General features: G+C 38.2%; 53 protein-coding genes and 2 pseudogenes (1 of these 55 running past the window's edge). 24 read left to right on the top strand and 31 right to left on the bottom strand.

Annotation, left to right across the window (positions count from 1 at the left end; translation table 11 throughout):
* The 5 genes in view from D891_RS09300 to cysE are tightly spaced (at most 2 nt apart) and all read left to right on the top strand, a layout consistent with a single transcriptional unit that may run on beyond the window.
* Positions 1 to 1,133, top strand: the 3' portion of a protein-coding gene (locus D891_RS09300; protein ID WP_025209052.1) for a TldD/PmbA family protein. It extends 172 nt beyond the left edge of the window; the window shows 1,133 of its 1,305 coding nt (coding positions 173-1,305); the start codon falls outside the window, past its left edge; the stop codon is at positions 1,131 to 1,133.
* A gap of 1 nt (position 1,134) precedes the next feature.
* Positions 1,135 to 2,655, top strand: a complete 1,521-nt coding sequence (gene guaA / locus D891_RS0100275) for a glutamine-hydrolyzing GMP synthase (RefSeq protein ID WP_025209051.1) — start codon at positions 1,135 to 1,137, stop codon at positions 2,653 to 2,655.
* Positions 2,656 to 4,884, top strand: coding sequence for an HD family phosphohydrolase (locus tag D891_RS0100270; RefSeq protein ID WP_025209050.1), 2,229 nt, complete (start codon positions 2,656 to 2,658; stop codon positions 4,882 to 4,884).
* A complete protein-coding gene (gene ybeY, locus D891_RS0100265; RefSeq protein WP_084042273.1) occupies positions 4,838 to 5,278 on the top strand; it encodes an rRNA maturation RNase YbeY in 441 nt (146 codons plus the stop codon). Before D891_RS0100270 ends, ybeY begins: the two co-directional genes overlap by 47 nt.
* A 2-nt stretch (positions 5,279 to 5,280) precedes the next feature.
* The gene (gene cysE, locus D891_RS10065) at positions 5,281 to 6,096 is read left to right on the top strand and encodes a serine O-acetyltransferase (protein WP_029951840.1); all 816 of its coding nucleotides are present in this window, start codon (positions 5,281 to 5,283) and stop codon (positions 6,094 to 6,096) included.
* Here the strand turns inward: cysE and tsaD are convergent.
* The 27 genes from tsaD to D891_RS09885 form a co-directional block, all read right to left on the bottom strand.
* Positions 6,088 to 7,095, bottom strand: a complete 1,008-nt coding sequence (tsaD, locus tag D891_RS0100255) for a tRNA (adenosine(37)-N6)-threonylcarbamoyltransferase complex transferase subunit TsaD (RefSeq protein ID WP_025209047.1) — start codon at positions 7,093 to 7,095, stop codon at positions 6,088 to 6,090. The genes cysE and tsaD overlap by 9 nt on opposite strands.
* Positions 7,092 to 7,835: a divergent polysaccharide deacetylase family protein gene (locus tag D891_RS0100250; RefSeq protein WP_025209046.1), complete on the bottom strand. Its 744-nt coding sequence runs from the start codon at positions 7,833 to 7,835 to the stop codon at positions 7,092 to 7,094. Before D891_RS0100250 ends, tsaD begins: the two co-directional genes overlap by 4 nt.
* Entirely contained in the window at positions 7,811 to 9,052 is a 1,242-nt protein-coding gene (locus D891_RS0100245) for a S41 family peptidase (protein ID WP_025209045.1), read from the bottom strand. The genes D891_RS0100250 and D891_RS0100245 overlap by 25 nt, the downstream gene beginning before the upstream one ends.
* Positions 9,049 to 10,200, bottom strand: coding sequence for a murein hydrolase activator EnvC family protein (locus D891_RS0100240; protein WP_198014758.1), 1,152 nt, complete (start codon positions 10,198 to 10,200; stop codon positions 9,049 to 9,051). The genes D891_RS0100245 and D891_RS0100240 overlap by 4 nt, the downstream gene beginning before the upstream one ends.
* On the bottom strand, positions 10,187 to 11,017 hold the full coding sequence (locus tag D891_RS0100235) for a cell division protein FtsX (protein WP_025209043.1): 831 nt from the start codon (positions 11,015 to 11,017) through the stop codon (positions 10,187 to 10,189). Before D891_RS0100235 ends, D891_RS0100240 begins: the two co-directional genes overlap by 14 nt.
* Positions 11,014 to 11,634, bottom strand: coding sequence for a cell division ATP-binding protein FtsE (locus tag D891_RS0100230; protein ID WP_025209042.1), 621 nt, complete (start codon positions 11,632 to 11,634; stop codon positions 11,014 to 11,016). The genes D891_RS0100235 and D891_RS0100230 overlap by 4 nt, the downstream gene beginning before the upstream one ends.
* The gene (locus tag D891_RS0100225) at positions 11,627 to 12,556 is read right to left on the bottom strand and encodes a transketolase family protein (protein WP_025209041.1); all 930 of its coding nucleotides are present in this window, start codon (positions 12,554 to 12,556) and stop codon (positions 11,627 to 11,629) included. Before D891_RS0100225 ends, D891_RS0100230 begins: the two co-directional genes overlap by 8 nt.
* Positions 12,546 to 13,370: a transketolase gene (locus tag D891_RS0100220; protein WP_025209040.1), complete on the bottom strand. Its 825-nt coding sequence runs from the start codon at positions 13,368 to 13,370 to the stop codon at positions 12,546 to 12,548. The genes D891_RS0100225 and D891_RS0100220 overlap by 11 nt, the downstream gene beginning before the upstream one ends.
* 2 nt (positions 13,371 to 13,372) lie before the next feature.
* On the bottom strand, positions 13,373 to 14,233 hold the full coding sequence (locus tag D891_RS0100215; RefSeq protein ID WP_025209039.1) for a uroporphyrinogen-III synthase: 861 nt from the start codon (positions 14,231 to 14,233) through the stop codon (positions 13,373 to 13,375).
* A complete protein-coding gene (gene hemC, locus D891_RS0100210) occupies positions 14,217 to 15,116 on the bottom strand; it encodes a hydroxymethylbilane synthase (RefSeq protein ID WP_025209038.1) in 900 nt (299 codons plus the stop codon). Before hemC ends, D891_RS0100215 begins: the two co-directional genes overlap by 17 nt.
* On the bottom strand, positions 15,092 to 16,372 hold the full coding sequence (gene hemA, locus D891_RS0100205; protein ID WP_025209037.1) for a glutamyl-tRNA reductase: 1,281 nt from the start codon (positions 16,370 to 16,372) through the stop codon (positions 15,092 to 15,094). The genes hemC and hemA overlap by 25 nt, the downstream gene beginning before the upstream one ends.
* Complete coding sequence (locus tag D891_RS0100200) at positions 16,369 to 17,319, bottom strand: polyprenyl synthetase family protein (RefSeq protein ID WP_025209036.1); 951 nt, start codon at positions 17,317 to 17,319, stop codon at positions 16,369 to 16,371. The genes hemA and D891_RS0100200 overlap by 4 nt, the downstream gene beginning before the upstream one ends.
* Positions 17,303 to 19,741, bottom strand: a complete 2,439-nt coding sequence (gene gyrA, locus D891_RS0100195; protein ID WP_025209035.1) for a DNA gyrase subunit A — start codon at positions 19,739 to 19,741, stop codon at positions 17,303 to 17,305. The genes D891_RS0100200 and gyrA overlap by 17 nt, the downstream gene beginning before the upstream one ends.
* Before the next feature lie 10 nt (positions 19,742 to 19,751).
* Complete coding sequence (gene gyrB, locus D891_RS0100190; protein WP_029951837.1) at positions 19,752 to 22,115, bottom strand: DNA topoisomerase (ATP-hydrolyzing) subunit B; 2,364 nt, start codon at positions 22,113 to 22,115, stop codon at positions 19,752 to 19,754.
* Between the two features lie 11 nt (positions 22,116 to 22,126).
* Complete coding sequence (locus D891_RS0100185) at positions 22,127 to 23,107, bottom strand: AAA family ATPase (protein ID WP_025209033.1); 981 nt, start codon at positions 23,105 to 23,107, stop codon at positions 22,127 to 22,129.
* Positions 23,107 to 24,204: a DNA polymerase III subunit beta gene (gene dnaN / locus D891_RS0100180; RefSeq protein WP_025209032.1), complete on the bottom strand. Its 1,098-nt coding sequence runs from the start codon at positions 24,202 to 24,204 to the stop codon at positions 23,107 to 23,109. The genes D891_RS0100185 and dnaN overlap by 1 nt, the downstream gene beginning before the upstream one ends.
* A 213-nt stretch (positions 24,205 to 24,417) precedes the next feature.
* Entirely contained in the window at positions 24,418 to 25,671 is a 1,254-nt protein-coding gene (dnaA, locus tag D891_RS0100170; RefSeq protein WP_025209031.1) for a chromosomal replication initiator protein DnaA, read from the bottom strand.
* A gap of 54 nt (positions 25,672 to 25,725) precedes the next feature.
* Positions 25,726 to 26,730, bottom strand: a complete 1,005-nt coding sequence (galE, locus tag D891_RS0100165) for a UDP-glucose 4-epimerase GalE (protein ID WP_025209030.1) — start codon at positions 26,728 to 26,730, stop codon at positions 25,726 to 25,728.
* A 134-nt stretch (positions 26,731 to 26,864) separates the two neighbouring features.
* Positions 26,865 to 27,968, bottom strand: a complete 1,104-nt coding sequence (locus tag D891_RS0100155) for an IS256 family transposase (RefSeq protein WP_025209016.1) — start codon at positions 27,966 to 27,968, stop codon at positions 26,865 to 26,867.
* Between the two features lie 311 nt (positions 27,969 to 28,279).
* Complete coding sequence (gene hddC / locus D891_RS0100150) at positions 28,280 to 29,002, bottom strand: D-glycero-D-manno-heptose 1-phosphate guanosyltransferase (RefSeq protein ID WP_025209029.1); 723 nt, start codon at positions 29,000 to 29,002, stop codon at positions 28,280 to 28,282.
* Complete coding sequence (gene gmhA / locus D891_RS0100145) at positions 29,002 to 29,586, bottom strand: D-sedoheptulose 7-phosphate isomerase (RefSeq protein WP_025209028.1); 585 nt, start codon at positions 29,584 to 29,586, stop codon at positions 29,002 to 29,004. The genes hddC and gmhA overlap by 1 nt, the downstream gene beginning before the upstream one ends.
* 49 nt (positions 29,587 to 29,635) lie before the next feature.
* Complete coding sequence (gene hddA / locus D891_RS0100140) at positions 29,636 to 30,655, bottom strand: D-glycero-D-manno-heptose 7-phosphate kinase (RefSeq protein ID WP_025209027.1); 1,020 nt, start codon at positions 30,653 to 30,655, stop codon at positions 29,636 to 29,638.
* On the bottom strand, positions 30,636 to 31,592 hold the full coding sequence (locus tag D891_RS0100135; protein ID WP_025209026.1) for an NAD-dependent epimerase/dehydratase family protein: 957 nt from the start codon (positions 31,590 to 31,592) through the stop codon (positions 30,636 to 30,638). The genes hddA and D891_RS0100135 overlap by 20 nt, the downstream gene beginning before the upstream one ends.
* The gene (locus D891_RS0100130; RefSeq protein WP_025209025.1) at positions 31,592 to 32,680 is read right to left on the bottom strand and encodes a glycosyltransferase family 4 protein; all 1,089 of its coding nucleotides are present in this window, start codon (positions 32,678 to 32,680) and stop codon (positions 31,592 to 31,594) included. Before D891_RS0100130 ends, D891_RS0100135 begins: the two co-directional genes overlap by 1 nt.
* Positions 32,677 to 33,849: a glycosyltransferase gene (locus tag D891_RS0100125; RefSeq protein WP_025209024.1), complete on the bottom strand. Its 1,173-nt coding sequence runs from the start codon at positions 33,847 to 33,849 to the stop codon at positions 32,677 to 32,679. The genes D891_RS0100130 and D891_RS0100125 overlap by 4 nt, the downstream gene beginning before the upstream one ends.
* Before the next feature lie 4 nt (positions 33,850 to 33,853).
* Positions 33,854 to 34,972: an ISL3 family transposase gene (locus D891_RS0100120; RefSeq protein WP_084042267.1), complete on the bottom strand. Its 1,119-nt coding sequence runs from the start codon at positions 34,970 to 34,972 to the stop codon at positions 33,854 to 33,856.
* 30 nt (positions 34,973 to 35,002) lie between these two features.
* Positions 35,003 to 35,146, bottom strand: coding sequence for a hypothetical protein (locus D891_RS09885; protein WP_198014757.1), 144 nt, complete (start codon positions 35,144 to 35,146; stop codon positions 35,003 to 35,005).
* Positions 35,147 to 35,227: 81 nt separating this feature from the next.
* On the opposite strand from D891_RS09885, the gene D891_RS0100115 reads away from it, so the two are divergent.
* From D891_RS0100115 to D891_RS0100065, 11 genes and pseudogenes are all read left to right on the top strand, one after another.
* The gene (locus tag D891_RS0100115) at positions 35,228 to 36,400 is read left to right on the top strand and encodes an IS3 family transposase (protein ID WP_025209023.1); all 1,173 of its coding nucleotides are present in this window, start codon (positions 35,228 to 35,230) and stop codon (positions 36,398 to 36,400) included.
* Positions 36,401 to 36,799: 399 nt separating this feature from the next.
* Positions 36,800 to 37,126: a nucleotidyltransferase family protein gene (locus tag D891_RS0100110; RefSeq protein WP_025209022.1), complete on the top strand. Its 327-nt coding sequence runs from the start codon at positions 36,800 to 36,802 to the stop codon at positions 37,124 to 37,126.
* Positions 37,119 to 37,286, top strand: a complete 168-nt coding sequence (locus D891_RS09665; RefSeq protein WP_084042272.1) for a HepT-like ribonuclease domain-containing protein — start codon at positions 37,119 to 37,121, stop codon at positions 37,284 to 37,286. The genes D891_RS0100110 and D891_RS09665 overlap by 8 nt, the downstream gene beginning before the upstream one ends.
* A 403-nt stretch (positions 37,287 to 37,689) precedes the next feature.
* Entirely contained in the window at positions 37,690 to 38,952 is a 1,263-nt protein-coding gene (locus D891_RS0100100) for a flippase (RefSeq protein WP_025209021.1), read from the top strand.
* A gap of 179 nt (positions 38,953 to 39,131) precedes the next feature.
* A complete protein-coding gene (locus tag D891_RS0100095) occupies positions 39,132 to 40,397 on the top strand; it encodes an ISL3 family transposase (protein ID WP_051453538.1) in 1,266 nt (421 codons plus the stop codon).
* Positions 40,397 to 41,386: a sulfotransferase domain-containing protein gene (locus tag D891_RS0100090; protein WP_025209019.1), complete on the top strand. Its 990-nt coding sequence runs from the start codon at positions 40,397 to 40,399 to the stop codon at positions 41,384 to 41,386. Before D891_RS0100095 ends, D891_RS0100090 begins: the two co-directional genes overlap by 1 nt.
* Complete coding sequence (locus D891_RS0100085; RefSeq protein ID WP_025209018.1) at positions 41,374 to 42,321, top strand: class I SAM-dependent methyltransferase; 948 nt, start codon at positions 41,374 to 41,376, stop codon at positions 42,319 to 42,321. The genes D891_RS0100090 and D891_RS0100085 overlap by 13 nt, the downstream gene beginning before the upstream one ends.
* Positions 42,311 to 42,910, top strand: coding sequence for a haloacid dehalogenase-like hydrolase (locus D891_RS0100080; protein WP_025209017.1), 600 nt, complete (start codon positions 42,311 to 42,313; stop codon positions 42,908 to 42,910). The genes D891_RS0100085 and D891_RS0100080 overlap by 11 nt, the downstream gene beginning before the upstream one ends.
* A 163-nt stretch (positions 42,911 to 43,073) precedes the next feature.
* Positions 43,074 to 43,202, top strand: a pseudogene (locus D891_RS09660) (DUF4277 domain-containing protein); the annotation flags it as partial.
* A gap of 94 nt (positions 43,203 to 43,296) precedes the next feature.
* Positions 43,297 to 44,400 (top strand): IS256 family transposase, encoded by a 1,104-nt coding sequence (locus tag D891_RS0100070; RefSeq protein WP_025209016.1) that lies wholly within the window; start codon positions 43,297 to 43,299, stop codon positions 44,398 to 44,400.
* A gap of 210 nt (positions 44,401 to 44,610) precedes the next feature.
* The gene (locus D891_RS0100065) at positions 44,611 to 44,973 is read left to right on the top strand and encodes a transposase (RefSeq protein ID WP_084042269.1); all 363 of its coding nucleotides are present in this window, start codon (positions 44,611 to 44,613) and stop codon (positions 44,971 to 44,973) included.
* Positions 44,974 to 45,006: 33 nt separating this feature from the next.
* Here the strand turns inward: D891_RS0100065 and D891_RS0100060 are convergent, their stop codons facing one another.
* Positions 45,007 to 46,044, bottom strand: coding sequence for a glycosyltransferase family 4 protein (locus D891_RS0100060; protein WP_035556321.1), 1,038 nt, complete (start codon positions 46,042 to 46,044; stop codon positions 45,007 to 45,009).
* Positions 46,045 to 46,158: 114 nt separating this feature from the next.
* On the opposite strand from D891_RS0100060, the gene D891_RS0100055 reads away from it, so the two are divergent.
* Complete coding sequence (locus D891_RS0100055; protein WP_025209013.1) at positions 46,159 to 46,524, top strand: hypothetical protein; 366 nt, start codon at positions 46,159 to 46,161, stop codon at positions 46,522 to 46,524.
* Between the two features lie 151 nt (positions 46,525 to 46,675).
* Entirely contained in the window at positions 46,676 to 47,035 is a 360-nt protein-coding gene (locus D891_RS0100050; RefSeq protein WP_025209012.1) for a hypothetical protein, read from the top strand.
* A gap of 21 nt (positions 47,036 to 47,056) precedes the next feature.
* Here D891_RS0100050 and D891_RS0100045 read toward each other — a convergent pair whose 3' ends face one another.
* From D891_RS0100045 to D891_RS0100035, 3 genes are read right to left on the bottom strand one after another with little or no spacing between them, the layout of a single operon-like run.
* Positions 47,057 to 49,120 (bottom strand): YjbH domain-containing protein, encoded by a 2,064-nt coding sequence (locus D891_RS0100045; protein WP_025209011.1) that lies wholly within the window; start codon positions 49,118 to 49,120, stop codon positions 47,057 to 47,059.
* 1 nt (position 49,121) lies between these two features.
* Positions 49,122 to 51,677 carry an SLBB domain-containing protein gene (locus D891_RS0100040; RefSeq protein WP_025209010.1) on the bottom strand — a complete coding sequence of 852 codons (2,556 nt, stop codon included), beginning with the start codon at positions 51,675 to 51,677 and terminating at the stop codon, positions 49,122 to 49,124.
* Positions 51,674 to 52,645: a Wzz/FepE/Etk N-terminal domain-containing protein gene (locus D891_RS0100035; protein WP_025209009.1), complete on the bottom strand. Its 972-nt coding sequence runs from the start codon at positions 52,643 to 52,645 to the stop codon at positions 51,674 to 51,676. The genes D891_RS0100040 and D891_RS0100035 overlap by 4 nt, the downstream gene beginning before the upstream one ends.
* 108 nt (positions 52,646 to 52,753) lie before the next feature.
* Between D891_RS0100035 and D891_RS0100030 the strand changes: the two are divergent.
* The 6 genes and pseudogenes from D891_RS0100030 to D891_RS09005 all read left to right on the top strand — a co-directional run.
* Positions 52,754 to 53,524: pseudogene (locus D891_RS0100030) on the top strand (IS256 family transposase); the annotation flags it as partial.
* A 71-nt stretch (positions 53,525 to 53,595) separates the two neighbouring features.
* The gene (locus D891_RS0100025; protein WP_025209007.1) at positions 53,596 to 53,904 is read left to right on the top strand and encodes a transposase; all 309 of its coding nucleotides are present in this window, start codon (positions 53,596 to 53,598) and stop codon (positions 53,902 to 53,904) included.
* Entirely contained in the window at positions 53,847 to 54,809 is a 963-nt protein-coding gene (locus tag D891_RS0100020) for an IS3 family transposase (RefSeq protein ID WP_156919040.1), read from the top strand. The genes D891_RS0100025 and D891_RS0100020 overlap by 58 nt, the downstream gene beginning before the upstream one ends.
* A 30-nt stretch (positions 54,810 to 54,839) precedes the next feature.
* Entirely contained in the window at positions 54,840 to 55,958 is a 1,119-nt protein-coding gene (locus D891_RS0100015; RefSeq protein ID WP_084042267.1) for an ISL3 family transposase, read from the top strand.
* A gap of 4 nt (positions 55,959 to 55,962) precedes the next feature.
* Positions 55,963 to 56,724 (top strand): hypothetical protein, encoded by a 762-nt coding sequence (locus D891_RS0100010; protein WP_025209004.1) that lies wholly within the window; start codon positions 55,963 to 55,965, stop codon positions 56,722 to 56,724.
* Positions 56,714 to 57,671, top strand: a 958-nt coding sequence (locus D891_RS09005; RefSeq protein ID WP_035556313.1) for an O-antigen polymerase, incomplete at its 3' end; no start/stop codon positions are given. The genes D891_RS0100010 and D891_RS09005, both read left to right, overlap by 11 nt.

Below are 57,671 nucleotides of genomic sequence, written 5' to 3'. Positions count from 1 at the left end.
TCTTTGGATACACAAGCCTAACCGATAAGCCCAATTTAGATCAGATAATAGACGATTTGAAAAAGGCAAGCAGGATCGTCAAGGATGTGGATGCCAAAACCATTCCACAAACAAGCACAACAATAGAAGAAAAGGCCAAAAAGATAGAACTGGATGAGAAACTCATAAAGGACAAGCTAAACGAGATCTCCTCAAATGCCATGGGTTTTGACAAAAGAATCAAAGAGGTAAAATCCGCATCGATAGGCACATACTCAGTAAATGTTCAGATAGCAAACAGCTACGGTTTAAACGCCTCATACAGCAAGACGCATGTATCCTCAGCCATAGAGGTGCTTGCAGAGGATAAGATATCGGATTTAGGCTATTACGCCTTGGATGGCGATAGCCTGGAAGCAATAGACTTTGACTTTTTATACAAAAAGGCCTCAAGCCTGGCAATAAACAAGCTCTATCCAACATCCATCGACACAAAAAAATACAGTATAATCATATCCAACAACACATTCAGGGATATACTGGCCCACTTTATCGGTGCATTTAACGCCTATTCGGTTATAAACCAAACAACGCCTTTTGAGGATAAGCTGAACGAGCAGGTATTCTCAGAAAACATAACGATCATAGACGCCAAACGGATAGAAAGGCGCCCCAATTCCATGCAGACAGACGATGAGGGGATAGAAAGAGCCGATACGGTTGTTGTTGAAAACGGCATACTCAAAACATTCCTCCACAATACATACACATCTAACAAGCTCAACATGCCAAACACATCAAACGCCAAAAGGGGCGGCTTTGATTCCATGCCAAAGGTTGGGCCATTCAACCTCTATATAAAACCCGACAAAGCAACGAGCAGGGATAGGCTTTTAAACATGATAGACGGCATCTATATCATCGATGTGATGGGGCTACACATGGCAAACCCCATAAGCGGCGACTTCTCCTTAGGCATAAACGGGTTTTTGGTTCACAACGGCGAGCTTGTAAGCTATTTCAAGGCAGCAACATTCGCAGACAACTTCTATGAGATAATAAAGCGCATCATAGCCATCTCAGACAACCTGTATTTCCTTGGCAGCATCGGCAGCCCCGATGTTGCTATAGCAGACTGCGTTATAGGTGGTTAAAATGGACAGGATAGTTATCTTAGATTTTGGTTCTCAATATACCCAGCTTATAGCAAGAAAAATCAGGGAATTGGGCGTGTATGCAGAGATTGTTCCGTTCAACAGGGACTTTGACACAACAGACACCAAGGGCATTATACTCTCAGGCTCACCCTCAAGCATATACGAAAAGGATGCACCGATCCCAAAAGAGGGGATATTTAAGCTAAACATACCGATACTCGGCATATGCTATGGCATGCAGGTTATAGCAAACAGGTTTGGCGGCAGCATAATCAAGGCAGAAAAGAGGGAATACGGCCTTGCCCGTTTGAGGCTTTTGAAGGAAAACCCGCTAATTGACAAAGAAATCGACAACACCATCGTCTGGATGAGCCACGGGGATAGGCTAAAAAGCCTTCCTGAGGGGTTTGAGGCCATAGCAAGAACGGACAACTCCCCGTTTGCCGCCATCCAAAACCTCGATGAAAGGATATGGGCTGTGCAGTTCCATCCGGAGGTTTACCACTCACAAAAGGGCAAAAAGCTTTTATCCAACTTCGTATTCGGTATATGCAAGGCCAAGGCAGACTGGAATATGGGCAACTTCTTGACCCAGCAGATAGAGAAAATCAAAGAAACCGTCAAGGATAAGCGCGTAATAGGCGCCGTATCCGGAGGGGTCGATTCAAGCGTTGTGGCCGTTTTGATGAACAGGGCTATTGGCGATAGGTTTATAGGCGTATTCGTGAATACAGGCCTTTTGAGGAAAAACGAGCCTGAGTATGTTTTGGATCTATTCAAAAGGCTCAATGTAAACATACGATACGAGGATGCCTCAGAACTGTTTTTGGAAAGACTGAAGGATGTTGAGGATCCTGAGAAGAAGAGAAAGATCATCGGCCATACATTCATAGATGTCTTTACCAAAATAGCCAAGGAATACGACGATGCCGAATTCTTGGCCCAAGGGACGCTCTATCCGGATGTCATAGAGAGCGTCTCGGTCAAAGGCCCATCGGCCACAATCAAAAGCCACCACAATGTGGGTGGCCTGCCCGATGATTTAAAATTCAAGCTCATTGAGCCGCTTAAGGAGTTATTTAAGGATGAGGTCAGATCGCTGGGGAGGCAGTTGGGGATCGATGAGGAGTTTATAAACAGACACCCCTTTCCAGGCCCGGGTCTGGCCATAAGGATCATAGGCAGGATAACCAAACAGAGGCTTAAGGTGCTAAGGGAGGCTGATGCCATATTGATAGAGGAGATAAAAAAGGCCGGTATATACAACGATATATGGCAGGCTTTTGCCGTGTTATTGCCCGTAAACTCCGTTGGTGTTATGGGCGATAAAAGGACATACGAGAATGTATTGGCCATAAGGGCGGTGAACAGCACAGACGGCATGACGGCCGATTTTAGCAGGATCGACTATGACCTGCTTGGCAAAATCTCAAGCCGCATCATCAACGAGGTTGAGGGCATCAACAGGGTGGTTTACGATGTATCATCAAAACCGCCGGCCACAATCGAGTGGGAGTAAATGGAAAGCAAGAAGAAGGATAAGATAAAGGAAAATATACAGGATGTAATAGAGAGGATATTCAACGAGCATGTGGTGGCGGGCCTGTTCTTTTTAGCCATCATACTCATCAACCTGCCCCGCTCATCATCGACCTATTACAACCTAAGGGTAGGCGATATTGCACCCAAAACCATAAGGTCAACCGTTTCGATGCTTGTGGAGGACAAGGAGGCGACAAAGAAGCGCATCGAGGATGCCATAAACAATGTCCCGCCGGTCTTTGATTACAACTCGCAGTTTATAACATCCACCATAAACTCCATAAAAAAGGCATTTTCTCTTATAAACCCACAGGATCCCCAAAGCTCCAAAGACATATTCTTTAAAACACTTAAGATAAAACCCAGCCCAACACTCTATTCGAGGCTGTTAAAATACGACCAAAAGGACATAATAACCTATGCAACGCTGGCCCTAAAGGAGCTGCAGGGGTTGTATATAGTCTCTTCAGTAAGGGAGTTGTATAAGTTCACACCAAAGAAGATCATTGTTAGGGATATACAGAAACCCGACGAGGAGAAGTTCATATCCAAAGACGATGTGGTGGATGTCCTAAGGGCCAAGATACTGGCCTATAATGCATTGAGGGATGAGGTGGAGGATGCAGGCCTGCGCAACACCGTATGGGATTTGATATCGCAGCTGATCATGCCCAACCTGACATTCAACTCCCTGGCCACGCAGAAGAAGAAGGAAGAGGCAGCCAAAAAGGTAAATAAGGTCTTCTTTAAGATATCAAAGGGTGAGATCATCGTCCGCAGCGGCGATGTAATAACGAAGGCGGATTACCTAAAGCTAAATGCATTGAACTCCATAAAACAGAAGGAAAACGCCTATGTAAAGTTTCTGGCCAATATACTCCTATTCCTCATCATGTCCATAATACTCTTCAAGATTTACGAAATCACCAAAGCCAAAAAGAACAAGTGGCTTAAAAAAACACGCATACTCGCCATAGCCGAAACGCTAATCGTTATACAGTTTTTGATATTCAAGCTATTCAACTATCTGGCAAGCGTCGTAAGCTTCTCATCGGCAGATTTTCCTCAAACCGCCATCATGTTCAGCACGCCGTTTGCCGTGGCAGCCATGATGCTGGCAATAATGATAGACTTTGAGCTGGCATTTTTAACATCGATACTCCTAAGCGTCTCATCGTGGCTTTTAACATCGGCCGACTCGGCCTCTAACTTTGGCCTGTATGTGTTCTTTGGCAGCATAGTCGGTGCACTCAGCATAAGAAAGGAAAAAACCAGAACCGGCATCATAAAGGCCGGATTGTATGTCTCATTCAGCAGCGTTATACTCATAGTCATATTCCATCTCCTAAAGGGTGGCCAACTGAACAGATCGCTTTTAACGGAGCTGGTATTCGGATTTGGAAGCGGTATATTCTCATCCATTATCGTAAGCGGCCTTCTGCCGGTCTTTGAATACATATTCAACATGACAACAGACATAAAGCTATTGGAGCTTGGCAATCTAAACAACCCGCTGTTGAAAGAGCTTGCCATTAAGGCGCCAGGCACATACCACCACAGCATCGTTGTCTCAAGCTTAGCAGAGGCGGCGGCAAGCGAAATCGGGGCAAACCCGCTTATAGCCAAGGTCGGCTCATACTATCACGATATAGGCAAGATCAAGAAACCGATGTATTTTGTGGAAAACCAGACAGACGGCATAAATCCGCATGACAACCTAAAACCGTCAATAAGCGCATTAATCATTAAAAACCATGTAAAATACGGCGTGGAGATAGCCAAAAAACACAGGCTGGGCAACTACATCATAGACATCATTCAACAGCACCACGGCACAAGCCTGATCAAATACTTCTACAACAAAGCCAAGGAGAACGGCCTCAATCCCAAAGAGGAAGATTTCAGATACCCAGGCCCAAAACCCCAGACCAAAGAGGCCGGTATTGTTATGATAGCAGACGAGGTGGAGGCAGCATCGAAGACCCTCTCCAATCCGACCGTTGCACACCTAAACGACTTCGTCAGGGAGATAACCAACAAGATCTTCTTAGACGGGCAGTTGGATGAGTGTGAATTGACGCTAAAGGACCTAAACAAGATAACAACGAGCTTTGTGAATGTCCTTGTGGGCATCTTCCACCACAGGATAGAATATCCGGATGAGGAAAAACAGAATGAACCTAACGGTGATAATAAAAAAGCCTAAAGAGTTCATAGATGAGGCAACGATAGAGGGCTTTGTAGAGTTTCTATTCAAAAAAAGCAACGAGGATTGCAAAAAGGAGCTCAACATAGTGCTTGTTGACGATAACGAGATAGCCAGACTAAACGAGCAGTTCAAAAATAGAGAAGGGCCGACCAATGTATTGAGTTTTTACGGCTATGACGGTGATATATTGGGTGATATAGTAATCTCTTCAGATACGATAGAGAAAGAGGCCAAAGAAAAAAAAGAGGACGCCAAGGACTATTTGTTGTTTATAATAGCGCACGGTTTTTTGCACCTTTTGGGCTATACCCACGAAACGATGGAGAAATTCGAAAGCATGATGAAAAAGCAAAGGGAATTGGTTGATGAGTTCCTAAAAAGAGGGGGTTGAAGATGGCCAAGGCGATAAAGGCACTAACGCTTACATTCGGCGTGTTTGCCGTGGGCAGTTTTGTGGCCTTAAAAAAGACAGGGGCGATTGAAACACTAAAGGAGGATATACAGACGGTCTTTGAAAGGGATCCTGCAGCAAGGAGCGTGCCTGAGATAATATTCTGCTACCCAGGTCTGCATGCGCTCTGGTTTCACAGGGTCGCCCATTTTTTGTGGAATCACGACCTTAAGTTCGCAGGTCGATTCCTATCCCACATATCGAGATTCCTTACCGGTATTGAGATACATCCAGGGGCTAAGATAGGTAAGCGCTTCTTTATCGACCACGGCATGGGTGTTGTAATCGGTGAAACGGCAGAGATCGGCGATGATGTAACGCTTTATCAGGGCGTGACATTGGGCGGAACGAGCCTGAAGAAGGTAAAAAGACACCCGACGGTGGGTAAGAATGTGGTTGTGGGAAGCGGCGCCAAGGTATTGGGCGCCTTAAAGATAGGCGACAACTCCAAGATAGGCTCAGGCAGCGTCGTAATCAGGGATGTGCCGGAGAACTCCACCGTCGTCGGCATACCGGCCAAGGTCGTCAAGAAGGAGAAGGTCGAAAAGAAGGTGGATTTAGAGCATACAAAGCTGCCCGATGTGGAGGGCAAGGTCATAAGGTATCTGCTTCACAGGATAGAGGAGCTTGAAAAGGAGATATCCGCCTTAAAGGAGGGTAAGCCCGAAGAGATAGAATTGGAGCGCAAGAAGGAGGCAGAAGAGCTTAAAAAGATAGAGAAATACATAAAAAGCTATGAGCTTGAGGGGTTAGATTAAGCCCTCCCCTACCCTGATGGAGGGCTTAGCCTCAACCAAACAGAGCCTGCTGGTGGCCTCCTTATCGGGCATAAAGGAGGCCCTGTATGCTATCATCAATGCATTGTCGGTCGTCATCTCACTGGGCGGTAAAACCACATCGATGCCGTATTTTGTGCCTGCCTCAACAAAGGCCTCCCTCAGATAGGAGTTTGCAGAGACACCACCAGAAATTGACACGATACTGACATCATACTCCTTGGCTGCCTTAAGGGTCTTTTCAATTAATATATCGATCGAGGCCCTCTGAAAGGATGCTGCAATATCTGAAACATCACTTTTTGACAACCCACCCATGCTATTGACAAGGTTTTTGACATATGTCTTTACACCGCTAAAGCTAAAATTATAGCCTTTTTCATGTTTCAATCCCTGAGGAACCTTGAAACGATAAGGATCTCCGGTTTTTGACAACCTGTCTATAACAGGCCCTCCAGGATACCCCAAACCCAGCAGCCTTGCAACCTTATCGAAAGCCTCACCCACTGCATCATCCAGCGTCTTGCCTATAATTTGATACTTACCGACACCCTCAACCAAAAACAGGTGGGTATGGCCGCCCGATACAACCAAAGAAAGAAATGGAAAGGTTATATCCCTTCCAAAAAACGGGGCAAATATATGACCCTCTATGTGGTGCACAGGAATCAAGGCGATATTGTGTGAATAAGCCAGCGCCTTGGCAAATGCAACACCCACAAGCAGGCTGGGCAAAAGCCCAGGGCCAACAGTGGCTGCCAAAAAGTCTATCTGATCCATATCTATCTGTGCTTCTCTGATAGCCTCCTTTGTCAGTGCAGCTATAATCTCTGCATGCTTCCTTGCTGCAAGCTCAGGCACCACACCGCCCAATGAGCTGTGCACCTCGACCTGAGAGGCTATGAGGTTTACATAATCACCGTTATCCTTCAAAACGGCAACGGCCGTATCGTCGCACGATGTATCAAATGCCAGGATCATTTCAACACAAACACCACACTAACCAGGTAAGGCTTTAATTGCTTTCTCATCTGAAACAGCGCCTCATAGGTCTTCTCATTGCAGTGGCCTATGGCGACAACATCGTTTCTCTTTTTCAACATCGCCAGGGCCCTTCTAAGCTGCCCCTTTATATATAAAACATCCTTCTTGTTGTCTATAAAAACCCTTCTTCTTGCACACATAACGCCGAATTTTTTGGCCTCTGCACAGCCTATGCTATCCTTTACCGTCGCACTGTCTATAAAAAACAGGCCGTGCTCTTTCAAAAACTCCATAATGTAATCCATGTGGGGTTTATCCCTCAAAATGGCAGAGCCCATGTGGTTGTTTAAGCCCATGGCGTTGGGTATCCTTTTGTATGCCCAATTTAGAAGCTTAAGCGTATCGGCCTTGCTCGTCCAGAGGTATATGGCGTGCTTGCCGGGGTTGTCTTTGGGATAATCCAGCGGCTGGCTCGGCATGTGTATCATAACAACAAAGCCATTTTTAGAAAAATCCCTGGATAATTCACCACTAAAGGGTGCATCGGGCAGAAAGGCAAAGGCCAGGGGCATGTTTAGCGATTTAAACCTCCTGGCCAATGCCACATCGTATCCCATATCGTCTATAACAATGGCAAGCTTCTTCTGCTTCAAAAGAAACAGGGAGCTTGCTGCAAAAGCTGTCTGAATAAAAAGGATAACAAAGGCAACGGCTATTGGGATTGCCTTGTTTTGCATACCAGATCCTCAGCCTTTATAAGCTCAATAGCCCTCAAAAGCTGATAGTCGTTTTTAAGCTCCTTTTCAAAATCGAGCGTCTTCTTGGTCTTCTTGGCCTGAGGGTTATTTAGATGGTGAATCAAATCACTCTCCCTTAAGCTGTAACTGTTTGACTCCTCCTCAACTATCTTGGCCTGCTTCACGACAATATCCGGCTTTATGCCAACGGCCTGGATGCTCTTGCCTGAGGGGGTGTAATAGCGGGCTGTGGTCAATCTTAAGGCAGAACCGTCGCCCAACGGTATTATAGACTGGACAGAACCCTTACCGAAGCTCCTAATACCCATGATTATGGCCCTGTGGTGATCCTTCAAACACCCGGATACGATCTCTGCGGCTGAGGCTGTGCCTGCATTAATCAGAACGACTATTGGATAGGAGGGCTCGTTCTTGTCATCATGGGCATAGAAGTATTGAACATCGTTCTTGCTCCTTCCCCTTATCGAAACGATAACGCCCTTCTTGATGAAGACATCGCAAACACCTATGGCCTCCCTCAAAAGACCGCCCGGATCGTTTCTTAGGTCTATAACAAGGCCGCTTATACCTTTTAGCTTATCCAAAGCACTCTTAAGCTCCTTGGTTGTCCCGCTCTGGAACTGCGTAATCCTGATATAGCCTATATTGCCGTATTTTTTAAACTTTACGCTCTTGACATGGATAATGGCCCTCGTGATGGTCAGATCGAACGGTTTTTTCGAGTTCTTCCTCAGAATCGTTATCGTGACCTTTGTGCCGGGCTTGCCCCTCAAAAGCTTTACAGCCTGCTCAAGCGTCATACCGAGCGTGCTTTCGCCGTTTATCTTTATGATGGCATCGCCGGCCTTTATACCAGCCTTATAAGCCGGCGTATCCTCAATCGGCGACACAACGGTTAGAATGCCGTCCTTCATGCTAACAACCATGCCGAGGCCGCCAAATTTACCCGTCGTGGTTATCTTAAGCTCCTTGTATTCCTCCTTCGTCATATAGGAGGAGTGCGGATCAAGCGAGCTAACCATGCCCTTTATGGCATCATCTATCAATTTGGTCTGGCTTACCTTATCCACATAGTTGTTCTCTATTATGGCCATAACCTTTGCAAACACCTTGAGCTTCTCATACTCGGTGGGGTTTGCAAAACCCACATTAGCCATCAACACAATCAACGCAAAAGCGGCCAAGAGCCTCTTCATTTCAAAAACCTCCTGTCTAAGAAATTTAGTGGATTCAACGGCACCGAATGCCTCCTGATTTCAAAGTGTAATATATTCTTCTGCAATCTTCCAATACATTGATGGGCCTTTACTATCCTGCCTACCTTTAGGGAGCTCTCAACACCCCCATAGACCGTATAGTATCCGTTTAGGTGGTTTACTATAACCACTCCGCCGTATCCGGGCAGATCGCCAGAAAATCCCACCTTGCCGTAAGCTATAACCCTAACGCATGCGTGCTTTTTCGCCTTTATGTCTATGCCGTCGTTTCTTGTATAAACCTTAAACAATGGGTCGTACTTCCTTCCAAAGGTCGATATAACCTTACCCGATACGGGGGGTGCAACCCTGCCTGAGAGCGCCTTAAATTCCTTGGTGATGAGTTTTGGGTTTATGGCTTCTTTGTGTTTCAGTCTTTTAAGCTGCTGTTGTCTTTTCTTCTCCTGCTCGATTATCTTTTTAAGCAGGTTCTTTAGGTTCTCCTTCTCCTGGGTCAGCTGTTTAATCTGGGCGAGGTATTCCTCTTTTTTACTGTCTGCCTGACCGATTAACACCTTCAGGTTGTTGCGCTGTTTTTGCAAATCCGCCTGCTGTTTCTTTATCTTTTCCAGTATAGCGTTCTTGGAGTCTATGTAATGCTTAAGCCTTGCCATTCTATCCTTAAGGTATGCGTTCTTGTTCAAATAGCTCTTGATCCGTTTTTGCATATAGTCTGCAATAAAGCCGTTCATATAATCAAACCAGACACCCTCCTGATAGTAGGGGCTGATGCGTGAGTATTTATAATAGGCCTTAAGTTCCAAGGATAGCTCCTTCTTCTGCTTATTCAGGCTTTCAGAAACAGAGCCGATCTCCCTTTTTAGATTCTCTATCTTTTTGTTTAGCAAATTTAAGTCCCTTTTTGCCTTTTTGATCCTGATTTTCAAATCGTTGATCTTACTGTCTGTGGATTTTACCTTATTTAGAAGGTCTATGTATTGCTGCCTGAGCTTATCGTAATCGCTCTTTTTCTTCATTATGGTCTGGTCTATGTTCTTCAGCTTCTGCTCTATGGTCTTCTTATTAACGGGAAAGCAGGATAGGGGAAGGAGCACAAAGAGCGCAATTAAGAGGCTAAACCTTTTCATCATTTACAAAAAACACCAAAACCGAGGAGACGAGTATAAACATAAAACCTATGACCACATTCAAAGCAAAGGTGCTCTTTTGAGAGCTCTGCAGCATCTCCTTTGATATATAGGGTATCTGCCCATATTTACCATAAACAAAGTAAAGCAGGGCAACGATTACAACACTAAACAGAAAGCCCCAAAAAGCCGGCGTAATCGTCTCCTTCATGAACAGCCTCAGAATGGTAAGCCTGTTTATGCCAAAGAACTTCAATGTATCGTAATCGAATTTGCGGTGGGAGTAAAAGATGGTCATAAGCGAGACAAATACAATGAATTGGGTTGCATACAACAGCCCCACAACAGCCTCAGAGAAATAGAGAAGCTTCTGGTGCAGGCTCTCTATATCCTTAAGGAGCGTCTTGGGGTATCTAATATCCTCGATAATGGGATTTTCTATGGATTTGGCAAACTCGTCAAAGAACTCCTTATTGGTGTATGAGGGCTGAAAAAACACCTCTATCGAATAGGGAAAGGGGTTTGTGCTGAACAGGTCTTTATCGATCGAAAACTTCTTCACCATCTCCTTGAATGCATCATCCCTGGTGATAAGCCTAACGCTCAAAACCCCCTTTTTTTGCTTTATCGTATCGACAAGGTTTTTGACATCCTTAAATGTGGAGTTGGGCGAGCAGAACAGATACAACGGGGTCTTGCTCTTCTTCTGCTGTATATAGTTGTTCATCACAAAGAATATGCTCATCAAGATACTCATACTCAAAACAAATGAAACAAAGACAAAGAACAGGGCTATCTTGACATTATCCCTTCTCATAACCCCTCAAGCTCCACCGTATAGAAATCATCATCTATGGGGGCAAGCGTCGCTATCAAGAAGGTTATCCCCTTCTTTTCGTTCAAATACTTAAACAGCCGTATAACCCTGATTCTGTAATCCTCAGACAGATACCTCAACGGCTCATCGGCTATAACGAGCGGAAAGTTGTATATAACCCCCCTTGCAATATTCACAAGCGACTGTTCGCTAATGGAAAGCTCATGCGGATACTTATCCAAAAGATGGCCTATCGACAGCATCTCGAATATCTCCTCGGATAGATAGAGGTTCCTCTTTGTAAGCCTCGTTATGGCCGAGAGATTCTCCTTAACGGTCATATTCGAGATAAGCCTTATATCCTCAAATATGATACCCAAATACCTCCTAAGCAGAAGAATACCGGAATAGTTCAAATCAGAAACATTAAAATCAAATACCCTGACAAAGCCGCTATCGGGTTTTTCTGCCCCATAAACCATCTTGATTATGGTGCTTTTACCACCGGATTGGGGCAATATAATTTGATTTATCCTGCCCGATGCTATCCTGAAGCTTAGATTGGAAAAAACCATCCTCTTGTTGAAGCTCTTAACAACACCTATGAACTCAACCATTGAGCCTTTCTTTTATCCTTTCAGCTATTGCCTCTTTTGTAAAGCCGTATTTACAGAATAGATCCTCCTTTGAACCAGACTCACCAAACCTATCCTCAAGCCCCATCTTATGGATAAAAACGGGCAACTCCTCGGCCAAAAACTCACCTATAGCAGAACCCAAACCGCCTATTACCGAATGCTCTTCAAGGCTAAATGCCCTTCCGGTTTTTTTGACAGAGTTATAGACAGTCTCCCTATCCAGGGGCTTTATAGAGGAAACATTGACAACCTCAAGCTCAATACCGTCTTTTGTCAGTATCTCTGCAGCCTCAAGCGCCAGATGAACCATCATGCCGCAGGCAAATAGCGTGGCGGTCTTACCCTCTCTTACAACCTTAGACCTGCCAAGCTCAAACGGCTCATTCTGCATAAATACAGGCGATTTAGCCCTCGATGTGCGTATGTATACAGGCCCTTCCATATCCAAAGTCGCCAGAGTGGCCTGATATGTCTCGCTGTAATCAGCAGGCACAATGACCTTCATGTTGGGCAGTGCCCTCATCAATGCAATATCGGCAACGGATTGGTGAGAGCCGCCATCCTCACCCACGCTAATCCCGGAATGCGAGCCACACAAAACCACATGGAGGTCTTGATAACATATGGACTGTCTGATGATCTCAAACGCCCTGCCGGTTATAAAGACGGCAAAGCTTGAAGCATACGGTTTCAGACCCGACAGTGCAAGGCCTGCGGCAACACCGGCCATGTTGGCCTCTGCTATGCCCAAATTAAAAAACCTATCGGGAAATTGCTTCTTAAACTCTGCCGATTTTGTTGAACCGCTTAAGTCAGCATCCAGCACAACCACACGGTTATCCATCTTTCCTATCTCAACCAGGGCCTTACCGTAGGCCTCCCTTGTTGCCTTAAGCTCCATTGTCAAGCTCCTTCAATGCTTTTTCTAACTCCTCATCGGTGGGTGCAACGCCGTGGTATTCCACCTTATTGGCCATAAACGACACACCGTATCCCTTAACCGTTCTTGCTATAATGGCCGTTGGGCTTATGACATTCCTCTTGGCGGTTGTCAAGGTGTCTATCAGGTTTTTATACACATGGCCGCCTATCTCGTAAGTCCTAAAACCAAAAGCCTCAAGCTTATCCTTCAGCGGGTTTATGTTCATAACCTGATTACAGGCTCCGTCGATCTGCAAACCGTTGTAATCGATTATAACAACGAGGTTTGAGAGCTTGTAATGGTTGGCCGCCATGAAGGCCTCCCAGACAATACCCTCCTGCAACTCACCATCGCCCATCACACAGAAAACCTTATACCTCTTCTTCAAAACCTTAGCAGCCAGAGCCATACCCACAGCCTGGCTTATGCCGTTGCCCAAAGAGCCGGTTGAGGCCTCAACGCCTTTAAGTTTCTTTGAGTCTGGATGCCCCTGAAGAGGGGAACCCAACTTTCTCAATGTCCACAAAAGGTCTCTATCGAAGAACCCGGCTTTTGCCAAAACGGCATACAGAGCAGGACATGCATGGCCCTTGGACAAAACGAGCCTGTCTCTATCCTCCCATTGGGGGTCCTCCGGTTTGTAATTCATGATGCCGCCAAAATACAAGGCAACGAGTATGTCTAAAACGCTTAATGAGCCGCCCGAATGGCCGCTGCCTGCCTTGTTTAACATAATCAAGATATCTTTCCTTAAATCCCTGGCAATCCTCTCCAAATTATCAAACTCTCCCATACTTACTCCTTAAAAATGTATTTAAACATCTCATCAATTGTGGCTTTAGCAGGTATCTCAGCCTCAAAACCGCACGATTCTATGTATGACTTTGTGGTTTTACCTATGGCTATAATCCTTTTGATCCTTTTGGCAAAATCGTAACTGCCGAAGGCCTCCTTTATGTGCCAGAAGGCAGAAGGTGAGGAGAACAGTCCAAAATCAAACTCCCCTTCGGGTTTAAAGTATTCAATCTCATCTGGTATGAAATTCTCATAGACCGGTAGAACCTTAACATTCTCAAGCTCATCATAGGCCTTGTTGTATTTAAGCGCCGTTATAATAAGCACATCCTCTTTATCCTTCAAAAATTCAATCAAGGAGGAACTGTAAAACTCCTCAGGCACATAATCCAGCTGAAACCCCTTCTCCTTCAAGGCCAATGCCGTCTTCTCACCGATAGCAGCGATGTTTTTATTACACAAGCATCGGGGGTTTATCCTTTTGAAGAAGAACTCCACAGCCCTTTTGCTGGTAAACACAACCCACCTGGACGAGTTGTCCATTATAAAGTCAACGCCCCTAAAATCCATAGAGACGACGGGATGGATCTTGAATACCTCATCGTAAAGCTGTGTATATTTGACCAGATCCTCCCTGTTTGCACTAAACAGCACCCTTGCCTTATGAAACGGCCTAACTTTGGATGTTATGGCAATGTCGCTGCCGTCTGTATCGTGGCTTAAAAACAGCTCATACTCGTTTTGATCTATGCCTTTGCACTTCAACAGGAAACGCCTATCCAGCCCCTTTTCAAAACCAACCCTAACATCGATATACGGAAAAAATCTAAGCGATAAATGTTCATCAACCCCTATTCTCATAATCCCTTACCTTCTCTTTAACATATTCAACAATATCGCTAAACACAAACAGGGGGCTTATATCCCGCCTGCTGTATTTAATAATCCTCTTCAGATTTTCAGGAAAGCCATAGGTTATCTGCATAAAAAACTCATCACCCTCAAACCTTGCCAAAGCGCCTATGGGATAGTTGCACGCTGCGTTGAACTGCCTAACAAACGCCCTCTCTGAATCTATACAGATCCTTGTTTTTTCATCCTCAAGCTGTTTTAGCTCATCCCTAAACTCAAAATCCGACAGAAACTCAACGGCTATAACGCCCTGGCCTGCAGCCGGTGTCATAAACCCAAGGTCATACATATAACCCTCATCATACAAGCCAAGCCTCTTTAAGCCGCTCTTTGAGACGACTATGGCATCAATCTCACCATCTTTTAACTTTTTCAGTCTTGTATCCAGATTACCCCTCAAATCAACAAACTCAAAATCATCCCTGTATTGAATAAGCTCCGCCCTTCTCCTTAAAGAGCTCGTCCCTATCCTTGCACCCTTATCTATATCCAAGAAATTCCCCTTAAAACTGACAAAGACATCCTGCCAATAATCCCTCTCAAGGACAACAAAATCGAACCGTTCATCCTCAAACACGCTCATATCCTTTAGGCTGTGAACGGCTATGTCTATGGTTTTATCCATCAAGGCCTTCTCTATATCCTTAACAAACAGACCCTTTCCGCCAAGCTGGTATAGGGGTTTATCGGTTTTATCGCCGCCTGTCTTTATAGGCACTATCTCACACTCAAAACCCAGATCGGCCAGTCGCTTCTTTACAAACTCCGCCTGCCATAGGGCGAGTTTTGAGCCCCTTGTGCCTATCTTCAGTTGTTTTCTGAGAAGAAGCATCTTACATCCCTCTTGGACTTACTCAAACCAAACAGCCTCCTTAGCAGTTCGACATACAGATCCCCTTCTGGATGGTTCAAGAAATCCTTTATATTCATTGTCGGCTGGTGGAGGATCTTGGATATTAGCGATCTGGTCAGCTTATCCACACCGTCTATAATCTCATCATCCACCTTGTTCTTATAGATCTTCTGAAACTTATACAGCTCAAGCTTCCTTATCCTCTCGGCCGTCAGCCTTATCTGTTTTACAACCTCATCGTAATTCAGTGATTCCACATACTCCTGATACGCCTTAAGCTCATCATCTATGATCCTTTCTGCAATCTGGGCCTGTTTTTTGCGCTCCTTTAGCGTCTCATCAACGACATTCTTCAAATCGTCAATAAAGATCACAACGACATTCTCCAAATCCTCAACACCCTTTTGGGTATCCCTTGGCAGGGCTAAATCCAAGATTATGAGGTTTTTGTTGGGTATATCACACTTTTTGATTATAGGCTCTTTGGACGATGTGGCTGTAATGACAATATCGACCTCAGGCAGTATATGTCCAATCTCATCAAGGCCATAAGCGGGTGCGTTGTACTTTTCGCATAGGTCTTCTATATTGCCTTTTGTTCTGTTGGCAAGTGCATAGATGTCTGCCCCGTGTTTTGAGAAATACTCCAAAGCCAGCCTATTCATCTCTGATGAACCGATACTCAAAACCCTTTTGCCTTCCAAATCAATCAGCTTGCTGACGCCCAAATAGCCGGCATAGGCAACACTAACGGCACCCCTGGATATGTCGGTATTGGCCTTTACCACCTTTGCGGCGTGAAAGGCCCTGCGCATTATACGGTTTATCGTGGCGCCGCTTGTCAAAAACTCAACAGACCACTTATAGGCATCCTTAATCTGACCCAATATCTGCGGCTCACCAACAACCATAGAATCCAAAGAAGATGCAACCCTGAATATATGCCTTACGGCCTCTAAACCCTCCTTCACATAGAGATAACCTTCAAGCTCCTTCTTTTCAATACCCGAGTGTTTGGATAGATAGTCAACTATCCTATCCTTTACATCCCCCTCTGAGACATACAACACCTCAACCCTGTTGCAGGTCGAGATCACCATCACCTCAACAACCCCATCAATGGATTTCAACTCCCTTAGATACCTATCGAGCCTATTGTTATCAAAAGCCAACCTCTCCCTGATATCCTGAGGGGATGTGTTGTGGTTTGTGCCTATCAAAACTATACTATTCATTTTTCCCTTTCTATGGCATAATCGGCTATGGCCTCTAAATAACCCTTATAACCACTCTCAGGTAGACCCCTTATGGCCTCTTTTGCCTTATAAGAAAACTCCTTGGCCTTATCCAATGCCTTATTCAAACCCCTCTCCTTCACCGATAAAACAATATCCCTCAAAACAGATTCGTCCTTTTTATCAAAAAAGTCCACTATCCTTTCCCTTATAGACGAATCCTCCTCCATTGCATACAAAACGGGCAGTGTGATCTTGCCCTCCTTTAGATCAATCCCCACATCCTTACCCAAAACCTCAAAATCCGCCTGATAGTCGAGGCAGTCATCCTTTATTTGAAAGGCCAAACCCAAGTTCTTGCCGTATTCTTTAAAAACAGAAACAAACCCCTTATTGGCCAATATGGCGCCGCTTTCGCAGCTTGCCTCTATCAAAACAGCTGTCTTTTTATAAATCACCCTATAGTAATCATCAAAATCCACATCCACCCTAAAGGCCTGTTCTATCTCCTCTATCTCACCCTCACTCAAAATGCATGCAGCCCTTGAGATGGCCTTTGCAACATCCACATCGTAATCCAAAACGATGTTATAGGCCAATGAGTATAGATAATCACCACCCATAACAGCCGGTTTTACACCGTATATCGTGTGTGAGGCCGGCCTCCCGCGCCTGTATAGGGCATCATCGATTATATCATCATGCAACAGGCTTGCCGTATGGATCAATTCAACGGCACTGCCCACAACAAGCGCATCCTGCGGTCTTTCTATACCCAAAGACAAAGCAGAATACAATACAAGCAGAGGCCTGAGCCTTTTGCCGTCTTCTATAACCTGCCTATAGACCTTTCTTGTAAGCTCACTCTCTGGTTTTATCAAAGCAGCCAATGTTTCGTTAACCGCCTGTATATCCCTCTTTATGGCCAATTTAAGTTTTATATTCATCCTCACTCCCCGCAACAACTATACTGACGACACTGTCGCCCTCATCCAAGTTTATAAGCTTAACCCCTCTTGCCGCCCTGCTGAATACACTGATGGAATCTGCATCCATCTTTATCATCTTACCGTTCTTTGTTACAACAATAACATCATCTGTATCCTTTAGCGACAAGCTGCCTGCAACACTGTCGTTTTCTTTTAGCTTTATACACCTGACACCCTTTGCACCCCTGTTAACCTTCCTTATATCCGAAACCCTCAACAGCTTACCAAGTCCACTCTCCGATACAACTATGAGCTTTGTGTGCTTCTCTTTATTGAAGTTAAAGGCGCTTACAACACTATCGCCTTCGGCTAAATTTATACCCCTGACACCGGCTGCTATCCTTCCCATATCCCTTACGCTATTTGCATCAAACCTAACACACATGCCACGCCTGGTGGTTATAATCACCTCATCCCCCTCTGCCACACTAAAGACGCTTACCAGGGAATCCTGCTCATTCAACCTGATAGCCATTTTGCCGTTTGAGGGTATGTTTTCAAAGTGCTCAAACGAGGAGCGCTTAACCGTTCCTGCCGCTGTTGCAAAGAACAGGCTATCGGCCTTGCTTATAGGAACGATCGTCTTAACAAACTCCTGCGGCTGCAGGTTCAATATATTTACAATGGGCCTGCCCTTGGCCGATGGTGATTGCCTGGGAATATTGTAAGCCTTAATTGAATAGACCCTGCCTAAGTTGGTAAAGCACAGAAGCGTATTAAGGCTGTTTGTTAAAAAGATGTCGGTTATGTAATCGTTATCGGAGAATGTTGCGGCCATCCTGCCCTTGCCGCCCCTGTTCTGGGTTGAATAGACATCCAAAGGCACGGCCTTTACATAGCCCTTTTTGGAGAATGTTATAATCAACTGCTCATCCTTTATAACATCCTCAACACCTATATCGACAACACCGTCTAAAATCTGCGTCTTCCTCTCATCGGCATAGGTCTGCTTAACATAGACAAGCTCATCCTTTATAACACCCTTCAGAATAGACCTATTTCTCAAGATACCTTCGTAATACTCTATATCCTTTAAAACCTGATTGTATTCATCGATCAGCTTCTGCTTCTCCAAGGCCACCAATCGTGCAAGCTTCATATCCAAGATGGCCTGGGTCTGCTTATCGCTTAGCTTAAACCTCTTCTTCAGCCTTGCTCTGGCTTCCTGGGTGGATTGGGAGGATTTTATGATAGCTACAACCTCGTCTATGTTGTCTAATGTTATCAAAAGACCCTCAAGTATATGGGCCCTATCCTTGGCCTTTGAGAGTAAAAACGAGGTGCGCCTTTTTACAACCTCTATCCTGTGCTCAACAAAGACGCCAATGGCATCCTTAATATTCAAAAGCCTCGGTGTGTTATCAACCAAAGCCATCATATTCACGCCAAATGTCGTCTGTAGGTTTGTGTATTTAAAGAGCTTATTCAGTATGACCTTGGGCTGTTCATCCTTCTTTATCTCTATAACGATCCTGACGCCTTCCTTATTGGACTCATCCCTCAAATCGGCTATGCCCTCGATCTTTTTATCCTTAACCAGCTGGGCAATGCTTTGAAGAAGCAGGGCCTTGTTTACCTGATAGGGTATCTCATAGACCACAAGTGCCTGCCTGTTTTTAATCTTCTCCTCTTTTACCTTCGCCCTGAGCGTAATCTTGCCTATACCCTTTTTATAGGCCTCTTTTATTGATTTTGTATCGAAACAGATACCCCCTGTTGGGAAATCAGGGCCCTTTATATAATTCAAGATCTCATCGGTTGATATATCACCATCGCTATCAAGGTAAGCCAGGCATGCATCTATAATCTCACCCAAGTTATTCGGTGGGATCTTTGTTGCAAAACCGACGGCTATACCGTCTGTGCCGTTCATCAACAGGTTGGGTATAAAGGTCGGCAAAACCGACGGCTCCTGAAGTGAATCATCGTAATTGGGCACAAAATCAACGCTGTTTTTATCTAAATCCTTCAACATCTCCTCTGCAATCTTAGACAGTCTCACCTCTGTATACCTCATGGCTGCAGGGCTGTCACCGTCCAAGGAGCCGAAGTTACCCTGACCGTCTATCAAGGGATAGCGCATGGAGAAATCCTGACTCATCCTGACAAGCGCATCATAGACGGCCATATCGCCGTGTGGGTGGTATTTACCTATAACATCACCGACGACCCTTGCACTCTTCTTATACGGCTTGTTATGCTCTAAATTGAGCTCCTTCATCGCATAGAGTATCCTTCTGTGGACAGGCTTTAGGCCGTCCCTTGCATCGGGTATAGCCCTGCCCACTATGACGCTCATGGAGTAATCTAAATAGGATTGTTGCATCGTATCCTTTATATCAACAGGAAAAATATTCTTATCGGAAAACAGATCCTTCATCTATTCAACCTCACACATCCAAATGTTTGACGAACTTGGCGTTTTTCTCGATAAACTCCTTCCTCAGTTGCGGATTATTACCCATAAGCATATTAAAGACCCTATCGGCCTCCTCGGCATCGCTTATCGTGACCTGCAGAAGCCTCCTTGTCTTTGGATCCATTGTTGTCTCCCACAGCTGTTGAGGGTTCATCTCACCAAGACCCTTATATCTTTGAATCTCAAGACCCTTCTTTGCCCTATCCTCAATAAAAGAGAGCATATCCTTTATTGTTTTAAACTCCATTATCTCACCCTTAACCTTAGCCCTAAAGGGCGGTGAGCCGAGCATGTTTTTAGATGGGGCGTACTGGCTTATGAGTTTATACTCATGCGAGCTGAAAAACTCCTTATTGATGAATATCTCCTTCTCCTCATTGTCCACCTCAAACCTGAAGATAAACGAATCGCCCTGCTGCTCTATCTGCTTTATTACGATGTCGGAATTCTCCTTCAAACACCCATTAAGCCTATCCCTAACCGTATCCAAATCATTAAAATCGTCTATTGATGGGGATACAATAGACAAGCACCTGACGATCTCCTCTGATGGGTAAACCTTTGAGAGTTTATCAACCATACCCTCATACACAAGCAGCTTATCCAAGATGGCCCTGAATTCGTCTTTGGATAGCTCCTTACCATCGACAATAGGAATAAACTCATCTATACCCTTGTTTATCAAAAACTCCTTCATCTGCTTCTCATCTTTTATGTAAAACTCCTTTTTACCTATCTTACACCTGTAAAGCGGGGGCTGGGCGATATAGACATAACCGTTTTCAATAAGCTCCCTGAAGTATCTAAAAAACAGTGTCAATATCAATGTCTGGATATGACTTCCATCAACATCCGCATCGGTCATGATGATGATCTTGTGATACCTGACATCATCTATATTAAACGATTCATTGACACCCGTGCCTATAGCCGTGATTATGTTTCTGATCTCCTCACTCTCCAATACCTTCTTTAGGTTAGTCTTTTCTGTGTTTAATATCTTACCCTTTAGAGGCAGAATAGCCTGATAGACCCTATCCCGTGCCTGTTTTGCAGAACCGCCTGCAGAATCACCCTCAACCAAGAATAACTCTGCTTTTGATGGATCCTTCTCCTGGCAGTCGGCCAACTTACCGGGCAATCCCTTTGATTCAAATACGGTTTTTCTCCTTATGAGCTCTTTGGCCTTCCTTGCCGCCTCCCTTGCATTAAAGGCCCTTAAAACCTTATCTATGATAAGCCGTGCAATCTGCGGATGCTCCTCAAAATACTCATTCAGCTTCTCATACAACCCCGTCTGAATCACATTCTTTATATCCGTATTGACGAGTTTGGTCTTTGTCTGGCCCTCGAATTGGGGGTTGGGCAGCCTAACGGATAGAACGGCGACGATACCCTCCCTTACATCATCGCCGTTAAAGACGATGTTGTTTTTGATTAGGTTGTTGTTTTTTGCGTATCTATTAATGGTTTTGGTAAGCACACTCTTGAAAGCCGAAAGGTGCACACCGCCCTCAACGGTATTTATGGAGTTTGCAAATGTATAGATGGTTGATGAGTATGTGTCGGTGTATAAAAACGCAAGCTCAACTAAAACAGAACCCTCTGTTATATTGAAATAGACCGGCTCATCAAATAGCTTCTTTTTGGTTTTGGATAGATACTCAACAAACGAAATAAGGCCTTTATCATACTGGAATGTCTCAGACTTTCCTACCCTTCTATCTGTGAGGCTTATCTTTATGCCTTTGTTTAAGAAGGCAAGCTCCCTAAACCTCTTAAGGAGTATATCATAGCTGAACTCGGTGGTTTCGAATATCTCCTTATCCGGCAGGAATGTTATCGTCGTTCCGCTGCTTTTGGTCTCACCGATAACCTCTAAGTCGCCCGTTGGCATTCCCCTTTCGAATCGCTGTGTATAAATCTTACCATCCCTTTTAACCTCAACAACGAGCCACTCAGAAAGCGCATTAACAACACTTATTCCAACGCCGTGCAGACCGCCTGAGACCTTATAATTCTTATTATCAAACTTTCCACCGGCATGGAGTGTGGTCAAAACCAAGGTGACAGCCGGTATCTTCTCAACGGGGTGTATATCGACCGGTATACCCCTTCCGTTATCCTCCACCGTTATGGAGTTATCCTCGTTTATGTAAACATTTATCGTATCGCAATAGCCGGCCATGGCCTCATCTATCGAGTTGTCCACAACCTCATAAACCAGATGGTGGAGTCCCTCAACCGATGTGCCGCCTATATACATGGCCGGTCTTTTTCTAACCGCCTCTAAACCCTTTAAAACCTTTATATCTTCAGCTGTGTATTTAGCCAACTTCAACTCCCCTATCCTAAAGTAATTGTATTGTGGTTTTCGTATGCCCCAAGCGTCGTTATAACACTCTGGTTTGGTAAATCGCCAATCAAATCAAACGCCTCTTTCTGGATCTGCAGATCTAAATCCCCCTCTAAATCATCTATAAGCAAAATAGGCTCAATGCCCGAGCTATTATACATTTTTACTATACTCAAAACAATACATAGGAGTGATATTTTTTTCTCACCGACCGATGAGTAAAAGAACAGATCCCTCCCATTTAGGGTTATCTTCAGGCTATCCTTCTTAAAACCGAACAACACCCTTCTTTTTTGCTTCTCCTTTTCAAAGATATCCGGTTGGTATTTACCTATCTCATAGTCGACTTTAAGCTCCTTTGGGAAGAAGTTTAAAAAGCACTCTTTTATATCCTTTTGCACCTTTAGGATAAACTCCCTTCTTTTTAGCGATATATCGTTGACTATGGGCTCTATGTTTTTGTTTAACACATCTATTATGCTGTGTTCTATATTGGGGTTTGAAAAAGCCTTCCTTTTGAGTCTGTTAACCCTTTTGTATTCAATCAGTTTATCGATTATCGATTTATCGTAAGAGCTTATGCCCCTGTCTATAAGGGAAAACAGATAATCCTTGCTTTTGAACGATATAAACGAGTTTATGGAATAATCCAGGCAGGCAAAGGTCTTTTTCAGATCAACAACCCTTGTGGGTTTTGTGTCCAATCTTAGATACTTTTTGTTGTCTTCTATCTTTACCTGCACATTATGCCCATCAACGGCTGCACTGAGTATGGTTGGCTTTAATTGATCCTTTTGCAAAACCCTCAAATTATTCTTAAACGGGTGGCCGTTGAGTATCAGGTATATAGCCTCTAATAGATTGGTCTTACCTGCACCGTTTCTGCCCTTGATGATGTTGATCTTGTCGAATTTTACCTCCAATAGGTCGAAGTTTCTAAAGTTTGTGATAATGACGTTTTTTATGAACATTACTCTATTATTGGCGTCATTATGTATTTATAGCTGTATTGATCCTCACTGCTTTCAAACATGATGGGCTCTTCAGCGCTTCTGTATAGCAATACAACACTGTCTGCCTCTATCTGATTTAGAAAATCCAGTATGAATTTTGAGTTTAGTTTTATTATCAGATCCTTTTGTGCCTCAAGCGGGTTTATTTCTATAACATCTTCAGCTGTCTCACCTTCTGAGTTTTGCCCGACTAAGGACATGGTTTTTTCGTTTATGTCTATCTTTACCGTTATGTCCTTATTCTCTGAGAGTATTGAGCTCCTCTTTACGCCGTCTTTCAGTTTCTCTTTGTCTATTTCTATGGAGTTTGATGTCTCTCTATCGAGCAGTATCTGGTTGTAATCTGGGAAGTTGCCGCTTATGAGTTTTGATACGATTATGAGGTTGTCCTGCTTTATTAGAAGCTCGTTTTCGCCCCTGTATAGTTCAACATCGCCTTCTAAGGATAATCTGCTTATAAGTGTTGCTCCGGCGTTTTCTATTATAAGGCTTGTCTGTGTCTGGTTCTGGTTCTCCGTCTTTATGTTTATGAGTCTGTAGTGGTCTGTGGCTGTTGCTTTTGTCTGTTGCTCTTCTACTTCTACGAATACGCCTGTGTATTCCCTGGCTATATCGTTTTTATCCGGGCAGTATATTGTTTCTTTTATGAGTTTTTTTAGTTTCTCTGCCTTGATTGTGCAAATCTTTTGAGTGTTTTCTGGGTGTTTTACCTTTGGAAACATCTGGGGGTCTTGAACCTTTATCTTTGTTTTGAAACCCGATGATTTTATGGTTATTGTTTTTCCTTCAGGATCCAATTCAATTGTTTCTTCCTTTATCTCCCTTAGGATATTGGCAAGCTTTTGTGGGTCTGTTGTGAAGCTTAGGCTGCTGTCTGTTTTTGTTTCTATTGTTTTCTCTATTGATGTTATGTTGTTTAGAGCTGTTCCTTTTATCCCGTTTTCATCTATTTCTATCAGGATATTCGATAGTATGCTGTCTTTTTCTTTGGCTGTTGATAGCATCAGCTCACCTATTAGATCCCTTAGGGCTTTTGTTTGGATGTTTACTGACATGTTTTCATCCTCCTATTTTTGTTTTTTCTTTTTTTTGTTTAGCAGTAATAATAAGGCCTTTTTAAATGTCATTTTACTCTGCTTTTGCTTTTCTTTTGGGATTTTCTCTTTTCAATTAATCTGTCATTATCTTTGCTGTAATTGATAGCCCTATCTGAGTTGGCTGTTTTTTTGACAGGTTTTATCCCTTTTTGGGGGTTTTTTGAAAGGTTTTTAGACATCTGTTATCTCTTTTTCGATTTCCTCGACCTTCTTTTTGAGGTTTATGTCCTTTTCTATCTCTTTCTCTATCTTTTTACATGCGTTTATGATTGTTGCGTGGCTCTTGACGCCGAATTTCGCCTTGATTTCTGGGAGTGAGTTTTTTGTTATCTTTCTGGTTAGATACATGGCTATTTCCCGTGGTATTAGAATTTCCTTTTTTCTTGTTGAGGATTTTAACTCCTCCACGCTAATACCGAAGTGTTTGGCCACGGTTTTTTGTATGTTTTCTGCTGTGAGCATCTTTTCCTTTCTTATAACTATGTCCTGAAGAATGGTTTTAACTAAATTCAGTGTTACCGGTTTTCTCATTATGGACTTATATGCCGATATCTTAATCAATGCCCCTTCTATCTCCCTAACATTTGAGCTTATACTTGATGCTATAAACTCAACGATCTCCTGATTTAGGTCAAGGTTAAACAGCTCGGCTTTTTTTCTTATAATGGCTATGCGTGTTTCAAGCTCAGGCGGTTGTATATCGACGATTAGGCCCCAGCTGAAGCGTGATTTTAGCCTGTTTTCTATATCCGGTATGTCGTTTGGCGGTTTGTCGCTTGTTATGACTATCTGTTTTTGGTTCTCATATAGAGCGTTGAAGGTATGAAAGAACTCCTCCTCTGTTCTCTCTTTTTTTGATATAAACTGTATGTCGTCTATAAGCAGGCAGTCTAAATTCCTGTATTTGTTCCTGAATTGCGTCATTTTTTTGTATTGTATGGAGTTTATAAGCTCGTTTGTAAATTCCTCACTCGATATGTATAAAACCCTGGCATTGGGGTTGTTCTTCTTGATTGAGTTCCCTATGGCATGCAGAAGATGGGTTTTACCTAAACCCACACCGCCGTAGATGAACAACGGATTATACGCCTTGGCCGGGTTTTCGCTAACGGCCACGCTTGCCGCATAAGCCAATTGATTGCTCGGCCCGACGACGAAGTTTTCAAAGCCGTATTTGGGGTTTAGGTTGTCCTTTTCCTGGGTTTTTATGATGAGCTCTATCTTTGGAAGCCTGTTGAATACCAATTTTAGGCTCTCTTTTAGTTGGTTTTTGTATTTGGATTTTAAGAGTTCCTTTATTTGCTCACCCGGTATGGCTAAGGTGATCTTCTCCTCCGATACAAAGATAGGCTCAATTAGGGAGAGTTTCTCTAAATCCTGCGTCTCCACCTTGTTTTTTAGATTCTCTATCACCTTTTCCCACATAGCGCCCCATTATATTACATAGATTGTTCTTTTTCAATTATATGGGCTTTGGGTTCAATTTGAGAGTTTTCTTTCCCAGTCGAGGGCTGTTTTGCAGATGAGTTTTAAATCGTTATATAGGGGCTTCCACCCCATTAGTTGTGTGATCTTTGTATTGTCGGCAACAAGTATCGCAGGGTCGCCCGCTCTTCTTTGTGTAATTTCAACCCTAAAGTCGTTGCCGCTTACCTCCTTCATTGTTTGGATTACCTCTTTTACAGAGAAACCCTTACCATAGCCGCAGTTGAACACATCGCTTTTGTTGTTTTTGATATATTCTAAGGCCTTTAGATGGGCTACAGCCAAATCATCCACATCGATATAGTCCCTTATGCATGTGCCGTCGGGTGTTGGATAATCATCCCCAAATATAAACATCTTATCCCTTTTGCCCAGTGCCGTCTGTGCTGCAACCTTTATCAGATGCGTTGCATTTTTTGTGCTCTGGCCTATTAGGCCTTCCTTGTCTGCGCCTGCCACATTGAAGTATCTTAAAGCTACATACCTAAAGCCTTTGTGGGCTTCTGCTGCATCCTTTAGGATATTTTCAACAAACAGCTTACTTTTGCCGTAAGGGTTTATAGGCTCTGTTGGGTGGGTTTCCTTGATTCTATCCTTAGCCGATAACTCTGGTTGTCCATACACGGCTGCCGTTGAGGAGAATATGAAATAATCTACACCGTAATCTATACAGCACTTTATTAGGTGCATTCCATTGGATGTATTGTTTAGATAGTATTTAAGCGGATTTTCGACACTTTCTGGCACTATCAAGCTTGCCGCAAAGTGTATAACAGCATCAAACCCGTGGGTTTTGAATAGGTTTTGCGTATCGTTCCAATTTGACAGATCCAGCTTAATAAACTCAAAATCCCTGATGGTCTTCAGTGTCTCTATTGTCCTTAAAAAACCGGTGGAGAGGTTATCCACTATCGTTAGCTCAAAGTTCGTCTCTTTGAGTATGTGCTTTGCAACATGGCTTCCAATATACCCCGCCCCACCGGTGATCAGGATTTTCATGGATTAAACCTCCCAATTTTTGGTGAGTTTTTATTTTATTTTTTATCTTTTGTCAAATAATGTTTGATTTTGAAGGGCAATGTCAACTTTTTTGTGTCACCCCTCTTCCTGTTTGGTTCACTTAGTTTCCCCATCTATCCAAAAGCCTCCATCAGGTATTCAGAGTATCTGAGCTTTCTTGATGAATACTTCTCATCCTTATCTTTGAAGAAAAGGTAAAGGAACTTTTCAGCACTGTCCTCAGAATGGAGATAACCCCTAATTCTTAAAGAATCCTTTAATTCCTTGAAACACCTCTCCATCCAGTTTGTTGTTGAAAAGTATACCTTTATCTTTTCATTGAGGTTTGAGAAGTGTGTATAGTTCTTGACTTTACTTTTTAGGCTGTTTAGGGATTTATAGAGCCTACTCCATTTGTCGATGAACTCATTCATCAAGAGTTCTGCCTCCTCTTGGGTCTTAGCCTCCATTATCTGGTTTAGCTCTTTCAGCATCTCATCCCAGTGTCTCTTTCTCACCTTGCTTTTTATGTTCTTCTTCAGATGAAACCAGCATAGCTGATGCTTTGCTTTGGGGAATGCCTCCTCTATTGATCTTGAGAGCCCTTTTAGATCATCGCTGATTATCATTCTGACATTCTTTAGTCCCCTTGATTTTAGGTCCTCAAATATCTCTCTCCACATCTGTGTATTCTCATTGCCTCCAGGTAGGAAGTATGCAAGTATGTTTCTTCTGCCGTCGTATCTCAATCCCAGAACAGCATAAACTGCCTCTTTTTCTACACTGTCCCTCTTCAGAGGCAGGTATGTTGCATCTATGTATAGGACTGGATACTCATCATCCAACCTTCTGTTTTTGAACTCCTCTATGACCTCTTTTGGTATGTCGGAAATATAGCTTGCAAACTGGGATGATATGGAACATCCAATGAGATTTTCTAAAACCTTGCCTGCCTTCCTTGATGAGACTCCAGACACGAACATTGCCCTTATTATGTCATCAAGGAGAAACATCACCCTCTTTCTCTCAGGCAATACATCGCTTTTGAACTTGCCGTCCCTTGTTCTGGGGATGGAAAGCTCCATCTGACCTAATATTGTTTTTGGTGACCTTGTGTAATATCCATTTGCCCTTGTTGATTTGTTCTCTTCTAAGTACCTGTCTCTTTCCTCTTTCATGATCCTTTCAATCATTGACTTGAATTCTTCCTTCAATTGTGTAAAAATCAAATCATACATGTGTTTTTCCTCCTTTGAAGGGTTAGTGTCAAAGAGGGGTTATAACATATAACCCCTCTCCCTTCAAAGGGTGACACAAGTAATTTTACACTGCCCGGGGGCATTATAAGAATAAGAAGTGATCTTAAGAATAAAAGCAAGACCTTTCCCAATCAGCTTGGAAAACCCATTCAGAACCCAACAGTAAGGTGGGTGTTTGAGAACTTCTTTGCCATACATCTACTTATTCTAAACAACCAAGAGCAAATTGTTGGGTTGGAAGATAAGCATAGGCTTATATTGGAGCTGTTGGGTGGAGATTATATGAGGTTTTATGGTATAAATGGAGGGAGAGGTGCGGAATGAGGGCTAAAAATAAAGTTTTCACTAAAATACCTTTTTGCTTTTTCATAATCTTCTGGAATACCTATATCTATAAAATAACTATTAAAAACTTTTCCTTTTGCTTTTAAGTTTTGAAAATTATTCTCTAAAAACTCTTCAAAAGAAAACTTTTTTGGCAAATTAAAATCATCAAAAATTTCTCTTTTTAATAAATATATTCCTCCATTGATAAACCCCTGATTATAATATGACTTTTCTTTAAAATTTCGAATATATCTATTTTCATCTATTTCAACAACTCCATACCTGTCAAAATCTTTCATTTCTTTTAATGCAATTTCTATTAAATTACTATCTAATTTCATTTTTGACAAATCAACATCAAAAAAAGTATCCCCGTTTAAAACATAAACTTCATCATTCTTTGTCAGCTTTAAAGAATCTTTTATAGCTCCGCCTGTGCCTAACTGTTCTTTTTCTATATTATAAACTAATTCAATATCTTTATATTTGTCACCAAAATAATCTTTTATCACTTCCCATTTATACCCAACAGATAAAATAACTTTTTTTATATTTTGATTATTCAAAAACTCTAAAATATACTCTAAAAAAGGCTTATCATTTATAGGAGCCATAGGTTTTGGCACATCACTAACTACACTTCTAAGCCTTGTCCCAAGTCCCCCAGCTAAAACAATAGCTTCCACTAAAATCCTTTACCAAAAATAGCTTCTTCTATAACTGAACATAAAATATGCCCTATTAATATATGAGCTTCTTGAATTCTTGGAGTTTCGCTTGATGGCACACATATACAATAATCACACAATTCTTTCATCTTTCCTCCACTTTCACCTGTTAAGCCAATTGTAATAAGCCCTTTTTCTTTTGCTGTTTTTAATCCTTCTATAATATTTTTTGAGTTTCCGCTTGTAGAAATCCCTAAAAATACATCTCCTTTAACTCCATTTGCTTCAATTTGTCTTGAAAAAAGATATTCATATCCGTAATCATTTCCAATAGCTGTAATTATACTTGTATCAGTTGTAAGAGCTATTGCTGGAAGGGCAGGTCTATCGAAATAAAATTTACTAACCAATTCTCCTGCAATATGTTGAGCATCTGCTGCACTTCCTCCATTACCTGCAATTAACAGCTTATTTCCCTTTTTATAAGTCTCTATTAACAAATTACCGATTTCTAATATCTCATTGATTAATTTTTCATTATCTAAAATACTCTTTTTAACTTCATAAGATTTTTTTATCTGAGTTTCTACAAACTTTTTCATCCTCTCTCCTTTTTAATTCAAAATTTATAATTTAAAATTCATAATTAATTTATACTTTCCAGCCTTTTGTTCCTTCTTTTGTAAAATGAAAATTATAAACTTGTCCGCCTTGTTTGTTTAGCAAATTAATTAAATGATATTTTTTAGTTGGATCTACCATAAAAAACATAAATCCACCACCACCTGCACCACTTACTTTACCACTATATGCTCCATTCTCCATTGCGAGATTATAGATTCTATCTATTTCACTATTTGAAATAGCTGAGCTTACTCTTTTTTTTGCTTCCCAAGATTTTCCTAAAATTTTAGCAAAATTTTTAATATCACCTTTTAGTAAATACTCTTTCATCTTTATTGCATCTTCTTTTACTTCATGCATTGCTTCAAGCGATTTTTCTTTTTTTAAAACACTTTCTTTTTCTTTTTCAATAACACTTGCACTTCTTTGTATGCCTGTAAAATATAAAATTATACTTTCTTCTAATTCATCTATTATCCAATTTTTTACTCTTAAAGGATTAACAATTACTCTTTTATCTCCATAAAATTCCATAAAATTAAATCCTCCAAAAGTAGCCGCATACTGATCTTGTGCTCCTCCAACTATTCCTATATCTTCTCTCTCTATTTCATAAGCCAATTTTGCTATATCATACTCACCAAGTGGCAAATTAAGCCATTCTACAAAAGCCTTTATAATAGCAACAACTAATGTAGAACTTCCCCCAAGTCCACTTCCACTTGGAACATCTGAATACGTAATAAGTTTAAAAGATAGCGGTTTTTTAACAAAATTTTTTACAATTCTATTATAAATCCCTTTATATAAATCCATTTTCCCATCTAATTCTAAAAATTCTTTGCTATCAATTTCTAAATACTCATCATTATCAACAGAATGAAAAATAATTTTTCCATTATCCAACTTTTCTAATGTAGTATGAGCATATAATGAAATAGTAGCATTTAATACATATCCAACATATCTACTTGCATAAACATCTAAATCCGTTCCTCCTCCTGCAAGACCTAATCTAAGTGGTGCTTTAGAGCGAATTAACATTATAAAACCTTTCTACTAACTTATTAATATATAATTTAATTTTTATTTCATTGTTAATAGTAAATTGTCTAATCCAATATGGTAGTTCTTCTGCTATTGTATAAAACTGAAATTTTGTTTTTAAATTTTCTGGCATAGGAATTTTTTTTATATAGCTATTTCCTTTTTCAATAATTTTTCTTTCTATTAAAGTTTCAACTACAAAATTAGCTAATTTTTCATGACTTATTGGGTTACCACTGCCTAAATTATAAATTCCATTATCTATCTTATTATTCCATGCATAATATAAAACTTCACATACATCATCTACATAAACATAATCTCTTTTAATTTCAGCATCAAATAAATCAATATATCCTTTTTCTCTTATAAATTCAAAAAACCTATAAGGCAAACTTGCATTTTTCCCTTTATGAAACTCTCTCATTCCAAAAACATTAAAAAATCTAAATCCTATTACTCTATTTCCAATATTTAAATTATTCAATACAAATTTATCAAATAACCATTTAGAAAAAGCATATTCATTATGAGGTTTTTCACACTCTTTTTTAATTTTAAAACACTGACTATTTCCATATACTGCACTACTAGATGCATAAATAAATGGTATGTTATTTTCTTTTGAAAAATAGAACCAAAATTTAGAATGTTCAAAATTATCATCTAACATAATATTACAATCATTAATCAATACATCAGCATTTGCACCAATATGAAAAACCACTTCAATGTCATAATTTTTTAATACATTTTTTAAATAATCAAATCCTTTTTGAAAATTCAACACATCAGTAAATTCTAAATCAACAATATTTTTATATTTATTTTTCTGAGAAAATTCATCAATAATAATAATATCTTTTCTTCCTTTTTTGTTAAGATATTCTACTAAATTACTACCTATAAATCCCGCTCCTCCAGTTATAATAATCATTAAAAATCCCTTCTGTTAAGTTTTTCTATCAATTGATTAATAATACTATCCCATTTTAAATATTTATTGTAAAATGCATATGCATTTTTCTCCATTTCTATAATATCACTATTAAAAAACATTTTTTTTATAGCATTTACTAACTCTTCAACATTATTTGGTTCTATTATATAACCTGTTTTTTTATCTTCTACAAGTTCATATATACTACCAACTTTAGTAACTATACAAGGTGTACTATTAGAGTAAGCAATTTGAACTGTTCCTGTCTGAGTTCCATCTTTGTATGGCAATACAACCGCATAAGAGTTTTTTATTATTTCATCAAATTCTTCATCACTAATTAAATAATTTTTTATAACTAAATTTTCTTTTGGAATCTGTTGTATTAAATTTTTATATTTAGATATATCACCATCTCCTGCTATAACAAACTTTAACTTTTTCATATTTTCATCTTTTAATATTTTTATTATTGCTTTTAAAAAGACATCTATCCCTTTATACTCCTCTATTCTACCTAATACTGAAAAATATTGTCTTTTTGATTTATTTATGAAACTTTTCTCTTTTCTATGACTACCAAGTGGTAAAACAAAAATTTTGTTAGCTTCCTTATTATAATATTTTATTATATCATTTTTTAATGATTTTCCTGCTACTATAACTAAATCACTTAAAATAGATTGAATCTTTTGAGAATAAAATATAATTTTTGCATAACTTGTTCCTGAATGAGGCAATGGATCATGTATTTGAGAAATTATTTTAATATTTTTAAATAATTTTACTAATATTATTGCAATATTATTAAGGGTATGTGAAGTTACAAAAAACACATAATCATAATTACCTTTTTTCAATAATTTATAAAATTTTATCCAATTTATAGGATTTATAGTATCTATAAACATCTGTTTAGCATTCCCACCGTTTGCTATTACTTTACCAATATTATATTTCTTAATATAATTACTATCTCCACAAATATCTATTTCAATATTATTTTCTTTTAAATATTTATAAAGCATATTCATATAAAGTTCATTTCCTATTGATAATTTAAAACCTACCAATAAAATTTTCATATTTTCAAAACCTTTTCTATTTGAATTTTAATATTTTGTTCTAAGGAAATTAAATTTTTCTTAAATATTTCCATTATTTCTTTTTTTTCTAGCAATAATAGACAATAATTTGCAAACTTTTGAATATCATTAGTTGCAAACAAATGAATATTATTTTCAAAAGGCATTCCATTTAATGCAAATTTTGTACAAACTACAGGTTTTAAATATGACAATGCTTCATAAAGTTTTGTTTGAACACCTATACTCTCTAAAATAGGTACAATAATGATTTTATTATTAGAATAAAAATTTTCTATTTTATTTATTTCCCCAATAATATAAACATTTTTAAATTTCTTTAAATAATTTTCATCTTCATTTCTAAGTCCTCTTCCTGCAATACAAAAAGTAATATTTTTATTATTTTTTAAAATAATAGGCCAAATATTTTCTAAAAAAAATTTTAAAGCATTTATATTTCTTTGACTTCCTAAAAATCCAATGTACCCTATATCATACTTTGCATACTCCTTTACATTCTTTACTTCGAAAGGAAAACTTGGCAAAAACAGACCATTATATTTTTTTGCATTATCTTTATTAAGAAATAAAAATTTTAAATTTTTATTTCTTAATAGGATATCTTCATTATGAAATAAAAATCTATATTCTAACCAATAAAATAATTTACTTAAATTTAATTTTTCATTCTTATACATATATTCAAAATAATCTTTTTCAATGTTGTGCATCACAATTCTTAATTTATCATCATATTTATTACCAAATTCATTTCTAAACCAAATTGCCATATAACTATGTTCTATAAATACTCTATCATAGTTTTTATTTAATAAAATTCTAATTTGTCTCTTAAAACTACTAGGTAATAAATCCAAAAATAAAGATTGTTTTTGAAAGAAAGCTTTAACAAAAGCATTAAAATATGATAAATAATTATCCCTTTTAAAAACAAAAACATTTTTACATATTAATTGTACATTTTCTATATCCAATTTATCAAACCTAGTTATACTTACCAAATCAACATCATACCCTAATTCTACAAGCTTTTTTATTTGATTATATGTAAACTTTGAGCCGGCTTTTTTATTAGGTTCTGGAAAATATGGGGTTATGTATAATATTTTCTTGGCTCTTTCCACTTTCTTATGGGTAACTCCCACAACACTAAATCCCCCTCAAACTCTTGTTGACCAGACTGAAATCAAGTTTGCCTGTTAGAAGGTATACTATAATTCTGTAGTTTTTAAATGTCCTATATCCTCTTGCTTTTGCCTTTGCTGCCTGAATAACAGAGTTTAATCCCTCAAGTATTCCATTGTTGATTCTGCTTCTAAACCAATTTATGATTCCATTCCAGTGTTTTTTAATTGTTCTTGCAGACTCTATTATGGGTTTTAATCTTGAATAGGTTGCCCAGAAATACCATTTTTTCAGGTAGGCTGTAAACTCTTCTTCTGTTTCTGCATTATAGATGTCTTGAAAAGACTGTCTTATGTTATATGCCCTTATAGTTTTCAGATTCATATTTGATATTGTCAATTCTTTCAAAGCCTCTCTCTGTTTTCTTGTGAGATTATGTTTATTCTTAAGCCAGATATATTTGGTTCCTTTCAGCAGTTTATTTTCTTTGGATTCTTGTTTTCTTACACTATCCACTGCCTCATTGATAATCTTAAGGATATGAAACTTATCGAATGTAATATCGGCATTGGGTATGTGTTCTTTTACTCCTTTGATGAATGCAGGCGACATATCGCAACTGACATTTCTAATGTTGTCTATCTCTGCTTTATGCTCTTTAAAGTCTTTTACAAACTCTTTGACTGTTGATGCATCTTTGCCCTCTGCCACAAACAGTGTTCTCCTTTTGTTTAAATCCACAAACAGGGTGATGTATTCATGTCCCTTGGCTATACTTGTTTCATCTATACCTACAGAATCAATATTGGAGGAATCTTCATATTCTTTTGCTTTATTCACATATTTATCAAGCATATCCCATATTTTATCATTGTGGACATTGATGAGTTTAGATACCTGATTAACAGGCATGGATGAGCATAGCTGCAAAAGTAAAGCTTCAAAAAGCAGACTAAATCCACTGCTTACACCCTCCCAGGGAGCTTTTATTGTTTTTATAGTTCCATCCGGCAGTTTTACCCTTGGGATTCTTGCATGAAGATAACACTCATGCTCAAAGAAGTTTAGATGTCTCCACTTCTTTGTTATAGTATCATAAGCACTCTGGTCTGTCAACCTTTTTTTATACACCCAATTAGTCATGTTTTTTAAAAAACCCCCCCTCTTTTTTAATCACACTGCCTCTTTCTGCTCTACTTGTTGTGTTTCTTCTTCTCTTTTGTCAGTATTTCTGTAGTGGTTCTCCAAATACTCCTCAGGAGTACACCTATAATGCCCCGTAAACTTCATCAGATTTTTGAACACTTCTCTTCTCAAATCTGATAAGATTTGAGAAGTAATCAGATGTTCTTAAATCTGATTTAGTCTTAAAAGTTTGATTGATTTGAGGAGGTTGTTGTGTCAAAGAAACACAGAAAGTTTTCTTCTGAGTTTAAGGCCAAAGTGGTCTTAGAGTTGTTGGAAGGTGACAAGAGTGTAAGTGAGATTGCATCCAAATACGGCATATTACCTAAATCCATACATCAGTGGAAGAAGCAGTTTTTGGAGAATGCATCCTTAGCCTTTGAGAATGCTGTCCCGGCAAAGAAGTATAAAGAGGAGATAAGAGAGAAGGAATCCCAAATTGAGGCTCTATCCAAAGCATTGGGTCAGGCTACCATAGAAAGGGACTGGGTATTAAAAAAATTAAAGAGCTTGGGCTTGAAGACTAAGAAGAGCCTGGTGGAGCCCAAGCTCAAAAACCTTTCAATCACCAGGCAAACAGAGCTTTTAGGGATGAACAGGTCTACACTGTATTACAAGAACAAGCCAGAGATTTCAGAAGAAGACATAGAAATCATGAATGCCATTGATGAGATATACACAGAGTTTCCATACTACGGATACAGAAGGATATACCACCAGTTGAGAAGAAAAGGCTTTGATAATGTGGGAAAGAGAAGAATAACAAGGTTCATGAAGATTATGGGCATAAGGGCTTTATATCCCAAAAGGAAGAGATTTAAAACAACAGAATTGGATAAGAACACAAAGGCCTATCCATATCTGCTAAACGACATAATACCCACAAAGCCCAATCAGGTATGGGTCTCAGATATCACATACATCAGGCTCTGTAAGGGCTTTGCCTATCTGTGCGTCATAATGGACCTAAAATCAAGGGCTGTATTATCACACAAACTATCACCAACAATGGATGATGAACTTGTTGTAAGGACTATAGAATCTGCTATAGAAAAATACGGAAGACCCGATATCTTCAACTCTGACCAGGGGAGCCAATACACCTCAAACAGGACAATAGAGCTTCTAAAGAAACACAACATATCCATATCCATGGATGCCAAGGGCAGGTGTTTTGACAACATACACATGGAGAGGTTCTTCAGAAGCTTAAAACAGGAGAATATCTATCCAAGCTGCTATGAGAGATTCAAAGACGCAAAAACTGGAATAGATGAATACATACACACCTACAATAGCAAGAGATTACACTCTGCTATTGGATATAAGACGCCTTTTGAGGTATATGGGTGTATGTCAGAAACAAAAGAAAACATAGTTGCTTGAAAAGGAGGTGAGTAGTCCTGTTAACTGAGGGTTAAGGAGAGAGAAGGAAAAGGGAAATGGGAAGAATTGACTTGACAAGTGGGGGCAATATACGCATAGCCCAATAAAAATAGGAACATTGAACAACATATTGAAAGAAGTTGCAGATTATATTGGAATATCAAAAGAGGAATTGGTAAGGAAGCTGTTTTGCTAAACGAAGATCTGTCGACCTATAGTTCTTGATTCAAAATTTGATTCTTCTTGACTCTCCCTGTTTTAATTCTTATATTTGAATTTGCATTCAGATTTTGAATGAGATGCAGTCCTTGCGAGCACTTCTCAAAAAAGTTTGAAAAATAAGCGAAAAAGAGATAAGTTTAAATAAAAGTAGCAATCTCGGAAAAGGGGTTGATCCTTATGCGGAAATTTGATTCTGTTACCCATAAAAACGACGAGCTTACACATATATTATCTTTCTTAAAGTCAAACAAACAATACTTACAATCTAAATTCCATGTAAAAGAAATAGGGGTTTTTGGAACTATGGTTAGAGGAGAGCAATCAAATGATAGCGATATTGACATACTTGTGAAATTCGATAAGTATCACAAGGACTTCTTAAATTATATGAGGTTAAAGCATTATCTTGAGAAGATATTTAACAAAAAAGTCGATCTCGTTACGAAAAGTGCGATTAAATCTCAAATAAAAGAAGAAATTTTAAACGAAGTAATTTATGTCTAAATCTAAGATAAAATGGAGAGAAATAGCAGGTTTTAGAGATGTGCTGATACATGACTACTTTGGTGTTGATGCTGAATCTGTATGGGATACTATAAAGAATAATTTACCTACTCTAAAGAAACAAATAAAAAAGATTTTGGAGGAGCTTGAAAATGTATAGGCTATGCATTTAAATCTTCTTGACCTTGTCTATTTTATTTCTATAATTGCGTTCAGAGTTTGAACAAAGGATAATTGGTAGGATTGGTGAATGGGATAATGGGTTAATTGGTGAATGGTAGAGGGAGAAGGAGCTTTGGAGCAGGAAAAAGTAAATTAAAAAGGTTTTTTAGTTTTAGATTCTGGATTACACAAATAAGGTTTGCGATGTTTACAATGGGATTGAGTAGGAGGGTACGGTAATTAAAAACAGTAACCAAACAGCGCACTTAAACACAATTACTCCGCTAGCAAAAACTTCTAATCTAAAATTCAAAATTCAAAATTCAAAATTATTTAAAAGTTTCGGACTGAATTCAGAGGCAAATGCTAACTCTCTTCGCTCTCACCTTACAAAAAGCGCATTGGGCACATTCCTGTTAAAGGTTTCCTCGGTAGGTTTAGGATTTCTAACAAGCTTACTTCTTGCTCACATGTTAGGAGCAAAGGGATATGGGGCTTATGCCTATGCATTATCGTTGGTAGATTTTATCAATGTTTTTGTTGTGTTTGGCTTGCCTGTACTAACCACTAAGCAGGTATCCATATATAGTAGCAAAAAGAAATGGGGGTATCTAAGAGGCTTTTTGAAATGGTCAGAGAGAGTCATTCTTATAAATGCCATAATAGCTGCGAGCTTATCTTTTGTAATCACGTTCATATTTCAAAGCCATTTAAACCATGAAATGCTTTTACCATTTAGAATAGCTGTATTACTATTGCCTTTCTTAGGTCTTCTGCAGCTTAAAGAGGCAGCAATACAGGGACTTAAACACATTATAATGGGTCAAATCTCAAGTTCTACAATTAGACCTTTGATTTTCCTTATAGTTATTGCTATCGCTTATTTTTCTAAAATAAATTTAAATCCTTCAAGAACTATAGAGTTAAATATAGTTGCAGTGATAGTCGCTTTAGTCTTTTCGTTTTATATTTTAAGAAACTACCTGCCGCCCGAAATTAAGCTCGAAAAAGCAAAATACAAAGCAAAATTCTGGATAAAAAGCGCTTTACCACTCTTATTGTCAGGTGTATTAGGTTTGATCAACTCTCAAACAGATATTATTATGCTGGGAGCAATGAAAGGAGCTTATGCGACTGGTATATATGCTGTAGCAACAAGGGTGGCAACTCTTATCGTTTTCATTCTTGCCTCCGTTAACGCAGCTATGGCCCCGACGATTGCAGAATTATACGCTAAAAATAACTTGAAACAATTACAAAATGTTATTACAAAAAGTGCAAGAGCTGTATTTTTTCTCTCTTTACCAATAGCTGTTTTTTTGATATACAAAGGTAAGCTGGCTTTATGGTTGTTTGGCAAGGAATTTATGGCTGGTAGTAGTACATTGGCAATATTAAGTATCGGACAGTTAATAAATGCCTCCGCTGGCTCAGTGGGATTAATACTTGCAATGACAGGACATGAGAAGGATGTAGCTTTTGGCGTGGGAGTGAGTGCTGTGGTTAATGTGATTTTAAACGCTATGCTTATACCACACCTTGGTGCAAAAGGGGCAGCAATTGCGACCTCAACCAGTATGATAATGTGGAATATAATCCTTGGGATTTATGTTTATAAAAGGACAAGACTTGATCCGACGGCTTTGGGGGCATGGAAGCAGTAAGGCTCTTTCCAAAAATCTATGGGTAATTCAAGCTCTGTTGGAGATGTTAAACTATGCAAAGAATAATTGATAAATTATTCTTTGCATTCTTCTCTTTAAGAAGTTAGAATTACCCAGAATTATGTTGTTATTGGCTGCATCTGTTGTGTTGCATTCATTTATTACCTTTTTATTGGAGGATGAGCTCTGTGGCTAATGTTATGCAGGAACTGTTTGAAAAGGCATTGGGTATTGCACCACCCTGGTTTATAGAAAGGATAGAGTTTAGTCAAGATGAGAAAAGATTGGACATATACATAAATTTCAAAAGAGGTTCCAAATTCAGCTATTTTGATAATAAAAACAACAAAGAGTTCTCTAATTTAAGCGCTTATGATACTACAACAAAGAAGTGGAGACATCTGAATTTCTTTGAGCATGAGTGTTATCTTCATGCAAGAATCCCAAGGGTAAAACTGCCGGATGGAACTATAAAAACAATAAAAGCTCCCTGGGAGGGTGTAAGCAGTGGATTTAGTCTGCTTTTTGAAGCTTTACTTTTGCAGCTATGCTCATCCATGCCTGTTAATCAGGTATCTAAACTCATCAATGTCCATAATGATAAAATATGGGATATGCTTGATAGATATGTGAATAAAGCAAAAGAATATGAAGATTTCTCCAATATTGATTCTGTAGGTATAGATGAAACAAGTATAGCCAAGGGACATGAATACATCACCCTGTTTGTGGATTTAAACAAAAGGAGAACACTGTTTGTGGCAGAGGGCAAAGATGCATCAACAGTCAAAGAGTTTGTAAAAGACTTTAAAGAGCATAAAGCAGAGATAGACAACATTAGAAATGTCAGTTGCGATATGTCGCCTGCATTCATCAAAGGAGTAAAAGAACACATACCCAATGCCGATATTACATTCGATAAGTTTCATATCCTTAAGATTATCAATGAGGCAGTGGATAGTGTAAGAAAACAAGAATCCAAAGAAAATAAACTGCTGAAAGGAACCAAATATATCTGGCTTAAGAATAAACATAATCTCACAAGAAAACAGAGAGAGGCTTTGAAAGAATTGACAATATCAAATATGAATCTGAAAACTATAAGGGCATATAACATAAGACAGTCCTTTCAGGACATCTATAATGCAGAAACAGAAGAAGAGTTTACAGCCTACCTGAAAAAATGGTATTTCTGGGCAACCCATTCAAGATTAAAACCCATAATAGAGTCTGCAAGAACAATTAAAAAACACTGGAATGGAATCATAAATTGGTTTAGAAGCAGAATCAACAATGGAATACTTGAGGGATTAAACTCTGTTATTCAGGCAGCAAAGGCAAAAGCAAGAGGATATAGGACATTTAAAAACTACAGAATTATAGTATACCTTCTAACAGGCAAACTTGATTTCAGTCTGGTCAACAAGAGTTTGAGGGGGATTTAGTGTTGTGGGAGTTACCCATAAGAAAGTGGAAAGAGCCAAGAAAAACAAGTGAGGGCGGGTATAATATGAAGTGTAAACTTCCTAATTTATTTATTGTAGGTGCAGGAAAATGTGGAACAACTTCTTTGTATTATTATTTAAAGCAACATTCAAAAATATATTTACCTGATTTTAAAGAACCTCAATATTTATCGTTTAAACATTTTTTAAATGATATTGAAAAAGTTGTTTATCCTCACAAACTCAATGAATTCGTATTGTCAGAAAATGAATATTTTAGTCTATATCGTAACGATGATATTGAAAATAAAAAATATATTGGTGATGCATCTACAGCTGCTTTTGTATTTTATGAGGAATTTTATAAAAGTGTTCAACAATATTATGAGAAACCGCAAACTAATAAAATAATAATTATTTTAAGAAATCCAATAGAAGCAACAATTTCACATTATTTAATGTATAAGCGAATATTTGAAATATATAATGGAGCAAAATATCGTTCATTAGAGGAAGCGATAAAAATAGAAAAAAAAATGTTTCAAAATAAATATTATGCAATTTGTCACACTTTTAGATACAAATTCTTTGATAGAATAAAATTTTTTAAAAATCATTTTGATGATGTCTTGATATTGTTTCATGAGGATCTAAAATACAATAAAGATAAAGTTTTAACTGATATTTTTACATTTTTAGATATAGAAAAAGAGAATATAAATACAAGTGAAAATTTAAATGAAACAATATTTCCAAAAAATAGTTTTGCAAAAATATTTTATAAAGATAGTAAATTTAAAATATTAACTAAAAAAATACTTCCTTCATCTTTGTATATTTCTTTGAAAAAAACTAGAGATAATTTTTTAGGTACGAAACAAAAAAATATTAGCGAAAAAGAGATTTTAATATTACAAAATATATTTAAAGAAGATATAATTAAAACTTCGGAGTTATTAAAAAAGGATTTAACAAAATGGATAAAATAAATTGCCAAATATGTTCAACTAAGCTTGAACAAACAAATATTACACATAATGAATATAGACTTTATAGTTGTGAAAATTGTGATTTTCATGCTTGGTATCCAAGAAAAATAGATGTTTCTTTTTATGAAAATGATGATTTAGGATTTCAGCAAAATTTGCATGAAGATATTCAAAGATTGCCTCTTTGGACAGAATTCTTTTTTAAAAATTTAAACAAGATCGGTGCAACTGGTAAAAAAATCTTAGATGTTGGCTGTGGAAATGGTTCTTTTTTGAAAGAAATGAAAGATAAAGGATATGATTGTTACGGTTTAGATTTAGATAGATATGCTGTAAAAGTAGCTAAAAAAAAGATAGCAGAAGATAAAATCTTCCATTGTAAGTTAGAAGATTTAGAAAAGATTGATAGTAAATTTTTAGGTTATTTTGATATTATAACTTTTTTTGAAGTTATAGAACATCAAGATGATTTAGATAATTTTATAAACCATTTAAAAAAATATCTCAAACCACACGGAGTATTAGTAGGTAGCACACCAAATACAAATAGATGGATAAATGGATTGGGTTTTAGGGAAGTGTCTGATTACCCTCCACATCATTTTAATTGGTTTAGCTTGAAGTCATTAAATAAACTATTTGAAAAACATCAATTTAGTGTCAGTTTTTATCCGGCATATACTAAAGTGACTGGAGCAGATTTGAGATATAGGGTGCTTAGTGCTATATTTAAAGAGAAGTATGCAAGAGCTACTAAGCCAATAATAGTTTCACAAGAATCTTCATTTTATGTTAAATCTAAAAAGAGTATTCGAAGAAAAATAAGACAAGTTTTGGATTTAGCATTTTTAATTTTATCTCCAATTGCTACTCTTCTTAATAAAAATAAAGAAATTTCATTTCATATAGGGTTTATTGCAAAATATGAAAAGTAGATTGGTTGTTTTTGATTTGGATAATACACTATTTAGTATAAATACACATCACTATTTTAGTGATCATTTTTTTAAAAGTAAAAGTAAATTTATATACTTGATCTATAAAATTTTATCATTAAAACTTTTTGTTCATTTATATTATATGTTTACAAAAAGAGATATTAAAAGAGATTTTTCTGTTTATATGTTTTCGTTTTTTAGTTCTAAGATACTCGATGATGGGTTAGAAAAAATTTTTAAAAATCTAGATGATTATAAAATTGATAAAACATTTAATTTATTAAATAAAATGAAAAGTAAAGGTTATAAGGTCATAGTATTGAGTGCAACTGTTGATTTTATTGCTAAGTATATAGCTAACAAATATGATATAGAGATATATTCATCCATAATAAAAAATGGTAAATACTATTTTGATATGACGGGTCAAAAAGTAAACTATGTAGATGAACATTTTAGTAAATATGAAAAATACCTTTTTGTAAGTGATAATAAAGAAGATATAAATAAAGAATTTAAAAATTATATTTATGTGTATAAAGATATGTACTTTAAAAATATAGAAATAGAGAGTTTTGAATGTTAAAAATTTAGGCTCTTTCCAACCCCCCCCCTTCCGCACCCAAACCTCCATTTTAACCAAACCCAAATGCACAGTAAACGCACAGAGCGAAAAATAATGAAAAGGGTTGTAAAACAAATGGAACAGAAAATGCTTTCACCTACCCCTAAAAAGAGGGGGTATTCAAATGACACAGCAAAAGGCAGTTATCAAGAACATGGATCACTTAGGACTGATAGCCGGTATGATAGATGAACTGAAGATTAAAGAAACCATAGATGATGCAATACCATCATCAAGTAAATCAAAGAACCTGGTAGTGTAAAATTACTTGTGTCACCCTTTGAAGGGAGAGGGGTTATATGTTATAACCCCTCTTTGACACTAACCCTTCAAAGGAGGAAAAACACATGTATGATTTGATTTTTACACAATTGAAGGAAGAATTCAAGTCAATGATTGAAAGGATCATGAAAGAGGAAAGAGACAGGTACTTAGAAGAGAACAAATCAACAAGGGCAAATGGATATTACACAAGGTCACCAAAAACAATATTAGGTCAGATGGAGCTTTCCATCCCCAGAACAAGGGACGGCAAGTTCAAAAGCGATGTATTGCCTGAGAGAAAGAGGGTGATGTTTCTCCTTGATGACATAATAAGGGCAATGTTCGTGTCTGGAGTCTCATCAAGGAAGGCAGGCAAGGTTTTAGAAAATCTCATTGGATGTTCCATATCATCCCAGTTTGCAAGCTATATTTCCGACATACCAAAAGAGGTCATAGAGGAGTTCAAAAACAGAAGGTTGGATGATGAGTATCCAGTCCTATACATAGATGCAACATACCTGCCTCTGAAGAGGGACAGTGTAGAAAAAGAAGCAGTTTATGCTGTTCTGGGATTGAGATACGACGGCAGAAGAAACATACTTGCATACTTCCTACCTGGAGGCAATGAGAATACACAGATGTGGAGAGAGATATTTGAGGACCTAAAATCAAGGGGACTAAAGAATGTCAGAATGATAATCAGCGATGATCTAAAAGGGCTCTCAAGATCAATAGAGGAGGCATTCCCCAAAGCAAAGCATCAGCTATGCTGGTTTCATCTGAAGAAGAACATAAAAAGCAAGGTGAGAAAGAGACACTGGGATGAGATGCTGAAAGAGCTAAACCAGATAATGGAGGCTAAGACCCAAGAGGAGGCAGAACTCTTGATGAATGAGTTCATCGACAAATGGAGTAGGCTCTATAAATCCCTAAACAGCCTAAAAAGTAAAGTCAAGAACTATACACACTTCTCAAACCTCAATGAAAAGATAAAGGTATACTTTTCAACAACAAACTGGATGGAGAGGTGTTTCAAGGAATTAAAGGATTCTTTAAGAATTAGGGGTTATCTCCATTCTGAGGACAGTGCTGAAAAGTTCCTTTACCTTTTCTTCAAAGATAAGGATGAGAAGTATTCATCAAGAAAGCTCAGATACTCTGAATACCTGATGGAGGCTTTTGGATAGATGGGGAAACTAAGTGAACCAAACAGGAAGAGGGGTGACACAAAAAAGTTGACATTGCCGTGTGGATCACAACAAACTCCTCCTTGCTAATCATTCTGACACTCTCCTTTTTAAAAAGATTACCCAAGGAGAGTATAACCAATTACTAAAAGTGGTGCACTTTTAGTAGGCGTTGGTGGTGTATTTTAGCACGACGGATGACACAAAAAGATAGAAAGTATAAAGGGCATAGGCTTTCTAACAGCCGTTAATTTGTTCTTGTTTTTTGAAAAGAAACAGGTTAAAAATAGGAGAGAGGCAACTGCGTTGATAGGATTAGACCCCATTGTATATGAATCTGGCAAAAAGAAAACAAATAAAAGAATAAGCAAACAGGGAGATGGCTATATAAGGAACCTCATCTATATGGCAGGTATGTGCGCAATAAGAACCAACGATAAAATCAAAGAGTTTTTTGAAAGACTTGTATCTAACGGCAAAAAGAAAAAGGTGGCTTTGGTTGCTTGTATGAGGAAACTGTTAATTATGGCATTGGCACAGTATAAGAATGCATACTTAGAAAAAACGCATTGATTGGCTAAAAGGGGTTGACAAATGACACAGTATCTACGAGGTGTAAGATGGGGGTTTGCCTCTGTGCCACACAATTGCATGGTATGACATGTTGTAGGCAACTATAAAAAACAAAATGAAGAGCATTGAGATTGATGTTCGGTTTTTGAAGAAATAGAGGGCAAATTCGTAAGGAATGATAAAGCTCAAGATGAGGAGTGATGTTTTGGGGTTTGATTTTGTAAGTCTGCGAAAAACAAGCATATGAAAATGAAATCTATCTGGTTCAAACGGAGATGTTCCGCGTAAAAACTTTTTTCTATAGAAGGAGAATATCACCTCCCAGACGGGGTATATCATGACTGCCAGGCAGAACCAAGGGGAGACCTGGGGGTGTCTTGAGACTAAAAACACAGATAACTCTGCAAGCATGAAACCCAAAAAATAAGCCCCGCCGTCGCCTAAAAAGATCTTGCCGAAGGGAAAGTTCAAAACAAAGAAGCCCAGTGTAGAAAAGAACAAAACCAAGCTAATTTCAAATAGGGCAGTGTCGTGCAATTGGTATGACACAGCAGAAAACACAGCTAAAGCAATCAGAGAAAAGCCACTTGCAAGGCCGTTGAAACCGTCGATTATATTTATAGAGTTTACCACACCAGCTACAGCAAAAACCGTGAATACAAAGGCTATTGCGTAATGTAAATGCCTAAAAGGCGCAAAGCCCAGATTCTTAAGCAAAACTCCTGTAAATAAAATAACCAAAAAAGCAGACAAAAAAGCCAATATTAGTCTTATTTTTGGACTTACCTTTATTGAAGAGTCTTCCAAAAATCCGCCAATGGAGACAGGCAAACTTGCTAAAAATAGTTTTAAAGCCAAAGTATTAGCAAAAAACAACGATCCTATTAAAAAAGCAAGGAATATGCCTAACCCGCCTATTCTTGGAGTGTCATCTTGATGGAACCTTTGGGGCTTATTCTCTTTAACTTTATCAAGAAACAACCCCCTATGTCTTGCCAAATAAATTAAAAAAAAACAGCTAATTAAAGAGACATAAAAAACTACTACAAAAACAATTAAAAACTGGTTCATGTAGTAATTTTAGTAATTTACAATTTATATGTCAAAATATATTAAAATAAAATTGACTTTAGTAGCTCTATTTGCTATAAGGATTTAGTAGATATAATTAGAAGGAGGGAGAAGATGAAGCTGAAAAAGAAAGTAGGTATTGGTGTTTTAAGTATGTGTGTTGCTACGGTTTTGGGTGTTACACCTGTTGTTATGGCTGCGCCTGCAACCGCAGGGGGTGGAGCAGCTGCAGCTACAAGCGGTGGAGGTTCATCTGGAGCAGCTGCTGGTGGCGCAGGTGCAGCAGCAGGAGGAGCATCTGGAGGAGCTGCGGCAGGGGCAGCTGGAGCAGGAGCCGCAACAGCTGGGGCAACAGCAGGGGCAGCAACTATTGCGGGAGTTAGTACAGGAACTATAGCAGCTGGAGCTGTGGTGGCAGCAGGTGTTATAGCTGCTATAGCTGCATCCACAGGCGGAACAACGACAACTCATCATCATTAGAATTAATCTTTGCTCTATGAGAAAAAGTAGCTGGCTGATTTTTTATCTATTATTTATTGGGTCGTTAATTGGTGTTAATTCTTGGGCTCTCTCTCAGTTTGAGAGGGAGTCTTCTTTAATCCTCAATAGAGCCGATACCTTCTTCAGGATGATGAAAAGCAAGGATTATAGAGGCATATGGCAATTGTTGACAGAACAATCCAAAAGCATAATCATAAAGGATGTGTGTAAATTTATAAAAAAATCTTCAGGAAAGTGTGATGTAAATATAGTAAGATCCAGCTTTAAGAAAGGCAAAGGCCTTGCCCGTGATTATTGGGATGCTTATTTAAGATATTTCAACCCAGATATCATACTTAACCAAAGCAGCTGGAATATAAAATATATACACGCAGACGATGCAAAGATAACAATCAAATACAAAAAAGCCCCCAATCCTGTTTTTTTGCTCATGAAGAAGGAAAACGGCTCATGGAAAGTAGGTTTAGCTGAAACATTCTTTAACCACTAATCCCTCAACTTTCATTATTTCTCATTTAAATATCTCATTTCCATGATGATAGAGATACCACGGTTGTGTTCGTCTCATATAATTAAATAGTTCTTTATGATGCTTTATATCCTGGGCAACATCCCTCGTCCAGGGCGAAAGAGAATAGTCGTAGACCACCTTACTATCCTCACCCTTAAACAGCCTTATCGGTAAACTCAAAGATATACCATAATCATGATAACCCCTATTAACACTATCATGAAAAACAGATGTGTTGGTTATTGAATACCACGCAGAGAGTATAACACCGTTTATATCCTTTGAAATCTGGAATCTGCACCCATAATCCCCTGCTAAGAATCTTCCTGCTTTTATATCGAAAAACAGATCCTTCGATGGAAAGTTTATCCTGGCCTTCAAAAAGAACGGCGCATAGTATTTTTTCACATTCTCTTTTAGTTTATTAGCATCTGCAAAGGCGAACATCCTATCCGGACTCCTCTTTTTAACCAAGCTTCCACCAAGACCCACAAGCAATTTTCCATCAAAGAGCGGTTTTGCAACTTCAGCATCTATGCCTGCATATTCATACTCCAAAAGGCCCACTGCCCCCCTAAAATACACATCACCCACCTTAAAAATCTGATTAAAAAGCAATGTGTCCAGATTAAAGTTCTGTTTTTCATATAAAACTATATCACTCCTGACAGGTATTGATAGTGGTTTATTCACTGTGGAGATGTTATTCAAGAAATATTTACTAACAGAGACATATACACTGCCGCCCTTCCACGGGAAATACTTACCCCACAAAGAAATACCTGCTCTGTATTTAAAGAAACCTGAGGGGTCGTTTAAAAATGTTTCTGTATTGGGCTTTAAACCCCAATCGAACATCCTGATATTACTAAATTCACCCTTAGGCACATATATGTTTTGCGTTCTGAGTTTAGATAAATACAAAAAATTATCTTTTGAAATTCTTTTGTCTTTCAAATCTACAATATCCCTAACAGTGGTCGTAAATTCAAACTCTGGAATAAAGTTCCTCTCCAGTATTATAGAGACACCCAATTTTTTATCCTTGGGATGGATGGATTTTAATATATTTAACACAACTCCTAATGCCCTTGTCTGATAGAAGTATTTTGTGTTCTCTGCAACTATATACAGCCTTTTATCCTCTATTTTAACCATGATATTGCTAAACCCAGATTCCTGCAATGCCAAAGCAATCCTTCTCTCAATAGGGTATTTGAAATAAGCAACAGGCTCAACATATGGTGGATCATAGATAGGAATAAGAGGCTTACCTATATTAAAATTGGCAGACAGATTGGCAGCAAATCTTTCCCCCCTCTGATAAGACAGATCAAGTTCTATCCACTTTCTTGGTTTCCATCTCAATCCAAAATTATAGTGTGATTTTACAGGTTTTTTGAAGTATTTTCTGGTTGCAGGATCCTTGGTTTGGTTGTGAAATTCAGTAGGATTGTATTCAACCATAAGGGAGTATCTATCAGTGGGTGCAAATTCAATACCCCAGAACAATTTAGAATCCTTAAACCATTCAATAGGGTGATGGAGCATCTCAAATTCAAATTTACTCTTGCTTCTGCCAAGTTGCTTCTTTCCATACCTACCGTTTCCCAAACCTATAGTAAAATCAAAAGGCCATATCTGTTTACTAAACACCAAATATTGTGACGCATACAGTCTTGTTCCAATTAAATCATTACCGCCAATTGCTATAGCAGGTCTCCATTTACCCTCAGGAAAAAGCTGATACTTAAAATCAATATCCTTATCCTTGTAATTACCGTATTTACTATTATTACTAAAACCTTTAACCCCAATTATATCTGTAATCAAGCCATTTAGCTCAAGCCTTTTAAGAGGAGAAAATGTTCCGTAAAATCTCCAATACGGATAAACAAAACTTGCTCCAAACCTATACCTGTTTTTCTTCATTACCCTTGCATTGGGTATGGCCATCAAGCCAGATATACCGTAATTGGAAGGCGAATTAAAAGGGGAGTCGGCTGCATAAACCGACCCCTTAATCAATGCAAAAAACAATAAAAACAGGAGGGCTTTCTTCATTTTAATACAACTTAAGAACAACACCTGTTGTAACGGCTATCTGCATCAAAACCTGAGTAATATCCTTTATATTTCTCAACCACGGCGTAAATTGAACCTTACTTGGAACAACAATGGTATCACCCGGATCAAGCTCACTCTTGTTCGAGAAGGCAGCAACCTCCCACCTGGATTTAAACGGATTCCATTTAACCGCACCAGATGATACCTTATAAGCGCTCCCATCAACTTTTAGCACAAACACATTGCTCTTATCCGCAAATTCAGAATACCCTCCGGCCATTTTTATATAGTCCTTCCAGCTGAAATCTGGCGAATAAACGAATGTTGAGGGTGACATTACAGCGCCAACAACACTTACTATATCCTTTTCCTTCGGTATAATAAGTGTCGCTTTATCCTCAAGTTCAATATCATATGGGGTGCCTTCCATTATCCTAACAGGAGCCAATCTTATAACAACCCTGCCTTTAGCCTTAAGCTGTTTAAGCGTATTAATAAACCTTTCTGCCAGTGTCATCTGGGTCTTGGCAGTTTGGGCCTCTTCTGCGGAAAGGGATTTTTGGCTTGTTTCGCTGGTTGATAGGAATATCTGTGACTGCAGCTTTCTGACAAGCTCCTCTAAAGCCTTTTGCTGAATCTCTCTGGCGGTTGGTGATAGATACTCAGCGCCCTTTAGATATGCATCGTCCTTATACCCACCAGCTTCTTTAATTAAATCCGATAATTTAGCACCCTTCTTCAAAGTATAAACACCTGGGAATTTAACCTCTCCTTTAATGGTGACATTAATTACATCTCCCCAGCCAGGCATTTTCCTTATAAAAACCCTATCAAATGGTTTTAGCAAAATATTATTGGACGGATCACCCATCATAGCCAACCTTAAATCCACATACTTTCTTGACATCTCAGCCAGGGATCCATTATCCAGGTATTTATAAGATACAATCTCTGCTCTTTTCATATAGGCACCTTCTTTTAAACCCCCGGCTTTCATTATAAGGTCTTTTATCCTAAAATTGCTATCCCAGGTCTCATATATTCCCGGATTTCTAACTTCTCCGAATATAAAATATTTAGGTTTCTGCTTAAAAAAGGATTTGGGGAATATATAGACTTTATCCAATGGTTTAAGGGCAATATCGTATTGACCATTTAATATCTTTCTTAAATCAAATCTCAACAGTTCTGTATCGGTCTCAGAGGTATTATACCTCTTAATAAGGCCGTATTTAAGATATGTATTGGGCAACAAATCATTATAGCTCTTTATTAATTCACTTAATTTCATACCGGGATGATATGAATACACACCTGGATGCTTTACATTACCAATCAGCTCCACGGAGTTTTTCAGATTACTTCTGACAGAAAATACCTTAACCAAATCTCCATCCTTAACCATAAAGCTATTTAATAGTTTTTTATTATCAAACTCTATATCCTTAACTATTCTCCATTTATGATTCTTAAACCTTACAACCTGAATCACCTGGGATAGGGCATTGGGCAGTAATCCACCAGCCATATTCACTATATCCTTAAGGCTTGCCGGTTTTTTCAACTCATATATACCCGGTCTTTTCACATTACCGGCAATACCTACAAGCGGACCTACAAGTGGCACAAAAACCACATCGTTGTTTCTTAATATCCAATCATGCGACCTATCGCCCTTCATCAAAACATCGTATATATCAAGAACATTTACCACTCTGTTATATCTTTTAAGCTCTATTTTTCTTAATGTCCCCCGTGTTGTTGGGCCACCGCACGCCATTAGAGCATCTAAAACAGTAGACATGGCAGGCAAGCTATACAACCCGGGTTTTTTTACCTCTCCTAAAACAAAAACCTGAATTTGATGAAGTCCATTAAGGGTTATAGATACATTTGTCCCTATTATCCTCTTTGCCTGTTCCTTTAAAAAATCCTGCATCTTACTGTATGTCATACCGGCAACCATTAATGGGCCTATATTAGGAAAGAATATCCTGCCGTCTGCACCAACCTTAAGGTTGTATTGTGCATTTATCCTTCCCCACAGTATCACCTGTATCTCATCACCAGGACCGATAACATAATTTGGTGGGACAGGTTGAACAAACAAAGGTTCACTGGGTTTTCTTTCAAACAGAGAGTAACCGTAAGGTTTTAAATCTTCTAAAGAGATATCCAAAACGCCAGATGAGGTCTTAAGATAAATGCTAAACAACCCACTATTATTGTCAAATTCCCTTTCAGAATAAAAATTTTTATTCCTCGTTATATTATCAGTTAAATTATCTGCTGTTGTATTATCATAAAACCTATATTTGCTTTTATAAGCCTGTTTTTGTTGAATTCTATTACTCCTAACTATCTCCAAAGCTCTTTGTATCTCCTCAGGCGTTAAATCTTTAAACTGCGGATTGTTCTGTATAACCTGTTGCAGCTGAGTTTGAGAGATATTTGCTGGTAAATTAGGACTGCCTTGTATATTCTGGCTATTTGAAGCCAAAGCAAAACCAAATATAATAAAAATGATTCCAAATAGAATAACACTTCTTTTCATGCCGACTCCTCCTTCAGCATCTCTTGCCTCCTATTTTTAGCCTCTTTTATAAACTCAACAAAAAATACCAAAAAAATACCCAAAATAAGACTCATAATAAAAGCCACTATAACGATAAGTTTTCTTTTGGGTTTGTATTTCTTAATAGGAATTTGGGGCGGATCGATAACCTTAAAGGCAAAATCCTCACTAACCTTAGCCATAACCATTGTCTCTTCCTGTTTCGCTATCAAACTGTAAAGCTTCTGTTGTATAGTTGGATCCTGGGTTTTATTAAGTTCATCTTCCAATATCTTCTTTCTTTTTTTTGCAATTTCTATAGCCTCTTTGGTCATCCTATCCTTTAAGGTTGAAAGCAAATCACCAACAAGGTTGGCGGCTATAACAGGATCCGGATACTCCACAGATACGCTAATCGTTCCAAGCTTTTTATCCTCATTAACATCTATCATATCGGAAAATGATTTAATAGCTTTTGACATTCTTATTTCTTCTTTATTAAAAACCTGCTTTTTGGAGCCAAAAATAGCTTTTTTTATTTTTGTTATAATACCCTCTTTTTCTATCCATCTCTTATTTTTACTATCCCACGATTTATAAAGTATAACAGGCAAAAGATTGTATTTCTCAATTGTTTCCCTTTTCAAGCTCCTTGATTTCAAAAGGGCCATTATATCATCACTGCCACCCGAGCCGGGCAGGCTTATACCAACCAAAGACGCAATGCCGCTGTATTGAGATACCAAAGAGCTTCCTCCTGAACCCTGCTTGGTTGGCAATATTACAGCACTGCTTTTATAAATATTCTCCATAAAAAGCGTTGCCACAACGGTTATTATCGTCAAAGAGAGTGTAAAAACAACTATAAATTTTCTATACTTCCATATCCTCTCCCACAACTCATATAAATCTATCTCATCATCCTGATAAACATCCATGCATCTTTCTTCTTTTTCCAATTTATCCATAAACCTCCCTCCAGGCAGTGTAAAATTACTTGTGTCACCCTTTGAAGGGAGAGGGGTTATATGTTATAACCCCTCTTTGACACTAACCCTTCAAAGGAGGAAAAACACATGTATGATTTGATTTTTACACAATTGAAGGAAGAATTCAAGTCAATGATTGAAAGGATCATGAAAGAGGAAAGAGACAGGTATCTGGAAGAGAACAAATCAACAAGGGCAAATGGATATTACACAAGGTCACCAAAAACAATATTAGGTCAGATGGAGCTTTCCATCCCCAGAACAAGGGACGGCAAGTTCAAAAGCGATGTATTGCCTGAGAGAAAGAGGGTGATGTTTCTCCTTGATGACATAATAAGGGCAATGTTCGTGTCTGGAGTCTCATCAAGGAAGGCAGGCAAGGTTTTAGAAAATCTCATTGGATGTTCCATATCATCCCAGTTTGCAAGCTATATTTCCGACATACCAAAAGAGGTCATAGAGGAGTTCAAAAACAGAAGGTTGGATGATGAGTATCCAGTCCTATACATAGATGCAACATACCTGCCTCTGAAGAGGGACAGTGTAGAAAAAGAGGCAGTTTATGCTGTTCTGGGATTGAGATACGACGGCAGAAGAAACATACTTGCATACTTCCTACCTGGAGGCAATGAGAATACACAGATGTGGAGAGAGATATTTGAGGACCTAAAATCAAGGGGACTAAAGAATGTCAGAATGATAATCAGCGATGATCTAAAAGGGCTCTCAAGATCAATAGAGGAGGCATTCCCCAAAGCAAAGCATCAGCTATGCTGGTTTCATCTGAAGAAGAACATAAAAAGCAAGGTGAGAAAGAGACACTGGGATGAGATGCTGAAAGAGCTAAACCAGATAATGGATGGACCTGCTACAATCCTGTATACACCAAGTTAGTGCATATGATACACTAACTTAAGGAGGTAGTTTTTATGAAACCAAGGAGAAGGTTTTCAAATGAATTCAAGTTGGATGCAGTCCTCCTTACTCTTCAAGGAGACAGGACTGTCAAAGAGGTATCAGAGGAGATGGATATCCCCTATGCTCTCCTTTGCAAATGGAGAACAAAATACAAAAAGTTGGGAGAGAAGGCCTTTGTTGGCAAAGGAAACATCTCAGAGGATAGAAAAGACATAAAGGCTTTAGAAAGAGAGTTGAGAATTGTGAGGCAGGAGAGAGACATATTAAAAAAAGCACTCGCCATCTTCTCAACTCATCAGAACAAAAATACAGATTTATAGAGATGTTCAGAAATGAATTTCCAGTTGAGAGGATGGCAAAAGTACTGGATATTACAAGGGATAGCTACTACAAATGGCTAAGAAGAAGACAAAGCAAAAGAAAACAGGAAAATGAGTTTCTACTTTCGAGAATACGACACATATTCTATCTCCACAAGAAAAGGTACGGCTCAAGCAGAATCCATGCAGAACTTAAAAAAGAAAACATAACCTGCTCAAGAAGAAGAGTAGCGAAGCTAATGAAGTCAGCCAATCTTATCAGCATAAGATACAAAAGACACAGATACCCAGAAAATAAAAACAGTGAAAAAATAGATAAATATCCGCCCAATCTGTTGAATCAGGACTTTACTGTTGACTCACCCAACAAGGTCTGGGTATCTGATATAACCTATATCCCAACCAAAGAGGGTTGGCTCTATTTAACCACAATAATAGACCTGTTCAACAGAGAGGTAGTGGGTGAGAGCAGGTCATACAACCTAAAAACGGAGAATACCGTCATAAAAGCCCTATATGAGGCAATGAGAAAGAGGAAACCAAAAGAAAAACTCATATTCCACTCAGACAAAGGCGTTCAATACCACTCCAAAGAATTCAGAAACATACTCAAAGCTTTCAATATCACACAAAGCACAAGCGGAAAGGGCAACTGCTATGATAATGCTGTCGCTGAGAGCTTCTTTAAAACCCTAAAGAGTGAGCTTCTATCAAATGGGGCTTTCAAAACAAAAAGAGAAGCTAAAATCAAGGTTTTTGAGTATATAGAGTTGTACTACAACAAGAAAAGGATCCACTCCTCACTGAATTGGTGTACTCCTGAGGAGTATTTGGAGAACTACTACAGAAATACTGACAAAAGAGAAGAAGAAACACAACAAGTAGAGCAGAAAGAGGCAGTGTGATTAAAAAAGAGGGGGGGTTTTTTAAAAAACATGACTAATTGGGTGTATAAAAAAAGGTTGACAGACCAGAGTGCTTATGATACTATAACAAAGAAGTGGAGACATCTAAACTTCTTTGAGCATGAGTGTTATCTTCATGCAAGAATCCCAAGGGTAAAACTGCCGGATGGAACTATAAAAACAATAAAAGCTCCCTGGGAGGGTGTAAGCAGTGGATTTAGTCTGCTTTTTGAAGCTTTACTTTTGCAGCTATGCTCATCCATGCCTGTTAATCAGGTATCTAAACTCATCAATGTCCACAATGATAAAATATGGGATATGCTTGATAAATATGTGAATAAAGCAAAAGAATATGAAGATTCCTCCAATATTGATTCTGTAGGTATAGATGAAACAAGTATAGCCAAGGGACATGAATACATCACCCTGTTTGTGGATTTAAACAAAAGGAGAACACTGTTTGTGGCAGAGGGCAAAGATGCATCAACAGTCAAAGAGTTTGTAAAAGACTTTAAAGAGCATAAAGCAGAGATAGACAACATTAGAAATGTCAGTTGCGATATGTCGCCTGCATTCATCAAAGGAGTAAAAGAACACATACCCAATGCCGATATTACATTCGATAAGTTTCATATCCTTAAGATTATCAATGAGGCAGTGGATAGTGTAAGAAAACAAGAATCCAAAGAAAATAAACTGCTGAAAGGAACCAAATATATCTGGCTTAAGAATAAACATAATCTCACAAGAAAACAGAGAGAGGCTTTGAAAGAATTGACAATATCAAATATGAATCTGAAAACTATAAGGGCATATAACATAAGACAGTCTTTTCAAGACATCTATAATGCAGAAACAGAAGAAGAGTTTACAGCCTACCTGAAAAAATGGTATTTCTGGGCAACCTATTCAAGATTAAAACCCATAATAGAGTCTGCAAGAACAATTAAAAAACACTGGAATGGAATCATAAATTGGTTTAGAAGCAGAATCAACAATGGAATACTTGAGGGATTAAACTCTGTTATTCAGGCAGCAAAGGCAAAAGCAAGAGGATATAGGACATTTAAAAACTACAGAATTATAGTATACCTTCTAACAGGCAAACTTGATTTCAGTCTGGTCAACAAGAGTTTGAGGGGGATTTAGTGTTGTGGGAGTTACCCATAAGAAAGTGGAAAGAGCCAAAATTTATTTAAGTAGCCTTGTTCCTTTTTTTTATACAAAGTTTTATAGATACTATCAAGGGAGAAAAATATTTGCTTATATTTTGGGAGAATTGATTCCAGTAGTAATGTTTTTATATTTATACTCTCATATTGATTATAAAAAATTTCTTTTATTATGGCTATTTTTTTGGAGTATATATGAGATAGGTTATTTTATAAATGATTGTGTATCTGTTAAGAAAGAAAATATCTCTTCAATAAGGGTTGAAAATCAATTTTGCAAGCATTTAAATATTATATTGATATTTAGAGTAATTGTAGTTTTGTTATTGTTATGGAATTTATATAAAATAGTCCCTATTTTAAAGCTTTTAGTGATTAGTTTTTTTTTAATGTCTGTTTTCTATGTACACAATAAGTTAGTTGATTATTCATATAGGTTTCTTACTTTAGTATTGCTTGGTGTTTTAAAGCCGATGTTTATTTTATATTTTTTTGATGTAGATATATCTAAATATATCTTTATTATTTTTCCTACTTTGATAGTTAAATATTTAGATTATTTGTTTGCAAAAAAAATATCTTCTTTAGATATTAGAAATTCAAGAAAACATAATTTTTGGCTATTTACTGGATGGGGTTTTATTTTAGTTTTTATCGATTTGAAAATGGTATTTATTTTTTTACCTATATATACTCAATATAATAAAATATTTATCTATCAAAAGGTAAAAAATGCCTTTTAGTTTATTGTTATTAGAAGTTAGTTGCTTGTTTTTTATATATATTTTAAGTTTAAATTCAAAAAAAGATATTTTTATGCCTTCAAATATAGAGTTATTTTTTTTTAGCGCAGCATTTGGTGGAATGAATTTTTGGCTTTTTGTATTTGAAAAAGAGTTTAATGGAAAAACATACCAATATTTAGCCTTAATGGTTTTTATATTTGCTATTAGTTATTTTATAGGTTATCGTATAACTACAAACAATTTTACCATTTTAAAAATATCAAAAACAAAAACTATATCTAACATTAAGCTAAAATTTATTTGGTTTTTTTCTTTGTTGTTTGCGATAGGTTTGTTTGTAGTTTTACTAAAATTAACACATACAAATCCCATGAAACATCCATTGCAATTTAGATTGGTATCGCAACACAAATATGGACCTATAGCCTTACTTATGAAAACAGCGCTTTTCTTATCTTATGGAATTGCACTTTATTTTTTATTTTCTAAAAAAAGAAAACTATTTTTTATAATTTCTATAACTATATTTTTTATTTTTTTTATAGTGAGTGGTGCAAGGAGTAATTTGTTATTGATGGGTGTAATGTATTTACTATTTTATCATTACTATGTAAAAAGAGTATCGTTTATGAAAATAGCACTATATATAGGAGTAATGATCCCAATATTCATAGGATACACTATATATAGAACTACTGGTGATATGGGAAAATTAATATATTTAAACGGTGAAGATGGCTATATAATGTTTGAACCTATCTTTAGATGGAGTGGTTTGTATAATGCTTTAGTAGCCATAGAATCATATCTTAATAATCATTTAGATTTTAAGTTTCTTCAATATTGGACATATGTCTTAACACTTCCAATTCCTAGGATGTTTTGGAGCGGTAAACCATTAGATACCTCAAGAGATCTCTCAATTACTTTTGCGCAAGGTGGAT

The sequence above is a fragment of the Hippea sp. KM1 genome, from assembly GCF_000526195.1.
Lineage (GTDB): Bacteria > Campylobacterota_A > Desulfurellia > Desulfurellales > Hippeaceae > Hippea.
The sequence above is the reverse complement of the archived record's forward strand: the minus strand, read 5'-3'. Positions and strand labels throughout refer to the sequence as shown.

What these genes read in the sequence shown, in the direction of transcription:
- guaA (WP_025209051.1), top strand. Translation starts at nt 1,135, where the DNA reads ATGGACAGGATAGTTATCTTAGATTTTGGTTCTCAATATACCCAGCTT.
- D891_RS0100270 (WP_025209050.1), top strand. Translation starts at nt 2,656, where the DNA reads ATGGAAAGCAAGAAGAAGGATAAGATAAAGGAAAATATACAGGATGTA.
- ybeY (WP_084042273.1), top strand. Translation starts at nt 4,838, where the DNA reads ATGAGGAAAAACAGAATGAACCTAACGGTGATAATAAAAAAGCCTAAA.
- cysE (WP_029951840.1), top strand. Translation starts at nt 5,281, where the DNA reads ATGGCCAAGGCGATAAAGGCACTAACGCTTACATTCGGCGTGTTTGCC.
- tsaD (WP_025209047.1), bottom strand. Translation starts at nt 7,095, where the DNA reads ATGATCCTGGCATTTGATACATCGTGCGACGATACGGCCGTTGCCGTT.
- D891_RS0100250 (WP_025209046.1), bottom strand. Translation starts at nt 7,835, where the DNA reads ATGCAAAACAAGGCAATCCCAATAGCCGTTGCCTTTGTTATCCTTTTT.
- D891_RS0100245 (WP_025209045.1), bottom strand. Translation starts at nt 9,052, where the DNA reads ATGAAGAGGCTCTTGGCCGCTTTTGCGTTGATTGTGTTGATGGCTAAT.
- D891_RS0100240 (WP_198014758.1), bottom strand. Translation starts at nt 10,200, where the DNA reads ATGAAAAGGTTTAGCCTCTTAATTGCGCTCTTTGTGCTCCTTCCCCTA.
- D891_RS0100235 (WP_025209043.1), bottom strand. Translation starts at nt 11,017, where the DNA reads ATGAGAAGGGATAATGTCAAGATAGCCCTGTTCTTTGTCTTTGTTTCA.
- D891_RS0100230 (WP_025209042.1), bottom strand. Translation starts at nt 11,634, where the DNA reads ATGGTTGAGTTCATAGGTGTTGTTAAGAGCTTCAACAAGAGGATGGTT.
- D891_RS0100225 (WP_025209041.1), bottom strand. Translation starts at nt 12,556, where the DNA reads ATGGAGCTTAAGGCAACAAGGGAGGCCTACGGTAAGGCCCTGGTTGAG.
- D891_RS0100220 (WP_025209040.1), bottom strand. Translation starts at nt 13,370, where the DNA reads ATGGGAGAGTTTGATAATTTGGAGAGGATTGCCAGGGATTTAAGGAAA.
- D891_RS0100215 (WP_025209039.1), bottom strand. Translation starts at nt 14,233, where the DNA reads ATGAGAATAGGGGTTGATGAACATTTATCGCTTAGATTTTTTCCGTAT.
- hemC (WP_025209038.1), bottom strand. Translation starts at nt 15,116, where the DNA reads ATGCTTCTTCTCAGAAAACAACTGAAGATAGGCACAAGGGGCTCAAAA.
- hemA (WP_025209037.1), bottom strand. Translation starts at nt 16,372, where the DNA reads ATGAATAGTATAGTTTTGATAGGCACAAACCACAACACATCCCCTCAG.
- D891_RS0100200 (WP_025209036.1), bottom strand. Translation starts at nt 17,319, where the DNA reads ATGAATATAAAACTTAAATTGGCCATAAAGAGGGATATACAGGCGGTT.
- gyrA (WP_025209035.1), bottom strand. Translation starts at nt 19,741, where the DNA reads ATGAAGGATCTGTTTTCCGATAAGAATATTTTTCCTGTTGATATAAAG.
- D891_RS0100185 (WP_025209033.1), bottom strand. Translation starts at nt 23,107, where the DNA reads ATGTTCATAAAAAACGTCATTATCACAAACTTTAGAAACTTCGACCTA.
- dnaN (WP_025209032.1), bottom strand. Translation starts at nt 24,204, where the DNA reads ATGTCAGTAAACATCCAAACAAAAGCCCTAAGGGATCTAATAGGTGAG.
- dnaA (WP_025209031.1), bottom strand. Translation starts at nt 25,671, where the DNA reads ATGTGGGAAAAGGTGATAGAGAATCTAAAAAACAAGGTGGAGACGCAG.
- galE (WP_025209030.1), bottom strand. Translation starts at nt 26,730, where the DNA reads ATGAAAATCCTGATCACCGGTGGGGCGGGGTATATTGGAAGCCATGTT.
- D891_RS0100155 (WP_025209016.1), bottom strand. Translation starts at nt 27,968, where the DNA reads ATGTATGATTTGATTTTTACACAATTGAAGGAAGAATTCAAGTCAATG.
- gmhA (WP_025209028.1), bottom strand. Translation starts at nt 29,586, where the DNA reads ATGAAAAAGTTTGTAGAAACTCAGATAAAAAAATCTTATGAAGTTAAA.
- D891_RS0100135 (WP_025209026.1), bottom strand. Translation starts at nt 31,592, where the DNA reads ATGATTATTATAACTGGAGGAGCGGGATTTATAGGTAGTAATTTAGTA.
- D891_RS0100130 (WP_025209025.1), bottom strand. Translation starts at nt 32,680, where the DNA reads ATGAAAATTTTATTGGTAGGTTTTAAATTATCAATAGGAAATGAACTT.
- D891_RS0100120 (WP_084042267.1), bottom strand. Translation starts at nt 34,972, where the DNA reads ATGACTAATTGGGTGTATAAAAAAAGGTTGACAGACCAGAGTGCTTAT.
- D891_RS0100110 (WP_025209022.1), top strand. Translation starts at nt 36,800, where the DNA reads ATGCGGAAATTTGATTCTGTTACCCATAAAAACGACGAGCTTACACAT.
- D891_RS09665 (WP_084042272.1), top strand. Translation starts at nt 37,119, where the DNA reads ATGTCTAAATCTAAGATAAAATGGAGAGAAATAGCAGGTTTTAGAGAT.
- D891_RS0100095 (WP_051453538.1), top strand. Translation starts at nt 39,132, where the DNA reads ATGAGCTCTGTGGCTAATGTTATGCAGGAACTGTTTGAAAAGGCATTG.
- D891_RS0100085 (WP_025209018.1), top strand. Translation starts at nt 41,374, where the DNA reads ATGGATAAAATAAATTGCCAAATATGTTCAACTAAGCTTGAACAAACA.
- D891_RS0100080 (WP_025209017.1), top strand. Translation starts at nt 42,311, where the DNA reads ATGAAAAGTAGATTGGTTGTTTTTGATTTGGATAATACACTATTTAGT.
- D891_RS0100070 (WP_025209016.1), top strand. Translation starts at nt 43,297, where the DNA reads ATGTATGATTTGATTTTTACACAATTGAAGGAAGAATTCAAGTCAATG.
- D891_RS0100060 (WP_035556321.1), bottom strand. Translation starts at nt 46,044, where the DNA reads ATGAACCAGTTTTTAATTGTTTTTGTAGTAGTTTTTTATGTCTCTTTA.
- D891_RS0100055 (WP_025209013.1), top strand. Translation starts at nt 46,159, where the DNA reads ATGAAGCTGAAAAAGAAAGTAGGTATTGGTGTTTTAAGTATGTGTGTT.
- D891_RS0100050 (WP_025209012.1), top strand. Translation starts at nt 46,676, where the DNA reads ATGAAAAGCAAGGATTATAGAGGCATATGGCAATTGTTGACAGAACAA.
- D891_RS0100045 (WP_025209011.1), bottom strand. Translation starts at nt 49,120, where the DNA reads ATGAAGAAAGCCCTCCTGTTTTTATTGTTTTTTGCATTGATTAAGGGG.
- D891_RS0100040 (WP_025209010.1), bottom strand. Translation starts at nt 51,677, where the DNA reads ATGAAAAGAAGTGTTATTCTATTTGGAATCATTTTTATTATATTTGGT.
- D891_RS0100035 (WP_025209009.1), bottom strand. Translation starts at nt 52,645, where the DNA reads ATGGATAAATTGGAAAAAGAAGAAAGATGCATGGATGTTTATCAGGAT.
- D891_RS0100025 (WP_025209007.1), top strand. Translation starts at nt 53,596, where the DNA reads ATGAAACCAAGGAGAAGGTTTTCAAATGAATTCAAGTTGGATGCAGTC.
- D891_RS0100015 (WP_084042267.1), top strand. Translation starts at nt 54,840, where the DNA reads ATGACTAATTGGGTGTATAAAAAAAGGTTGACAGACCAGAGTGCTTAT.